The following is a 57,671-nucleotide window of genomic DNA, read 5'->3' as shown; positions in this document are numbered from 1 at the left end:
CGCAGCTGCTGCTGAACGACCCCGTCGCCCTTGCTGGGCATTCCTGCCAGACCTGGAGCCACTTGCCGCGCGAAGAGGTCGATGCCCTGCAACTCGCAGGACTGAAGCTGCGTTTCGCCCAGTTGCGCGGACGAATTCCGGTGCTGAAGAAACTGGCCGATGGCGAAGGGCTGGAGCGCATCGATACGGTTGAAGATGTGGTGCCGTTGCTCTTCGAGCATACGGTGTTCAAGTCCTACCCGCCGTCGCTGCTGGAGAAGAACAACTTCGCCGCGATCAACAAATGGCTGGCCAAGCTGGTCACGCCCGAAATCGGCGAGGCGATCTGCGCCGTGGACGTCAGTGCCTGCCAGGGACTCGACGACTGGTTTGAGACCATGGATGCGGCACTGCCGCAACTGTGCATCAGCCATACCTCCGGTACCTCGGGCACCCTCTCCTTCCTGCCCAACAGCAACCGCGAATTCGAAAAGGCCTGCGCGGTGCGCAGCATGTTCGCCTGGAACCTGCAGGGCCCCGATTCGCCGCGCCCCGAGATGCACACTGCCTACCCGTACTACCGCAATGGCTACCTGAGTCATCTGCGCGGCAACGTGGCGCTGATGCAGCAGTTGCTGCCGAGCGAGGCGAACTTCCATGCCGCCTATCCCGACACCCTCTCCAGCGACGTGCTGCACCTGGGTGCCAAGGTTCGTGCGGCGCAAGCACGCGGCACCCTCGATCGGCTGGTGATCAACCCGGCCCTGCTGGCCAAGAAGAAGTCCTTCGACGAACAGCAGGCGCAGATGCCCCAGCACCTGGCCACCTTCTTCGACCGCATGGCCAGCGAGCTGCAAGGCAAGCGGGTGTATATCGGCGGCACCTGGAGCCTGCTGCACAACATGGCCAAGGCCGGTCTGGAACGGGGGCTGGAAGGCGTATTCCATTCGGACTCCTACATCGCCACCACCGGTGGCGCCAAGGGCGTGGTGCAGCCTGAAGGCTGGCGTGAGGAGGTGCTGCGGTTCACCGGTGCGCGGCGCATCAACGAGTCCTACGCCATGTCCGAAGTGGTCAGCGGCTCGCACTTGCGCTGCGAGCAGGGCAACTACCACTTCGCCCACACCGTGATCCCCTTCGTGCTCGATCCGCAGACCAGCAAGCCGCTACCGCGTAGCGGGCAGCAGACCGGCCGTGCGGCCTTCTATGACCTGGGCGCCGATGTGCACTGGGGTGGTTTCATCACCGGTGACGAAATCACCGTCGAATGGGACCAGCCCTGCACCTGCGGCCGGCCCAGCCGCTACGTGGTCGGCGCGATCCAGCGCTACAGCGAGAAAAACGGCGGCGACGACAAGATCACCTGCGCCGCGTCGGACAACTCGCACCGCGAGGCCATGGACTTCCTGAATTCCTTTGAGGGCTAAGCCGATGAGCAAACCCATTGCGCCGATGATCATTCGCGGCGAAGTCATTACTGACAACCTGGTCGAAGTCGGTGGCCGTGGCGGCGACCTGAGCTTCCTGACCCCGGACGCACACCAGTACATCGACAGGCTGCCACTGGGCAATCCAGCCAAGCTGGCCGATCTGTACCAGCTCAGCTTCGAGGACATCCTCGACTACGCCGGCGCCCTGGCCGAGCGACTTGACCTGTCGACCAACCCGTTTCTCCAGGAAGCCTGCGAACTTTCCTACCAGACCGCGCCGGTGACCCCGACCATGGTCAAGGCCGCCTACATGAGCCTGCGTCAGTACCTGGACCGCAACTTCATCGTGGAAATGGTCGAAAGCACCGTCGGCATCAAGTACCTCGAAGGCTGGGTCCACCAGCGCCTACTCGATGGCACCGAACTCGAGACCCGTTGCTTCGGCTCCCGCACCCTGCACATCGTCGCCGGCAATGCCGCCCCACTGTCGCTGGTGACCATCCTGCGCAACATGGTGCTGCGCAGCGACGCCATCATCAAGGCACCGTCCAACGACCCGTTCACCGCGCTGGCCATCGCCCGCACCATGGTCGAGATGGCGCCGGAGCACCCGCTCACCAAACACCTGTCGGTCGCCTACTGGAAAGGTGGCGACCAGGCCCTGGAACAACGCCTTTACCAGCCGCAGAACATCGAGAAGATCGTCGCCTGGGGTGGCTTCGCCGCACTCAAGCATGTAACCCGTTACATCCAGCCGGGTCTGGAGCTGATCTCCCTTGATCCGAAGCGCAGCGCGAGTGTAATCGGCGAGGACACCTTCGCCAGCGAAGTGTGCATGCGCGAAGCGGCTCTGCGCCTGGCCACCGATATCGGCGCGCTGAACCAGAAAGGCTGTGTCTGCGCGCGGGTCATCTACGTGCAGAGCGGCACCGACGAATCAGGTCTGGAGCGGCTCAACACCTTCGGCCGCTATGTCTACGATGCGCTGCAGACGCTACCCAATACCCTGAGCACTGCGCCCAAGCGCTACGACCAGGGGCTGAAGGCACACGTCGACGCGCTGCGTCTAGATGACGAATGGTACCGAGTGATCGGCGGCCAGGACGGCGAAGGCGCGATCATCTGCTCGCAGCTGCCCGAGCCCGTGTCCTTTGCCCCCCTGCTCGATGACCGCACCGCCAACCTGGTCCCCGTCGACGAGCTGAACGAGGTGCTGGATGCAGTGGATGCCTACACCCAGACCGTCGGCGTCTATCCCGAAGCGGTCAAGGACGAGCTGAAGAACATCCTGCCGCTGTATGGCGCCCAGCGCATCGTTTCGCTGGGTTATGCGGCGGCGATGAAATGGCAGGCGCCGCAGGATGCCATTGAGCCGATGCGACGCATGGGCAAGTGGATCTCCAACCAGATCGCCTCGCCGGAAACTACCGCCGCGCCCTGGCTGCGCCCTTCCCTTTGACTCTCCCCCCTTGACTCTCACCCTTTGAATCCAGCGTGCCCGGCAAGCCGGGCACACGCATCCCCTGCCCGGAGAAATCCATGAGCCATTGCCTCGCCTACGCCGCCCCCGCTGCCCACGCTCCACTTGCACCAACGCGCCTGCAACGCCGTGACCTGCGCGACGATGACGTGCAGATTGCCATCAGCCATTGCGGGGTCTGCCACTCGGATCTCCACTACCTGCACAACGACTGGAACAGCAGCGTGTTTCCCTGTGTTCCGGGCCACGAGATCATCGGCCGGGTCACCGCCGTGGGCCCGACGGTCAGCCGCTACCAGGTAGGCGACAGCGTGGCGGTCGGCTGTATGGTCGACAGCTGCCAGCACTGCGCGGCCTGCGAGGAAGGCCAGGAGCAGCTCTGCGCGATGATGTTCACCCCGACTTATAACGGCAAGGATCGAATCAGCGGCGACCTGACCTACGGCGGCTACTCGCAATCCATCGTGGTGCGCGAGAAGTTCGTCCTGCGCCTGCCGGAGTCGCTCGACCCCGCCAGGGCCGCGCCGCTGCTATGCGCCGGCATCACCGTCTGGCAGCCACTGCGCAAATATGCCGTGCAAGCTGGCACCCGCCTCGCGGTGGTCGGCCTGGGCGGGCTCGGTCATCTGGCGGTCAAGCTGGCACGGGCGATGGGCGCCGAGGTGACGGTGCTCACCACATCCCCGCACAAGGCCGACGACGCCCGCGCGCTGGGTGCCCAGCACGTGCTGCTGTCGAAGGACGCGGCCGCAGTGAAGGCTGCCTACGCCAGCTTCGACATCATCCTCGACACCATTCCCAGCCGACACGACGTCAATCCCTACCTGATGCTGCTGGCCCGTGGCGGTAAGCTGGTGCTGATCGGCGCGCTGGAGCCGCTGGAGCCGATCCACGGTGCGCTGCTGATGATCAATGACCGGTCCATCGCCGGCTCGCTGATGGGCGGCCTGCCGGCCACTCAGGAGCTGCTGGACTTCTGCGCCGAGCACCAGGTCCTGCCGGAGTGCGAGACCATCGCCATGCAGGATATCAACACGGCTCTGGAGCGCCTGCAGAAGAACGACGTGAAGTACCGCTTCGTCATCGACATGGGCAGCCTGCAAGGCGAAGCGCAGCGCTGATCGGCAGGCATGAAAAAGGCCACCCTGGGGTGGCCTTTGTTTTGCCTGCAACGATCAGGGCGTGGCGATATTGAAGTCCGGCGTGAAGGCATCCAGCATGCTCATCAGCTCGCCCAGCTTGCGCGGGTCCCCCTCCACCTTGGCCAGGCCCTGCTTGAGCGCGGAGGGGAAATCCAGCTCCTTGAGGCTGATGCGGTCCAGCGTAGCCTTGTCGATGCTCAGCGTCGCATCGGGGTGCGCGTGGCTACTGTTCTCGCGATAGGTCAGCACGCCGTTGCGCAGGGTCAGGGCAAAGCTCTGCTGGCGATCGGTGAAGGTCCAGTTCAATTGCATGTCGTGGCCTTGCGCCCGTTCGGCATTCAGGCGCACCGCCATGTAGTCGAAGAACATCGACGGCTCCAGCGCCTTGACCAAATCTGCCGAAGGCTTGCGAAGGCTCGCCTGGCGCACCCCATTGCGCAGCTCGACGGCTGCCGACAGGTACATGTTGCGCCACAACGAACTCTCGGCCTGGTAGCCCAGCTGTTCCAGCGCGTCGGCCTGTGCGTCACGGGCCGCACGATTGTCCGGTTGGGCGAAAACCAGGTGGTTACCCAGCTCTACCGCCCAGCGGTAATCGCCCTTGTCCATCGCAGCGCGCATCAGCTCCAGCACGTGCTCCGCGCCTCCCAGCGCCTCGACATAGCGAGTGCCGGCGTCCTGCGGCGGCAATGGGTCGAGGTTGGCCGGGTTGCCGTCATAGAAACCCATGTAGCGCTGGTACACCGCACGCGAGTTGAAGCTGAGCGAGCCGTAGTAGCCTCGGTTGTACCATTTGCGTTCCAGGTCGCCCGGCAGCTTCTGCATCGCTGCTGCAATCTCTGTCGGGGTCAGGCCCTGGTTGAGCAGGTGCAGGGTGTGGTCGTTGATGTAGGTATACATGTCGCGCTGGTCGGCCAGCAGCGTGCGGATCCGCTCGCCGCCCCAGGTCGGCCAGTTGTGCTGGGCGAACATCACGTCGGCACGGTTGCCATAGCGCACCAGGCTGTCGTCGAGGTAGCGGCCCCAGGCCTTGGCGTCACGTACCAGCGCACCCCGTGGGGTGAGGATGTTGTGCTGGGTGTGGGTGGCATTCTCGGCCATGCACAGCGCGCGCATCTGCGGTAGGTACAGGTTCATCTCCGCCGGCGCTTCGCTGCCGGGGGTCAGCTGAAACTCGATGTCGATGCCATCGACGCGCACCTGCTGATTGGACTTGTCGATCAGCACGGTCGGGGCGATCAGGCCAATGCTGCCGCCGGTTGGGCCGCCCTTGCCGATACCCGTATCCACCTGCCCTTTGTCCCCTCGCGGCACCAGGCCGCCTGACTGGTATTGGGCACGGCGGAACATCGCGGTGCCGGCGAAGACGTTTTCGCTCGCCGCCTCTTCCATGAAGCCGCTGGGCGCGTATACCTGCACCTTGCCGGCGACCACATCGGCCTCGTCGATGACTCCGCGAACGCCACCGAAGTGATCGATATGGCTGTGCGTATAGATCACCGCCGTCACCGGACGCTGCGGGCGATTACGGTAGTACAGGTCAAGGGCGGCACGCGCCGTTTCGCTGGTCATCAGCGGATCGATGATCACCAGGCCCTTGTCGCCCTCGATAATCGTCATGTTCGCCAGGTCCATCCCGCGCACCTGGTAGAGGCGCTCGGCAACCTGGAACAGCCCGGCGTTGCTGTTGAGCTGGGCCATCCGCCAGAGACTCGGGTTCACCGAATCCGGGGCCTGCTCGGCGTTGAGGAAGTCGTACTGGTGGGTATCCCAGACCACCTTGCCGTTGGCGTCCTTGATCTGACCGGAGAATGCAGCGACCAAGCCGCGGCTGGCATCTTCGTAGTCCTGCCGGTCGGTGAACGGCAGCGCCTGCAGCACTGCTGCGTTGCTGGCACGGGTCGCCGCGCTGGCCGGTTTTGCCAGGGCCTGGCCGTTGTCCGCCTCCGCTGCGCTGGCCATACCCGTGCATGCCAGCAGGACGGCGAGCGCCAGGGCATTTCGGCGGCACATGCCCGAGGTAGTGAGGGAAATCATTATTGTTCTCCGTAAGTCATTGAATTCATCGTCGCCGACATGGCAGCGTCCGCGAGGGCCGCCTGCTGCCGCTGGGTGCAGTAAGCTTCATGGCTGTCAGCGCTGCCCAGGAGCAGGTCTGCGACTACCGCGCGCTTGAAGTAGTGGCCAACGCTGCACTCCTCGGTAGTACCGATCCCGCCATGCAACTGGATGGCCTGCCCGCAGACGAACTTAGCCGCGCGGCCGACCTGCGCCTTGATCTGCGAGGTCCGCAGCTGCAGGTCGTGGATCTGCGGGTTGTCGATGGCATCGAGCAGGACGAACAAGGCCGATCGTGCCAGCTCAAGCTGAGCTGCCATGTCGGCCATGCGATGCTGCAGGGATTGGAAGCTGCCGATGGGTACTCCGAACTGCTGGCGCACCTTGAGATAGTCAGCGCTGATCTCGATGACCCGCTCCATGCCGCCCACCAGCTCGGCGCAGAGGCAGGCAGTGGCCTGGGCCACGCCCTGGCGCAGCGCAGCCAGGCCCTCGCCCGGTCGTCCCAGTACGGCGGCTTCGCTGACGTCGACCTGCGACAGTTGCAACTCCACCACCCAGCTGCCGTCGTGCAGCGGTACCGGGATCAGGCCCAGACCTGGGAGGTCAGCCTCCACCAGGAACAGCGTGCAGCCCTCCTCCGCCTGCGCGGAAATGATGAACGCATTGGCCTGCGTGCCGCCCATTACCAGCGTCTTGCGGCCGTTCAGCCGATAGCCGCCAGGATGGCGTTTCGCGCTAGCGCGTTGCCTCTCCACCAGCCCACGGGTCTGCACCTCGGCATAAGCCAGGGCCAGCCGTGCAGAGCCATCGGCCAGGGCCGGCAACCAGCGCTCCTGATGTTCAGGTGCTGCCGCGGCGACCAGGGTCTGCGCGGCCAGCACGGCGCAGCCGGCATAAGGCGCGAGAACCAGTCCGCGACCCAGTTCCTGGGCGATCACCACACTGTCGACTATGTTGCCGCCAAGGCCGCCATGGGCCTCCGGAAGTGCGGCACAGAGCCAGCCCTGTTCGGCAAAGGTAGTCCAGCTGGAATCGCTACCTTCACCCGCCTGCAGGCGGGCGACGCGAGTCTCGAAGCTGTACTCCTTGTCGATGAAGCGGCGCACGCTGTCCTGCAGCATCTGCTGCTCGGAAGAAAGTTCGAAATTCATGGTTGCTGGGCCCGTTCAGAGTTGAAACAGCATCTTGGCGATGATCCCGCGCTGGACCTCGCTGGTGCCGCCGTAGATGGTCGAGGCGCGGCGGAAGAACATTTCCATGGCGATGCCACGGGCCAGCGCTTCCTGCGGCAGTTCCGCGCCGGGGGGGGCCTCGGGCTGATCCTCAGGAGTCGGATAGGCGATGGCGCCGGAGTCACCCAGCGCCTGCACCATGAACTCAGTGATGCGCTGCTGCAGTTCGGTACCACGCACCTTCAGGATCGACCCCAAGGCGTGGGCCGCCGGGCTGTGGTCGCCGGCCTGCTCCATCGCCGCCACGCGCTTGACCAGCATGGCGACCGCATCGACCTCGGCCTCAAAACCTGCGAGTTGCCGGGCGAACCCTGTCTGTTCGCCGAGCCACCCGTCACCTGCCGGCAGGCTGCGCGCCAACTGGCGCAGTTGCATCAGGTAGCGGCGCAGGATCGGCAGGTCGGCGGCGGTGGCGTGTTCGTTGTTGAGCAGGAACTTGGTGATCTTCCAGCCATCGCCTTCGTTGCCGATGCGGTGAGTCACCGGCACACGGACGTTGTCGAAGAAGGTCTCGTTGAGGTGATGGCAGCCGTCGATGCTGTGGATCGGTCGTACGGTGATGCCCGCGGTCTTCATGTCCACCAGCAGGAAGCTGATGCCGGCTTGCTTGCGGGCGCTGGAGTCAGTGCGCACCAGCAGGAAGATCCAGTCGGCCTGGTGGGCATAGCTGGTCCAGATCTTCTGGCCATTGATCACGTAGTGATCGCCATCCAGATCAGCGCGGGTACGCAGCGACGCCAGGTCCGAGCCCGAGCCCGGCTCGGAGAAGCCCTGGCACCACAGGCGCTCGGCCTTGAGGATCAGTGGAATCTGCGCGGCCTTTTGTTCGGCGCTGGCGAAGTGATTGATCACCGGCCCGAGCAACTTGTGCGCGAAGCCGTCGAGGGTTGGTGCACCGGCAGCGACGCATTCCTCGTCGAAAACCAGGCGTTGCAGCACACTCCAACCGGTGCCGCCATGCTCTTTCGGCCAGTACGGCGCGCCCCAGCCGCGCTCATCGAGGATGCGTTGCCAGCGCACCAGGTCGGGCAGCGCGGAACGGATGCTGGAGCTCGGTTTGCCCGCCAATTCAGCCGGCAGGTGCAGGCGCAGGAACTCGCGGATCTCCTGGCGGAACTGGTCCAGGCCGGCGTCGGGAAGAAAATCCATGGCGGCGTCCTCAGTTGCGGTACAGGGTGACGACGCAGGCGCCGCCGATGCCGACGTTATGCTGGAGGGCAACGCGGGCGCCCTCGACCTGGCGCTGCTCGGCATTGCCGCGCAGTTGCTGGGTCAGCTCGTAGCACTGGGCAAGGCCGGTAGCGCCGATCGGATGGCCCTTCGACAGCAGGCCACCGGACGGATTGACCACGTAGCGGCCGCCGTAGGTGTTGTCGCCGTCGTCGATGAACTTCGCTGCGCCACCTTCGGGGCACAGGCCGAGGCCTTCATAGGTGACCAATTCGTTGTGCGCGAAGCAGTCGTGCAACTCGACCACGTCGATGTCTTCCGCGCCGATGCCGGCCGCCTCGTAGACCTGCTTCGAGGCGCTCAGAGCCATGCCGTAGCCGGCGGCATAGCGCAGGTCTTCCTCGAAACTGCGGCCGTCGTCGGTAGTCATCGCCTGGGCGGCGATCCAGACCCGCGCATCCAGACCATGGCGGCGCGCGTAGTCCTCGCTGCAGAGCACCGCGGCGGCGGCCCCGCAAGTCGGCGGGCAGGCCATCAGGCGGGTCATCACGCCCGGCCAGAGCAGTTGGTCGTTGAGCACGTCCTCGGGGCTGACTTCCTTGCGGAACACCGCCAGCGGGTTGCGCGCGGCATGCCGGCTGGCCTTGGCGCGAATCTTCGCGAAACTTTGCAGCGGCGTGCCGAAGCGCTGCATGTGAGCCAGCCCCGCACCGCCGAAGATGCGCAACGCGGTGGGCAACTCGGCGACGTCCAGAAGCGCGTCGCAGCGTTCGATGAAGGGGTCGGCGGCGTTCGGCCGGTCGCTGTAGTGACTGCTCAGCGCGCCTGGATTCATCTGTTCGAAGCCCAGCACCAGGGCCACGTCGATGGCGCCGCTCTGAATCGCCTGGCGAGCCAGGAACAATGCGGTCGAGCCACTGGAGCAGTTGTTGTTGACGTTGAACAGTGCGATGCCACTCAGGCCGACGTGGTACAGCGCGCGCTGACCGCAGCAGGAGTCGCCGTAGATGTAGCCGGCATAGGCCTGCTGGATGGCACTGTACTTCACCCCCGCGTCTTCCAGCGCCAGGCGCGCGGCCTGGGCGCCCATCAGGTCGTAGCTCAGGCTCGCCCCCGGCTTGGTGAAGGGGATCATGCCGACTCCGGCGACCACGACTTTGTTCGTCATTTCCATTCCTCCCATGGTGGCCCGGTTTCACCGTGCCTTGCTTGTACCGGCATGGTAGGGAGGATCACGGAAGGCGCTGAGCCCCCCGTGTCAGGGGGAGTGGCGAGGGGCTCGCCGGCCCCGCAAGGGCCGGCAAGGGCCGGCAAGAGGGGGCTGGAGTTACTCGACGATTACCGCGCGACGGCTCGCACACCAGGCGTCCAGGCGCGCCTGGTAATGCTCTTCGATGAGGTTGCGGCGGATCTTGAGGGTCGGCGTCAGCAGGCCGTTGTCGACGTTCCAGGGTTCGCTTACCAGAACCAGGCAGGCCAGCCGCTCATGCGCTTCCAGCTGCTGGTTGGTCGATTCCAGGAAGGCTTCCAGCTCGGCTTCCAGAGTCGCCCGCCGTTCCGGGGCGGCCAGCGCGTTACGCGTGTCCGGCGAGACATTGATCAGCGCCACCGGTTGCGCCAGACCAACGCCGGTAACACAGGCACCCTCCACATGCTCGTTGTTGCCCAGGCGTGCCTCGATCGGAACAGGCGCCACGTACTTACCCTTGGCGGTCTTGAACAGTTCCTTCACCCGCCCGGTGATGCGCAGGCGTCCCGCTTCGTCCAGTTCGCCACGGTCACCGGTGCGGAAGAAACCGTCCTCGGTGTAGCTGTCGCGGGTCAGCTCCGGCTCCTTGTAGTAGCCGAGCATCTGTCCTGGACTCTTCACCAGGATCTCGTTGTTCTCGGCGATCCTGCACTGCACGTCGCGCACACTCGAACCAACGTAGCCGACACGTACCTCGCCAGGCTGGTTGAAGTGGGAGCAACCGAAGTTCTCCGACATGCCGTAGCCCTCCAGCAGCTCCAGGCCGAGCTGGCGATACCACTCCAGCACTGCGACTGGCAGCGGCGCCGAGCCGGACAGCGCGGTATGCACCTGGTCCAGTCCGAGCGCGCCGAGGATCTGCTGACGCATCGCCTCGCTGCGTTGCGGATCGGCGAAGGCAGCCTGCTGCACTGACTGTGGAATGCGCTCGCTGATACCGTGGTAGAACTTGCCCCACAGCCGCGGCACCGACATGAAGATGGTCGGCCGCGCCCGGCGCAGGTCGTCGGCGAAGGTCTCCAGTCCTTCGTTGAAGAACACTTGGCAGCCATTGAGCAACGACAGCGCTTCGACCACCGCGCGCTCGGCGGTGTGCGCCAGAGGCAGGTAGGACAGCAGCCGGTCGGTCGGCGCCACGCCAGCTCCGCCTGCATACATGCCAACAGTCGATTCGCAGCTGGAACACATGCTGTCGAAGGTGTGCATCACCCCCTTGGGTCGACCGGTGCTGCCAGAGGTGTAGATGATGGTGGCCAGGTCAGCACGACGGGTTTGCGCCACCGTCTGCAACGGCTCCCAGGTATCCATCAGGGACTGCCAGGATTGCCCTTCGCCAATTGCCAGCAATGGCAATTCGATCACCGGCAGGCTCGCCGGCACGCTGTCGCGCAGTTTCTCCCAGCCCGCGGCGCCGCCGTCCAGGTGGCCGAGGAACAACAGGCGCACTTCGGCGTGCTCCAGTACATATGCCACGGTATCGCGGTTGGCTGAGGGGTACAGCGGAACGCTGACGTGCCCGGCCATCCAGATCGCCAGGTCGGCGATGATCCAGTGCGCGCTGTTCTTGCCGAGGATAGCGATGCTGGAGCGCGCGGGCAGATCCAGCGATTGCAGGTACGCGGCCATGCGCCGGGCCTGTTCGCCTACCGCGTGCCAACTGTAGCTTTCATTGTGTCCCTGGCCTTGCGGTTGGTGCAGGTAGGGGGCGTCAGGCATAAGGCGTTCCCAGTGCAGGAAGCGCTGTAGCAATGTCGGTTTTTCTTGTTGATCGTTCATTGCGGGGTCCTACGGACTTGAGGGCGCAGGCGCGCCCTTCGGATTATTGTTCTTGACGGTCCTTCCCGATAGCGCGCTCAGTCGCGAGCATAGAGGGTCACCACAGCGTCGCCCTGCACGCCCTGGCTGTGCTGCAGCGCGTAGCGCGCGCCCGGCACCTGGCGGGTATCGGCGGCACCGCGCAGTTGGCGGACCAGCTCGACGCATTGTGCCAGCCCGCTGGCGCCCAGGGCATGCCCCCGGCCCAGCAAGCCGCCGGACGGATTCACCACGAGATTGCCGCCATAGGTGTTGTCGCCATCCTCGATGAGCTTCTCCGCGTCACCTTCGCGGCAGAAACCCAGGGCCTCATACAGCAGAAGCTCGGCGCTGCCGGTGGCGTCCTGAAGTTCGCACAGGTCGATTTCCTCCGGCCCCAGGCCGGCGCGCTCATAGACCAGGCGGGCGGCGGTCGCGGCGATGTCATAGCCTGCCGCACGGATTGCCGTCTCCCCACAGGCCCCTGCCGTCAGTTCGCCGCACTGCGCCTGGGCGATAATCCGCACCGCGCGCTTGTTGCCGCGCTTGCGGGCGAATGCGTCGGAGCACAGCACCACCGCGGCGGCGCCCTCGGCGGGAGTGCAGCACTGCGAGGCGCTGAGCGGGCCGAAAGTCTGCGGTTCGAGCAGGACTTGCTCCAGGCTGAGGGGGGCGCGCAGCAGCGCGTCGGGATTGCGAGCGGCGTGCTCACGGGCCTTCACCGCCAGCATCGCCAGACTTTCGCGGCGCGCAGCGTAGCGCGCCAGGTACTCTTCGGCAGCAGCGCCATGCAGCGCATTGCCCAGGGCGACTTCAGCGCTGGCGGCATGGGCCATGGCCGGCTCCACGCCGAGTACCAGCACGCATTCGGCCGCACCTGTCTCCACCGCCTGGCGCGCCAGCAACAATGCGCTGGCCCCCCCGGCGCCGTCGCTTTGCAGGTTGAACACGGGGATGCCGGTCAGCCCCAGCGATCGCCAGGCTTCCTGCCCGGCATGGGGCGCCGCGCCGGCGGCAGCGCAGTAAAGCGCGCCGACCAGGGCGAAATCGATCCCCGCGTCCGCCAGGGCCAGGCGCACGACCGCAACGGCCGAGTCCGCGCCGGCCCCACTGGCGCCCGCCAGGCGGAACGGGGTCAAGCCAACGCCAATCACATTGACGCGACGATTCATCTGTTGGTCTCTCCTGAGACGGGAACCGCCGCCAGAGCGGCGGTCCGAAGCCGATGGAGGGCACCGCAGTGCCCCCCATCGCCGGTTACGCCGGCACCTGCTCGAACAGTTCGACAGCGGCGTTCTTCAGCACCACCACGTCACGTTCCACGGCGCGCATCTCGACAATGATCCGCGTCGGCGACTCGCGCCACATGCGGGTTTCCAGGGTGTCGCCAGGCATGACGATGGCCGCGAAGCGCGCACGCACGCTCTTGAACAGGCGCGAGTCGTTGTCGCAGAACGCCTTGATCACGTGGCGGCCGAGATAGCCGAAGGTGCACAGGCCGTGCAGGAACGGCTTCTCGTAGCCCGCCTTGGCGGCGTAATCCGGATCGACGTGCATCGGGTTCCAGTCACCACACAGGCGGTACAGCAAAGCCTGGTTCACCTCGGTCTTGTCGGACAGCACGATGTCGGGCTCACGGGCCGGCGGTACGTTGACCTCTTCGTTGGCGACCTTCGCCAACCCGGCGCCCGGTACGCCCGGATAGAAGCCAGTGACCTCGTTGTAGAACAGCGGCGTGCCGTGCTCGTCGGTGGTCTCGATGGCCAGAACGGTGACGGTGCTCTTGCCTTTATCGATCGAGGTCTTCAGGCGCATGGTGTGCTTGAGCTTGGCGGCCGGCGGCAGCGGGCGGTACATGACGGTGTACTGCTCGCCGTGCAGCCCCTTGCCGAACGGCACGTTGAGACCCTCCAGTTGCGGCTCGCCGGACTTGGCGGCGCGCAGGAACACCTCAGTGGCCGGCAGCACGGCCATGGTCGGCAGGACGCGGAACTCGTCGCCGACGAATTCGTTGACGTAGCGCAGTTCAGCGCGATCCAGCGGGTCCTTGGCGGCGCCCACGGCCAGCGCGTAGAGCGCGGCGTCGTTCTGGTCGTACTCGGTTTCCAAGTAGGAAACGGCCTTGCCGGCCACTTCCATGTCGATGAATTGGTTGCCGCCCTTGGTGGCCGCCGTGTCCATGCGCTCGAAGAGTTCCTTGAAGCTTTCCGCGCCGTTCGCCGGGTGCACAGCGTGCTCGTCGAAGCGACCGATGCGCTCCCAGTTGTCACGTACCAGCTCCGGGCTGAGACCGTCGGTGTGCAGGAAGCGGCCTTGCGAACGTTCCCAGCGGTACTTGGCGTGGAAGCCGCCACCCACTTCGATCAGTTCGCCACTGTCCTGGCAATCCTCGTGGCACAGCCAACCCACCAGCGGCGCAACGTCCTCCACGCGCAGCTTGGCCTGCATCTCCTCGGTGAAGATGCCACTGGCGATGACCATGCGCGAGGCGGCGATCGGGGCGATGGTGTTGACGCGGATGTTCTTACTCGCGCCTTCGATGGCCAGAGAGTTGGCGAAGCCGATCAGCCCCGCCTTGGCGGTGGAGTAGTTGCACTGGCCGAAGTTGCCGAAGATCCCTGCACCCGAGGAGGTCATGACGATACGGCCGTAGCCTTTCTCGCGCATGATCGGCCACACAGCGTGGGTCAGTAGGAAGGCGCCCTTGACGTGCACGGCCTGGATCAGGTCCCACTGCTCCTCGGTCATCTTGTGGAACGAGGTGTCGCGCAGCACGCCGGCGTTATTGATCAGGATATCGACGGTGCCGAACGCCTTCAGAGCGGTGGCGACGATCTTGTCGCCCTCGGTCACCGAGTGATAGTCGGCCACGGCCTCGCCGCCCAGGGCGCGGATTTCCTCCACTACCGCGTCAGCTGCGGCGGAAGAGCTGCCCAGGCCTTCGGTGGTGACGCCCAGATCGTTGACCACGACCTTGGCGCCGCGGGAGCCCAGCAGCAGCGCATGGGCACGGCCGAGGCCATTGCCGGCGCCGGTGACGATGGCGACTTTGCCGTCGAAACGCAGTTCTTGTGACACGTTCGTTCTCCTTGGATAGCTCTTTCTTGTCGTTTATTCCCGGCCGGGCCAGGGGATCAGAGAGTGCGTGCGACCAGCTCACGCATGATGTCGTTGGCGCCACCGGCAATGCGCAGCACGCGGTGGTCGAGGTAGTGGCGAGCCACCGGGTACTCGAGCATGTAGCCGTTGCCGCCATGTAGCTGCAGGCACTGGTCGACCACCCGGGTGTACAGCTCCGAGCACCACAACTTGGCCGAGGCTGCGGCGTCCGGGGTCAGTTGGTGCAGCAGGCACAGCTCCATGCAGCGATCGACATAGACCTGCCCGTGAGCCAGGTCAGCGCGCAGGTCGGCGAGACGGAAGCGGGTATTCTGGAAATCGAAGATCGGCTGGCCGAACACCGTGCGGCCGCGGGTGTAGTCGAGGGTCTGTTCGAGCACTGCCTGGGCACCTGCAATGCTGCTGATGGCAATGGACAGGCGCTCCCAGGCCAGTTCCTTCATCAGGTGCACGAAACCCTGGCCGGGAATGCCACCGAGCAGGTTTTCCTTCGGTACGCGGACATCCTCGAAGAACAGCATGGTGGTGTCCTGGGCGTGCAGGCCGACCTTGCGCAATGGCTTGGACTTGCTGAATCCGGGGCGGCCGTCTTCCACCAGCAGCAGCGAGATGTCCTGCGCGCCCTTGCCGGTATCGCCGGTCTTGCACACCACGACGACGAGGTCGCATTGGGTGCCGTTGGAGATGAAGGTCTTGGCGCCGTTGATGACGTACTCATCACCGTCCAGTACTGCGCGGGTCTTCACCGCCTGCAGGTCGGAGCCGGTATTCGGCTCGGTCATCGCTACCGCGCCTATGGCGGTACCGGCGGCCATCCTCGGCAGCCACTGCTGCTTCTGCTCCTCGTTGCCGAAGTTGACCAGGTAGCCGGCAACGATATCGTGCACGCCGAAGCCGATCAGCCCGGAACACAGCCCGGCGCGATAGATTTCTTCGGTGGCGATCATCGAGAAAAGCCGGTCCAGGCCGAGGCCGCCATAGGCTTCGGGCGTAGTGGCATTGAGCATGCCCAGCTCGCCGGCGCGCTCCCAGATGGCGCGCGGCACGCGATGCTGCTCCTCCCACTGCTCGAGATGCGGCGCGCACTCCTCGGCAAGGAAGCGCCGCACCGTGTCGCGGAAGGCCTCGTGCTCCTGCTCGAACAGGGTGCGCGGGATCAATGGGGTCATCGGTGGACTCCTAACGGCAGGCTTAAAGGGTTCGCGCGACGAGTTCGCGCATGATGTCGTTGGCGCCGCCGTAGATGCGGTTGACGCGGCTGTCGAGGTAGTGGCGTGCCACCGGGTACTCGAGCATGTAGCCATTGCCGCCATGCAGCTGCAGGCACTGGTCGACCACCTTCGAATACAGTTCGGTGCCCCAGAGCTTGGCGGCGGCTGCCGCCTCGCTGCTGAGCTCGTGCCGCAGGCACAGCTCCATGCAGCGGTCGACGTAAGCCTGGCCAATGGCGATCTCGGTCTTCAGGTCGGCGAGGCGGAAGCGCGAATTCTGGAAGTCGATGATCGGCTTGCCGAATACCGAGCGACCGCGGGTGTAATCGACGGTCTGCTCCAGCACGGCCTGGCTCGCGGCGATACCGAGGATGCCGATGCTCAGGCGCTCCCAGGCCAGTTCCTTCATGAGCTGGATGAAACCCTGGCCCGGCACGCCGCCGAGGATCGCGTCCTTGGGCACCCGGACGTCCTCGAAGAACACCATGGTGGTGTCCTGGGCGTGCAGGCCGACCTTGCGCAGCGGCTTGGACTTGACCACGCCAGCGCGCTCAGCCTCGACCAAGATCAGCGACAGGTCGCGGGAGCCCTTGCCGCTGTCGCCGGTGCGGGCGACGACCACGATCACATCGCAATTGGTACCGTTGGAGATGAAAGTCTTGGCGCCGTTGATGACGTATTCGTCACCGTCCAGCACCGCACGGGTCTTCACCGCCTGCAGGTCGGAGCCGGTATTAGGCTCGGTCATCGCTACGGCGGAGATCACTTCGCCGGTGGCCATGGACGGCAACCACCGATGCTTCTGCTCTTCGGTGCCGAAGTTGATGAAGTAGCCGGCGACGATATCGTGCACGTTGAAGCCGTTCAGCCCCGAGGTGCCAGCGCGGGCCACCTCTTCGACCGCGATCATCGAGAAGCGCCGGTCCAGACCCAGCCCACCGTAGACCTCCGGCGTGGTGGCGTTGAGCATGCCCAGCTCGCCTGCGCGCGACCAGATCTCACGGGGAACACGGTGCTGCTCCTCCCAGTATTCATGGTGCGGCACGCACTCGTCGGCCAGGAAGCGGCGGACGGTGTTGCGGAACTCTTCGTGCTCGTGCTCGAACAACGTGCGGGGGATCATGCGGGCGTCTCCTCGGTGCCGATATGGGGCTGCGCTGGGCGCGGCTGGCTTGAGGTGACGATAGGTGCGGGGCCGGAGGGGTTGTACCCCCTCCCCCACCCTCACTTCGAGGGGGGTGACGAAGACTCGGGCGAGCCCCCTCGATACAAGGGGCGAACGGTGGACAAGAAGGCTTTATGCTGCGGCTACGATGGACCACCGGGTACTAAGCGGCCACGCACCGCTCGCATACCCGGTGGGGCCATCGATCTCAGCGGATCAGGCCGTGCTTGCGCGCCCAGGACATGGCGTCATAACGGCTGGAAACCCCAAGCTTGGCGTAGACGTTCTTCAGGTTCCACTTCACCGTTTCCTGGGAAATGTTCAAGGTCAGGGCGATACGCTTGTTCGACATCGCCTGAGCCACCAGCTGGATGATCGCCAGCTCCCGGGGCGACAGCGAGGCGCGGTCGGTCACCTCCTCACGGCGGAAACGCGCCAGCAGGTCGTCCAGGTATGCAGTTACATCGCCCTGGGAGGACTGCCGGGCACGCTGGGTGGAGAGCAGCTTGACCACCCCGGCCCCTTCGTCGACGAAGGTCCGCACCAGCCCGCCACGCCGCCCCAGTTGCAGCGCCTCGACCAGCAGGGACTCGGCTGCCACTTGCTGGCGTTGTGCGCTGCGCCCCAATGCCATCAGCAACAATGCAGTGACTTCCAGCTGACCACGCCCCAGGGCCTGGGCGTACTCGCGCACCGCCTCCAGTGCCGTCTGCGCCAGTTCGTGCTCGCCAGCGGCCAGTGCCAGGCGCCCGCGCGACAGTTGCACCAGCATGGGGATTTCGCTGAGGAAGCCCCTCTCGCCCTGATGTGTGATTTCCAGCGGTTCCAGGCGGGAGAAGCAGGCTTGTGCACCATCGCCGTCACCCTCCAGCAGACGGATACGCAGCTGCTCGGCCAGGCTGTGGGCAATTCCGCGCTCCAGGCCGATGCTGCGGAAATGCCGCTCCTGGCGCTCCAGGAACGCCAGGGCAGTCGCCGCGGATTCCTGCAGGAGGTCCAGACGGGCGCGGCAAATAGTGCCGCGGATCATGGTGTCGGGCATTGCCCACTGCAGAAGGCCAACGCGGTTGGCGAGTACTTCGCGCGCTTCGTCGATGCGGTCGAGTTCGCAGTACACCACGGCCAGCGAGGCCGCACACAGGTAAGCGCTGGCGGACCGGTGGCCATGGGCGGACACCGATCGGGAGAACAGGTCCTGGCCGACGCGCAGGGCATCCGCCATGCGCCCTTCCAGCAGGTGGCAGAGCGTACGGGCACCCTCGACCACCAGGGCCATCTCGTCGTTTCGGTCGGCCTCGGCGATGGGGTGTTCGTCCAGGTAGCGCAAGGCGTCGATGTGCCGGCCCTCCGCCGCGTAGGCGATGGCCAGCAACGCCGAAGGGCCATAGCGGACCACCGAGTAATCGTCGTCGAAGCGCTCAGCCCCCTCCAGAACCGAGACGATCTGATCCGTGCGATCACGTTGAATGGCGATGGACGCCTGGACCAGGCGCAAGTGCTGGAGCAAGTCTCCTTCCTGGCTGGCCCCGCTGCGCTTGTACTCCTCGAGCCAGGACTCGGCCTTGGCCGGGCGGGCGGTCAACGCATAGGCCAGGCAGCCACGGAAGAACAGCCGCGGGTGGCTGAACAGGGTTTCCTGGGGCAATCGGTCGAGCAGGCGCAGCAACGGCCCGACCTGGTCCAGGCCCCAACTGGTGGGCGCCGAGCGCTCCACCACTTCGGCTGCGAACTCCAGATCACCGCTCTCGGTCGCATGTCGCAGTCCCTCGGCCAGCAGCTTGCGCTCAGCGAACCAGCGTGCAGCGCGACGATGCAGGTCATTGACCAGAGTGGGATCGCGGCGCTCCAGGCGCGCGGCAAGGAATTCACCGAACAGGGGGTGGAAGCGGTACCACGGCTGGCGGTCGTCGCCGACGATGCGGAACACCAGCAGGTTCTCTTCCTCCATTCGCGCCAGCAGTTCGCCTGCATTGTCGTGGCCGGTCAGGTGCGCTGCCAGCGATGCATTGAAACGCCGGCACAAGCTGACCCGTTCCATGAAGCCGGCCAGCTCGGGAGGCAAATGCACCATCACGTCTTCGGCCAGGTAGGTCTGCAGGTCATCGGACATCCAGCCCAGGTCGCGCAGGCTGTTGCGTGCCTCCGGGCGGGCGCGCAGCAGGAGCACGATCAGTTGCAGGCTGGCGGGCCAGCCACTGGTGAGGTCCTGGATCAGGTGGGACTCTTCGCTGCTCAACTTGAGCGACGGCAGGTTGGTTTCGAGGAAGCTGCGGGTTTCCGCGAGGTCGAACGGCAGGCCCGCGCAATCCAGCTCCAGCACCTGGTCCTGCAGGCGCAGGCGGCTCAGGCTCAAGGGCGGGTCGGCGCGCGAGGCAATGATGAAATGCAGGTTCTGCGGGCAATGGTCCAGCAGGCGCTGGACGAGGCGATGGGCACGCGAGTCGCTCACCAGGTGGTAGTCGTCCAGCACCAGGTAAAGCTGCTTGCTGACTGCTGCGGCGCCTTCGACGATGCTTGCAACCAGGCCATCGAGGGACTCGCCACTGGCACCTTCCAGCGGAATGTCGTTTTCCAGGGCAATACCGAGGTGGTTCAGCGCCGCACGCAGGTAGACGAAAAAGGAAGCCAGGTGGCGGTCTTCGGTGCTGAGCGTCAACCAGGCCACCTCCGCGCGCGCCTTGAGCATAGTCTGCCGCCACTGCACCAGCAGGGTGGTCTTGCCGAAGCCGGGGCCGCCGATGACCACACCGACGGTGCAATGCTCCATGCGCTGCAGTTGCTCCAGCAGGCGTTGGCGGGTGATGGCGTTAGGGCTGACGCGCGGCGGCGCCAGCTTGGTGGTCACGAGCAGTTTGTCTGGATGCATTGTTATTCTTGGCCTTTCTGCATAACTGGCGCGCCGTTGCCCGGCGTCATGGACGCGAGGAGCCTCGGGTGTACCGGGATCGATATTGCCCCCCCTCCGCGCAAAGCACACCCCCCTCGCTACGGGGAGAGACATTACCCGCTGCGCCACGCCAGGCGATAGGCGATCCGACCAATGAGCCCACCCCAGCGGGGTGGGGGCCGTCGGGCGATGGATTGGGATTCAATTCCGGCCACCTTATCCCCCCGGAGCCCCACCATGAGCGAGTACTCAGCCCCCCTGCGCGACATGCAATTCATCCTCGACGATCTCGGTCTGCTCGCACGCCTCCAGGCGCTGCCTGGCCAGGAAGAGATCGGCAGCGACCTAGCCCAGGCCATTCTGGCCGAGGCCGGGCGCTTCGCCAGTGGTGTTCTGGCGCCGCTCAACAGTGTCGGTGACCGCCAGGGTGCGCGCTGGAATGACGGGGCCGTGCGCACCGCCGATGGCTGGAAGCATGCCTACGAGCAATTTGTCGAAGGCGGTTGGAATGCCCTCTCCTGCTCGCCGGAGTTCGGTGGCCAGGGTATCGCCCGGCTGCTGTCGGCAGCGGTGGAGGAAATGTGGAACGCCGCCAACGTCGCTTTCGGCCTCTGCCCGATGCTCACCCGCGGCGCCATCGAGGCCGTCGAACTGCACGGCAGCGCTGCACTCAAGGAAACCTGGCTGCCGAAGCTGATCAGCGGCGAGTGGACCGGCACCATGAACCTGACCGAGCCGCAGGCCGGTTCCGACCTCGCCGCCGTGCGCAGTCGTGCCGAACGCAACGGCGACGGCACCTATCGGGTCTTCGGCCAGAAGATCTTCATTACCTACGGCGAGCACGATCTCACCGAGAACATCGTGCACCTGGTCCTGGCACGGGTTCCTGGTGCGCCCGAGGGGGTCAAGGGCATTTCGCTATTCCTGGTACCGAAGGTGCTGCTCGACGCCTCGGGCAAGCCGGATGCGCGCAACGATGTGCGCTGCGTGTCCATCGAGCACAAGCTCGGCATCCATGGCAGCCCCACCGCAGTCCTCGCCTTCGGCGACCGCGACGGTGCCGTCGGCTGGCTGGTAGGCGAGGAAAACCGCGGCCTGGAATACATGTTCAGCATGATGAACGCTGCGCGGTTCTCGGTCGGCATCGAGGGCATTGGCCTCTCGGAGCGGGCCTATCAGCGCGCCCTGGCCTATGCCCGCGAGCGCCGCCAGGGTAGCGAACTGGGCAGTGCGAGCCGCGAGAAGGTCGCAATCCTCCGCCATCCGGATGTGCGCCGCATGCTGCTGTCGATGAAATCCCGCGTCGAAGCGATGCGTGCACTGGGCTGCGAGGTCGCTCTGGCGATGGACGTCGCCAGCGGCCACCCGGATCCGGAGGTGCGCCGGGAACAGCAGGCCTTCGTCGACTTGCTGATCCCGGTGGTCAAAGCCTGGAGCACGGAGAACGCCATCGACATCGCCTCGCTGGGCGTGCAGATCCATGGTGGCATGGGCTTCATCGAGGAAACCGGCGCAGCCCAGCACCTACGCGATGCCCGCATCACAACGATCTACGAAGGCACCACCGGCATCCAGGCCAATGACCTGGTCGGCCGCAAGATCGCACGGGATCGCGGTGTCGCGGCACTGGCGCTGATTGCTCGGATGCGCGATTGCGCCCGTCGCCTGCCGCGCAGCGAGGACGCCCTGGAGCCGATCGGCCATGCGCTCGACCTGGCGCTGGACGCCCTGGAGCGTGGCGTGTCCTGCATCGTCCAGCGCTACGACCAGCAACCACGCGAGATTGCCCTCGGCGCAGTGCCTTTCCTGCAACTGTTCGGTCTGGTAGCTGGTGGTTGGCAACTGGCCAGTTCAGCCCTTGTGGCCTGGCAGCGCCTGCAGGACGGCACGGGCGATCCCGCGTTCTATCGCGCCAAGCTGCACACGGCGCAGTTCTATGCCTGCCACCTGCTACCCATGGCGGACGGTCTGGCGCGGGTGCTCACCGACGGAGGCGAGTCGGCACTGGAGATGGACGACGAGAGCTTCTGATCCGCTACCTGAAGCCCGTCTTGCGGTCGCTGCATGGCTTCCCCCCTCATAGGGGGGAGGTCTCGTCTCCCGAAGGGCGCGGGTAGCATCCAGGCCATGTGTGCACACGGTTGCACGGCCACTGGATTCGCTCATGTCGCGTGTCACCCCGCCCCCTTTCGCGACCACGCGGACCACCGCCAAAGACCTCGCCGTGCGCCTGGGCGTGGCGACCTCCACCATCACGCGCGCATTCGACGAAAACTCGCGGATATCGCCTGAACTACGCGGGCGAATCCTCGCCATCGCCGATGAGCTGGGCTATCGACCTAACGCCATCGCCCGCTCCTTGAACCGGCGCAAGACTGGCATCGTCGCGCTGGTGATCGGCAGTCTGGGCAATCCTTTCTACCCGGCACTACTTGAAACCTTTGCCCTGCGCCTGCGCCAGGACGGCCGGCAGTTGCTGATGTTCGTCGTGCCGCCGGGCGGCGATGCCGACCAGTCGATGCCGCAACTCCTGCAGTACCAGGTCGACGCCATCGTGGTGACCGCCGCGAAGCTCTCCTCGCGCATGTCCGAACTCTGCGCGCAACAAGGCATCGCGGTGGTGTTCCTCAACCGGCGTGTGGAAGACCCGAGCGTCTGGTCGGTCTGCTGTGACAACCAGCGCATGGGCCGCGAAGTCGCCGTTTACCTGGCCGGCAGCGGTCGCCGAGCCTGCGCATTCGTCTCCGGTGACCCTGGAATTTCCACCACCGCCGACCGCCTGTACGGGTTCAAGCAGGGCCTCGCGGAGCACGGCCAACAGCTCGTTGCCTGCATTGCGGGTGGCTACACGTACGACGGCGCACGACAAGCCGCCGGCCAGCTTTTCAGCAAAACCGCGCCCGCCATCGACGCGGTGTTCTGCGCCAACGACGTGATGGCCCTCGGCGTACTCGCCCACGTTCGCCAGAACACATCCCTGCGGGTCCCGGAGGACGTGGCGCTGGTCGGTTTCGATGACATCCGCGACGCGGCCTATCCGGAGCACTCGCTGACCACGGTGCACCAGCCGCTGGACAGGATGATCGATTGCGCCATCGAGCTGCTCGGCGCAGGGCGCCCCAACGGCAGCCTCACCGATGCGCTGCGCGAGGTGCCAGGGCGCCTGGTACTGCGCTCCAGCGCCTGAAGCTTCATCGCATTTCCCGTCACGCCTACCCAACAACGACAACAAGGAGACAGGCATGAACACACAAGTGTCCCAGGACGACAACGCGATGTACCTGAAGATCAGCTGGCGGATTATGCCGCTGCTGCTGGTGGCTTACGTGGTGGCCTTCCTAGACCGGATCAACGTCGGCTACGCGCAGTTGCAGATGAAGGAAACGCTGGCATTCAGCGATACCGTCTATGCCATGGGCGCCGGGGTGTTCTTCATCGGCTACCTGCTGTTCGAGGTACCGAGCAACCTGATGCTGGAACGGGTCGGCGTGCGCCGCACGCTCCTGCGCATCATGGTCTGCTGGGGTTTGGTGGCGATGGCGATGATGTTCGTGCGCACACCCTTGCAGTTCTACGTCCTGCGCTTCCTCCTGGGCGCGTTCGAAGCCGGCTTTACCCCGGGCGCCCTTCTCTATCTGACCTACTGGTACCCGCCGGCACGGCGTGCGCGGATGATCGCCGTGTTCCTGCTTGGCGCCATCATCGCCGCGCTGGTTGCCGGCCCGTTGTCGGGCGCCATCATGAAGTACCTGCACGGCACCAACGATTGGCATGGCTGGCAGTGGCTGTTCCTCCTGCAGGGTCTGCCTGCCCCGCTGCTCGGCCTGCTGGCCTGGTACGTGCTGGTCGACCGCCCCGAACAGGCCAACTGGCTGAGCGCTGATGAAAAGGCCCGGCTGCGCCAGCAGTTCGACGAGCAGGCCGAGGCACCAGGCAGCGCTCGCCATGGCTCGTTGCTTGGCCTTCTAGGCGATTTCAAGGTCTGGGCGTTGTCGCTGGTCTATCTGCTGATGGTCGCCGGTACCTACAGCATGGTGTTCTGGACCCCGACCCTGATTCGCAGTTGGGGCGTCTCCGACGTCTTGCAGATCGGCGTATACGCCACCGTTCCACAACTCTTCGCCATCGCTGGGGTGCTGCTGCTCGGCCGCAGCTCGGATCGCCACCGCGAACGGCGCTGGCACTTCGGCTTCGGGGCGCTGACGGCCATGACCGGCCTGCTCGTCATCACCCTTGGCCAGGGTCAGCTGGGCATCTCCCTGGCCGGCCTGTGCCTGGCGATCCTGGGGATCGCCGCGGTCACGCCGGTGTTCTTCGCCCTCGCATCCGAGTACCTGCCGCGCGCCTCGGTAGCTGCCGGCATCGCCCTGATCAGCAGCATCGGCAACCTGGGCGGCGCCATTAGCCCGCCGATCACTACCGCCCTGAATACCGCCAGCGGCGGCACCAGCTACAGCCTGCTGTTCGTGATGGGGCTCTACCTGCTGGCCACCTGCATCGTCCTGACGGTTGTGCGACCGGCCGCCATCCCTCTTCGCGCCGCCTGAGGCGGCGACCACTGCCCATAGGAGCCCTAAATGATCCAACAACTCAAGAAAGGCCAGTCGGCCCAGGCCAAGGCCTCCGACCAGGCACAGGTGCGCAGCACCGTCGAAGCCATCCTCGCCGACATCGAGGCGCGCGGCGACGCAGCGGTGCGCGACTATTCCGGCAAGTTCGACCGCTGGACGCCGAGCAGCTTCCGCCTGACGCCGGAGCAGATCGCCGCCTGCATCGCCGGCCTGCCGCAGCAGACGCTCGAGGACATCCGCTTCGCCCAGGCGCAGATCCGCCGTTTCGCCCAGGTGCAGAAGGACTCTCTGCACGATGTCGAGGTGGAAACTCTGCCGGGCGTGGTGCTCGGCCATCGCAATATCCCGGTCAACTCGGTGGGCTGCTACATCCCCGGCGGCAAGTACCCGCTGATCGCCAGCGCGCACATGAGCGTGCTGACGGCCAAGGTGGCCGGGGTGAAGCGCGTGATCGCCTGTGCGCCGCCGTTCGAAGGCCAGCCCTGCCCCGAGATCGTCGCAGCCATGCACCTCGCGGGCGCGGACGAGATCTACTGCCTGGGTGGCGTACAGGCTGTAGCGGCGATGGCCATCGGCACTGAAAGCATCGAGCCGGTGGACATGCTGGTCGGCCCCGGCAACGCCTATGTCGCCGAAGCCAAGCGCCAATTGTTCGGGCGCGTCGGCATCGACCTGTTCGCCGGCCCGACCGAGACCCTGGTGATCTGCGACGACAGTGTCGACGCCGAACTGGTCGCCGTTGACCTGCTGGGCCAGGCCGAGCACGGCCCAACCTCACCGGCCTACTGCATCACGACCAGCCGGCAGATCGCCGAGGAACTGCCGGCCGCCATTGAGAAGGTACTGTCGCGCTTGGACACCGCGCCGATCGCCAGCGTGGCCTGGCGCGATTTCGGCGAGATCCATCTGTGCGACAGCGACGAGGAAGCCCTGGAGGTCGCCGAGCGCCTGTGCTCGGAACATGTACAGGTGATGACCCGCGACCCGGACTGGTATCACGCCCGCATGACCCGCTACGGCGCGCTGTTCCTCGGCCACCGCACCAATGTCAGCTACGGCGACAAGGTGATCGGCACCAACCATACACTGCCGACCATGGGGGCCGGGCGCTACACCGGCGGGCTGTGGGTCGGCAAGTTCATCAAGACCCATACCTACCAGCGGGTGCTCACCGACGCAGCAAGCGTGATGGTCGGCGAATACTGCTCGCGCCTTTGCGGCTACGAGCACATGTCCGGGCACAAGGAGCAGGCGGACATCCGCGTGCGCCGCCTGAAGCAGGAGGCCTGATGCCATGGGCAAACCCACACCGAATGAGCGCACCGACTACCGCTATTTCCGCGACATCACCACGCGCTGGATGGACAACGACGTCTATGCCCACGTCAACAACGTCGTCTACTACAGCTGGTTCGACACCGTGGTGAATGGCTGGCTGCTGGAGCGCGACCTGCTGGACTTCGTCGAGAGCCCAACGGTTGGTCTAGTGGTCGAAACCACCTGCAGCTACTTCTCCTCCATCGCCTTCCCCGATCTGGTGCGAGCCGGCCTGCGGGTCACGCACCTGGGCACCTCGAGCGTGCGCTACGAGGTTGGCCTGTTCGCCAACGACAATAGCGACGCGTCGGCACAGGGGCATTTCGTGCACGTCTACGTCGACCGTGTGACGCGGCGTCCGGTAGCGCTGCCGGTGGCGCTGCGCCAGGCCCTGGAAAGCATCCAGGTGGCGCCATGATCGACTTCGAGGGGCGCGTGGCGGTGATCACCGGAGCAGCATCAGGGCTGGGCAAGGCTTTTGCCGAGAGAGGCTTCGAGCTGGGCATGAAGCTGGTACTGGCCGACATCCAGGCCGATGTGCTCGATGCAACGGTCACCGAACTGCGGGAGCGCGGAGCCAGTGTCATCGGCCTGCGCACGGATGTTTCCCGTGCCGATCAGGTTCAGGCCCTGGCTGACGGCGCGCTGGCTGAGTTCGGCGCGGTCCACTTGTTGTTCAACAATGCCGGAGTGCTGGTCGGCGGCCTGGTCTGGGAGAACAGCGAGAAGGACTGGGACTGGGTGCTGGGTGTGAACGTCCGCAGCGTGATCCATGCAGTACGCATCTTCACCCCGTTAATGCTGGCGGCAGCTGCCTCCGACGCGGCCTTCGAGGCGCATATCGTCAACAGTGCCTCGATGGCCGGCTTGCTCAATGCGCCGGCCCAGGGCGTCTACAACCTGAGCAAGCATGCGGTGGTATCGCTCAGCGAGACGCTTTATCACGATCTCGCCCTGGTCGGCGATCAGGTTCATTGCTCGGTGTTGTGCCCCTACTTCGTACCGACCGGTATCAGCCAGTCCGCCCGCAACCGACCCAACGAGCTCAGCGATGCCACGGCACCCACCCGTTCCCAGCTGGCCGCCATAGAGCAGAACCGCAAGGCCACCGGCGCCGGGCGGGTAAGTGCCGAGCAGATTGCCAGGCTGACCTTCGAGGCCATCGGCCGTCGCGATTTCTACATCTACTCGCACCCACATGCCATGGGGGCGGTGCGCGCCCGCCTTGAAGCCATCGTCGAGCAGCGTAACCCGCCCGACCCCTTCGCCGAGCACCCGGAGCTACGCCGCCAGTTGGTCGAGTCCCTGCGCAGCTGAAACATCGTTCCATTCAACTCCAGAACAATAACGAGGCTGATCATGATTCATCCCATCAAGTGGCTGATTACCCTACTGAGCGTCTGCACAACTCTACTGGCGAGTTCCCTGGCCCAGGCCGGGCCGGCCAAGCCCAACATCCTGGTGATCTGGGGCGACGACATCGGCTGGCAGAACGTGAGCGCCTACGGCATGGGCACCATGGGCTATACCACGCCGAACATCGACAGCATCGGCATGGCCGGCATCCGTTTCACCGACCATTACGGGCAGCCTTCCTGTACTGCCGGCCGCGCGGCCTTCATTACCGGGCAGTACCCCATCCGCTCCGGCATGACCACCGTGGGGCAACCGGGCGACAAGCTCGGCCTGCAGGCGGCCTCGCCGAGCCTTGCGGAAGTCCTGAAACAGGTCGGCTATCGCACTGGCCAGTTCGGCAAGAACCACCTGGGCGACAACAACCCCAACCTGCCCACGGTGCATGGCTTCGACGAGTTCTACGGCAACCTGTACCACCTCAATACCGAGGAGCAGCGCGAGCATGTCGACTACCAGAACTTCGCCAGCACTTATCCCGGCGGACCGGAAGCCTTCGCGAAGAAGTTCCAGACCCGTGGCGTTCTCCACACCTTTGCCAGCGACAAGGACGATCCGACGGTAGACCCGCGATTCGGCCGTGTTGGCAAACAGACCATCGAGGACACTGGACCGCTGACCATGGCACGCATGGAAGATTTCGACGGCGGCGAGGTGATTCCTCGGGCAATCGAGTTCATGCGCAAGGCGCAGAAGGACGACAAGCCATTCTTCGTCTGGCTCAACACCAGCCGTATGCACCTCTATACGCATCTCAACGAGCAATGGCGCCACGCTGCAGCCAAGTACACGCACGAAGAGGATGCCCAGGGCAGCGGCATGCTTCAGCATGATCACGACATCGGCCAGGTACTCGACTTCCTCAAGGCAAACGGCCTGGAGGACAGCACTGTTGTCTGGTATTCCACCGACAATGGCCCCGAGCACTCGTCCTGGCCGGATGGCGCGACCACACCGTTCCGCGGCGAGAAGATGACCACCTACGAGGGCGGCGTCCGTGTGCCTTCCATGCTGCGCTGGCCAGGTGTGGTGAAGCCCGGGCAGATCCTCAATGGCATCCAGGCACACCAGGACATGTTCACCACCTTCGCCAGCATCGCCGGCGTGCCCGATGTGGTTGAACGAATGAAGACCGAGAAGAAACAGTACATCGATGGCATCGACAACCTCGACTACTGGACCGGCAAGGCGCCGGAGAGCAAGCGCACCAGCATCCTCTACTACATCGAAGGCAAGCTGACCGCGGTACGGATGGGGCCGTGGAAGCTGCACTTCTCCACCAAGGAGGATTACTACGCCCCGGTGTTGCCGCGTTTCGCTCCGCTCATGTTCAACCTGCGCAGCGACCCCTTCGAGAGCTACGACAGCAAGGACTCCTATGGCCACCTGATCCAGAAGTCCTCCTGGATCGCCGGCCCGATGGGCGAACTGGTCAGCGCGCACCTGAAGACGCTGATTGACTATCCACCCGTGCAATCCCCCCGATCGTTCGATCGCTCTAATCTGGTTCAGGAGACGTTGCAGGCACAGAAAAAAGCGCAATAACGAGGCAGCAGAACTGCTACGACCACGCACAGTTCGCCGAGGCCTGAAATAGCATTGCGGTCAGTCGCATCCTGAAACGCAGATCCAGATCCAATAGCTGCCGTCGCGGCAGCTATCGCTCAGGAGTGGGCATCGCGGGCCCCTTGAATCAAAGGCGATTTACACTGATCAGGATGCTCCCAAGGGATACATGGAATAATCTTGCACCAAGCAATCAACCAAAAAGCTGTGAACTGAACGATGGGTTTTGAACAACTAGCTGTGCTCCGCGACCGCCTGCGGGCTGAAAAAGAGCAGGCAAAAGCCGAAAGCGCCAAGCACCACCAGCGGAAGTCTTCCCCTCAGGTAAAGCCTCGTGACCAAGATCCTGCGGTGGAAGCGATCTGGAGATTGCAGAAGCACTTTCCATTGGCCTTCCCTGTCAATCCGCATCCCAAGGTGCCGCTCAAGGAGGGCATTCTCAAGGATGCTGAGCAACACCTGCAGCTGCTCGGAATAACCAGCGAACAGCTCAAGCTGGGCATCGCCACCTGGTGCCGAGGAATTCGATACTGGGCCAGCATGGTGGAGAATGCACCGCGCCTGGACTTGAACGGCCAGGTAGCCGGCACTGTGACATCTGCTCAAGCGTCGTACGCGAAGCAGCAGGCTTCTCGGCAGCGCGCCCTGGACCGACGAAATCGTGCGAAGGTAGAAACTGCCGGCGCGGCTCCCGCACCCGATACCGTGGTGAAGTAACTTTCGGAGCCGAACTCGGTCGCACCCTGCGTCGCGTGACCGACCGTTTAGATCACTGGCAAGGTACCTCGCAGCTGCCTGAAACGTCTGTTTAGAGTCGGGAACGGACATTGACCAAGGGCAGCTTCCGGCCAACAGCGGACAAATGAGGCTGAAACTGCGATCTTCGCACTAGTGGAGCGATGCTCCGGTTAAAGGCTCTGACCGTCGCTCCGACGGCTAATTAAACGGAACGCCATGCCGTCGCGCCCATGGAAAGGAAGGGAGCCAGAAATACCTGGCTCCCTGGCGCGGTTAGCCGCGAATGAACGCCAGCAAGTCTGCGTTGATTGTCTCAGCTTCGGTGGTTGGCATCCCGTGGGGGAAGCCAGAATAGGTTTTGAGAGTCCCGTTCTTGAGCAACTTTGCTGAAAGCGGCCCGGAATCCTCGTAGGGTACGATCTGGTCGTCATCCCCATGCATCACCAGCACGGGAATGGTGATGCTCTTGAGATCTTCCGTGAAGTCCGTCTGGGAGAATGCCACGATTCCGTCATAGTGAGCCTGGGCACAACCCATCATGCCTTGGCGCCACCAGTTCCAGATGATGCCTTCGGAGGGTTTCGCACCCGGGCGGTTGTAGCCGTAGAACGGCCCGGCCGGCACGTCATAATAGAACTGGGCGCGATTGGCCTTGAGCTGGGCCTGAAGGTCGTCAAACACCTCCTTGGGCAGGCCGCCAGGATTGCTCTGGGTCTTGACCATCAGCGGAGGAACCGCGCTGATGATCGCGGCCTTGGACACACGGTCCTCGCCGTGACGGGCGATGTAGTGGATGACCTCTCCGCCGCCGGTCGAGTGGCCCACATGTACCGCCCCCTGGCTACCAAGGTGATTGACTACCGCGGCCACGTCGTCAGCGTAGTGGTCCATGTCATGTCCATCCCACACCTGGCTCGATCGTCCATGCCCGCGGCGATCGTGAGCAACGACTCGGAAGCCGTTCGCCACGAAGAACAGCATCTGGGCGTCCCAGTCGTCGGCACTGAGCGGCCAGCCATGATGAAAGTGGATGACTGGGGCGTTCCGGGGGCCCCAATCCTTGTAGAAGATCTCGACACCATCTTTGGTCGTGACGTATCCCATGTTCGTGTCTCCGGATTATGTGTAGATCGATGAACCGGCGCCTGCACACGTGCTGTGGCCGGGAGCGTTATTCCATCCGTCGGCCGGAACGAGAGGCGAAAATCGACCCAGACTGACTCTGCAGCGATACCACTACGCCCCTTGTACTGGCTGCTCCGCAGCGTGCCGTCCGATGCACGAACGACCGCCACCATGCGGAGCCTCCTTCGCGTCAATCACAGCGGCAGCGTTACCTCCGAAATTGCGCGTCCGACTACCACGCACCGCTGTTCGGTTATTCCAGGAGCAAAACCCATCTGAGGGTTCATCGGGTCTCCAGGGCCAACAATTGGTTGTCTTCAGGCGCTCAGTACTGAAATGACCCGTTTGGCAGTGACCTTGGCTGACTGAGGGTTCTGCCCTGTCACCAGGCGGCCATCCACCACAGCCTTCGGCGTAAAGGGAACCAGCGCCTTTTCGAATCGGGCGCCACGTCGCTTCATCTCTTCCTCGGCGTTGTAAGGCACCTGTTTAGCCACCCCTGCCAGGATCTCTTCCATCCAGGTAAAGCCGGTCACGCGTCGCCCTGCGACGAGCAACGAGCCGTCCGATAGCCGAGTGTTCAAAAGGCCGCAGTAGCCATGGCATACGGAGGCAACGATGCCTCCATGCTCATAGACCTCGCGGGCGAGTCGCTGCAGCCCTTCATCATCCGGATAGTCGTACATCACGGCGTGACCGCCGGTGAAGTAGATCGCATCGAAATCCTTGCCGCATAACTCTCCCGGCGAGGCGGTGTGCGAGAGCAACGCCATGCTGGCGGGGTCAGCCAACCAACGTTTAGCGGAGGCATCGGCGTTCGGCCATTTGAGTGAGCGTGGCTCCAGAGGTATTGCTCCCCCCTTGGGGCTTACCAACCGCTGCTCGTAGCCCTGGGCAGCAAAGAGGTCGTAAGCGTGAGAGAGCTCCGACAGCCACAAGCCGGTTGGCTCGTCGGGATTGTCGAAGTGAGCCACGTTGGAGACGACATGGAGAATGCGACGGGGCATGACGGTTTACCTTTCAAACGGATTCGGGCTGGATTCTGCAAAGAGCTGCTCGAGCCCTCGGCGATAAGTGGTCACCTTGAACTCCGGGAAGCGCCGCTTGAATTTCGCCGAGTCGAACAGGTTGTCGCGCTCATAGCGCGGCAGTAGCTCGCGAAGTTCGCGGACCTGCCGGGATAGCAGGCCGGCGGCTATCAAAGTCCACTTGCCGAGCACTCGATAAGAGGGCTCACGACCGACCAGTTCGGATGCCAACGCCACGATCTGTCGGTAGGTCAGGCGATCATCGTCGCAGGGCAAATGCCAGGTTTGCCCGAACGTGTCCGCGGCGTTACCCAAGGCCGCCAGCGCGCGGCTCGCGTCGGGAGTCCAGATGAGCGTGCGCCGGGTGTCGTCGCGCACCGGCACTCGCGGCGTCTGGCCCAACTTGATCTTGTCGATGACCAACGTATTGGTAATGCTCTGCGTCTTGTCAGGACCGTAGAACTCGGGGGCTCGTCCGATAACGACGGGGATTTCGCCCCGTGCCGCCTCCTGCAGGACCATCGACGCCATCGCAGCACGCACCTTGCCTTTGCGGCCTAGGGGTTCGAATACGGATGCTTCGGTCAGTACACGGCCATCCTGCGGGTACATGTAGGTGTTGTCGAAATAGACGAACTTGGCCTTTGCTGCTCGGGTCGCATCCAGCGCGTTCTTGAGCATCGTTGGAAACTGCTCTTCCCACAGCCGCGTATCCGGCGGCAGCCCCGCAGTGAAGTAGACGATGCTGCTACCCTCTACCGCCCTGGCAGCCTGGCCGGCATCAAGCAGGTCGGCCGGCACCAGGGAGTCGGAGTCGTTGACCTTCTCAGGTCGGCGGCTCACAAGTCGCAGATTTGTTGTATAGGCGCGGTTAAGCTCTAGCGCCAGTTCCACCGCAATCTGGCCGGTGGCGCCCAAGATGGTCTGCATGCGATTTCCTCACTTGGCCCTGGGAACCCGCAACACTCAATCGCGCGGCAGCATCGTCTGCAGCGGTTCCGGCGCATACAAGGCACTCTGGAACTGCGGCACATACTCGTACTTCAGCATCGACCCCAGTTTCAGTGACTTGATGTAGGTCGACAGGCTGCCGTCGCTCAGGCTCAGCTTGACGGCGTCCGAGCTTGTCGTGGAGGCATGGCGCAGCTGCCGGGAGACCGCATAGCCGTAGCTGAGCTCTGCCTTGTGATCGAGATTAGTGAAACTGTTGGTGACCAGTTCGACGTCCTGCGACAGATCAGCAAGCTTCGCTGTTTCCAGGGTCACGTCGACCTTGCCGGTCTGGCTATCGCTGATGCTCACCACCACCGATTTGTCCGTCTCACGATAGTCGATAGGTGTCAGCCATTTGGGCAGGTTGTAGCCGACCACGCCGCGCACTCTGGCCAGCTCGGTGTTGACCGGCAGCTTCAACACATACCCCCACAGGTCCCTGCTCATCGACTGGCTGATCAGGCTGATGGGCCCCAGGTTGCTGCGGCCTGGCTTGTTGGTGACGATGGACAAGGCAATTTCGTTGTAACTGTCGTTGTCGCAGTAGTGATAGGCGTAGGCAGTCAGCGCCACCAGACCTCGGCCAGGCCAGATCTGCAGTGGCTGCACCTGCTCCAGGACCTTGGCGGGCATCAGACCCCGGAGTCTGTCCAGATCGGCTGTGAAGACCAAGGTGACCCGGCTGTTGTTGTAATAGAAATTCGGGGAATAGGACTCAAAGCCCATGTCGACCTTGGTCTTTGTCAGGGTCTTGAACCAGCTCAGGTCGATATCCGGAGCCTCCTGAGCAATCACCGAGAGTGGCGGATTGGAGTGGTAGCGATCGTACAATCCCCCTTTCACGACAGGGATGACTTGCCCGGCAATCGTCGTGGCGGCCTGGGCGGCCGCTGGATCGGTTGGTTGTGAAGCCCAGGAAGGCACCGCTATGGCGGCGCTAAGAAGGCCACAAGCAAGGGCAAGTGAAACAGGTTTCATATCGAAGGTCTCCGCGTGTTGGGCTGGCTCCGTCAGAGGAGGCAGCATCTGTGCACCGACTCAGTTGGCGGTGTCTGTGCGGAACCCTAAGATTAAAGTTAGCTTTAAGGTCAAGGAGCCTTGAGAGTTATTAACGGCGCGATGAGAGAGAATAAGAGCGATGAATGACAAGCGTCTGGTTGGTTGGGGACCATGCAACGCTGCCAATGGGCAAGCCCAATAGTCTAGAAGTGCACGTCCGCTATGGGTCGGAAGCAGCCGGCCCTCAAAAACAGTATGTCGCTGTTGCATCTACCGGTTGAACCCAAAGCAGGGAAGCGGCCGTTAACCATCGTTAAAGCCAGTAATCAGCGAGCGCACCGGCTAAGACGAGCGAACTATGCGCCCTTCGTCGATTTCTGTTATTAGGTCTTCGAGCATATCGGCGTCTAGCTCCAGTTGTGCAGCCAAAGCCCAAAGCTCCTTAGTAAGCCCGGGCATCATGTAAGCAAACGACTTTAGCCTTTCAGCAATTAAGGCGTTGTTGAACGACGTCGTCCGCAGAGTCTTCAGCATTTGCAATTCAGCTGCATTCAATTCAACACCTCTATGGGACTGTCTTAAGTTCTTTCAAAGAGCGTTCTTAGCTTCTTAGGATCCTGTTGCTAAGCAAACAATCTGCTCCGAAGCTTTTATCAACACTTCGGGTGGCACCAGAACGCCAGAGAACCCTTCTCAAATTCGCTGAGCGTTTTCGCATCGATCGGGTGGGCGTAGCTGATCGGTCCTGGTCTGCCCGTTGTCAGGTGGATATGTGCAATCTCAGCTGTCCTGAATCCAGGTATCAGAAATAGACCATGCGACGTGGCCCTTCCATCGCAGCTCATCAGCTCAAACACGAAATGCCAACGAACAGCCCTTCTGCGGCTTAAGCGAGGTCGTGAGGCTCCATCACCTGCCGACGCCTGCCGCCGCCATGCTGGCACCCGCGGAGTAAGGCTACGGGAGGCCGGTCTGGACCAGGACACCGGCGAAACCGACACTGAGCACGTAGTCCCGCTTGTCCAGGTCGTTCTGAGGTAGGGCGTAGAGACTGTCGGAGTAGGCGCTGACGTTGTTGGTCAGGTCAGCGAGGCTCTGGCCAGTTGACCCATGTTTACTGCGTCGGCGTCCGCCCTACCGGCAGTCGCATTGGTGATCTGACGCTCGTTTACCACACTGCCTACGCAAACGCTTTTTTTCGCGGTTGGCTACCGCGTTGGCGCCCACGGCAACCAGGTTCTTCGCCGATTTGCTAGAGCCATTGCCCCAACATGGGGGCAAAAATGGCCGCAATGTCGCTTACTGCTTGACGGCAGCCAGCAGAGGTTTCACCGCCTCGGGGAAGTAAGCCACCTGCAATGGATACTCCTGCCCAAGCAGCTTGCCGTCGCCATACCAAGTCATGCCGTTCTGCTTGAGGACCAGGCCGCTGTCGGTGGCGTACTTGAAGTACACGCCCAACGAACTGCCGAAGGCGAAGCGCTCAGTGTCCAAGCGTTTCAGTTGGTAAATCGCTCCATCCGGCGGTAACTGGTCCTTGATCCGCTGCAGATACTGCGGGGCCAGTCGGGCGAAGAGCTCACCAGCCTGCTTGCGATACTCAGCCACTGTAAGACCCGGCCGCCGTTGCAACTCTGCAGCGATCAGCGCGAATACATCACCAATGGCCTTGGCCTCGGCCACCTTAATCGGCAGCACTTGGCCCAGGCGAGCAGGGTCCACTTGCAGCGTCGGCTGAGTTGGCTTCCCCCCCTCTTCCGGCATCGTCACGCTCTTCATGAACTCTCCGGCGTCCACTGGCTGCAGCACGGCCGTCGCCAGGTAGGCGGCACAAGACGTCGCCTGGCCTGCCTTGTCACCGTTGTGCAAGAGAACGGTAGCGTCCTTGGCCTTGTCGTCGAGCTTGGTTCCAGCCTTCTTCAGATTCTCATCGACCTGATGCTGGGTCAGCTCGCCGCGGGCCAGACCGCAGACCTGAGTCATCAGGCCTGCATCGCGCTTGCCACTGAAGGTCGGCTTCAGGGCGCTGACCGCGTCCTGGATGATCGGCAGCGCCGGCACGCTGACCCAGTTGCGTTGCACGACCTGCTCGTCAGAGCCTGGCTTGCAACCGGCGGAAATGACAAGGGAGCCCAGAAGTACGGCGCCAAGGAGAGGTTTGATGTTCATGGTGGGACACCTCGATAAACGAAACAGATAGGTTTGAAGAATCAGTGAGCCATTGCCTGGTGCCGTTCGACGGCCGGCGAGATGTGCGTCAGGCCATCCAGGCAGCCCTGCGGGAGGGCAAAGAAGGAGCGCGCCACCAGGTGGTCGTTGAACAGCACCTTGTACTGGCAGGTACGTTGCGCCGCGTTGGCGGAGGGACGGATGCGGAGCACGTAGTCCCATTCACGGACATCGAACATACCCTCGGCAAAATGGGGAGGGCCGATGAGCTCTCGTACCTGGGCCTTGGTCATGCCCGGCATCACCTTCGACAGGTTTTCCAGGTTGACGTAGGTGCCTTCGGGGCGGTTGGCATCTTGGACGGCCGGAAACACCGGCCTGTCGGTAGCGCCTTGGGTATCGACATCGCTGAGCATGCGGGTGCCGCAGGCGCTGAGGCCGGCAGCCATCAGCATGACAAGGCTTACGACTACGGTGCGCTGGAAGAATGTGGTCATGATGCTTACCTCGAATTCGAATCACTCGGACAGGGCCCGGCTCGCACCGGGCCCGAATGGGATTACCACTGATAACCGACGCCGACAGCGACACCGACTTCGCCCTGGGAATCCGCGCTGCCCTGCAGCTTGGTTACCCATTTGCCGTTGTCGGAGATCCGCGATACGCCCACCGCCAGCGACGATTGACCGCGGTAGTTGCCGACCCCCGCCGCCGCCATGCTGGCGCCCGGACTGTAGGGTTGCGGCAGACTGGCCATGGCCATGGCACCGGCGATGCCCGCACTGAGATGATCGTCCATCTCGTTGAGGTCATGGCGCAGGCCGTTAACCTGGGCATCGGTGTAGGCGTTGGCATTGTTGGTGATGTCCGCCACGCTCTTGTTCAGCTGGCCGAGGTTCACCGCATCGGTTTCGACGGTACCGGCCGCGACGTTGGTGATCTGCCGCTCAGCACCTGCACTGCCCACCGAGACGCTGTTTTCTCGATCAGCCACCGAATTGGCGCCAATTGCCACCGAGTTGCGGCTTCTGGCCTTGGCGTTGGAGCCGATGGCAGTGCTGTTGTCAGCGACCGCTTCGGCACCGGCGCCGCCGGCGGTGGAGTTTGCGCCGGTGACCTTGGGCTTGGGCAGACGGTTGGTGTTGTTCACCTGGAACATGCCATCCGTGCCGTTCTGGATGTTGGTGACATCGCCCTCGACCTTGCTCACGCGCTTATCGACGTTGACCACGGTGTCGTTGATGGTCTTCACCGAGTTGTCGGTGTAGGCCTTCGACTCCGCGACGGCGCCGTCGAGCTGACGAAGGTTCACGGCGTCGGTGGCTTCCTTGCCGTCAGCGACATTACTGATGGTGCGGGTCTCGCCAGTTACCGCGTTGCCTACCGACACAGTGCCGACGCTGGCATTTGCCGCGTTGGAATACTTGCCGGTGTAGGTCTCGGCACCACGCCCGTTGTCGCTGGCACCCTGCCCCAGGGCCATGCTGCCATCGGCCGAAGCTTTGGCACCGTCCCCCACGGCCATGGAGCCTTTACCGCTGGCCTGCGCGTTCGGGCCGATCGCCACCGAATCCACACCACTGGCTACCGAGTCGGCTTTGGTGGAATTGGCGTGGAAGTACTTGATGCCGCCGCCGTTGTTGATGTTGCTGATGCTGCCTTCGATATTGGTCACGCGACCGTCGATGTTGGTGACACGCTCATTGGTCTCGTTGAGTTGGGACATGTTCACCGCATCGCTGTCATCCACGCCGCGAGCGACGTTGGTGATCTTGGTGCCGCCCACTTTGGTCACGCTGTTATAGGTAGGACCTCCCAGGGTGATGCTGTTGTGGGTGCTGTTGTCGTACATCACTGCATCTGCGACGGAGCCACTGGTGATGGCTTTCAGCTGGGCGACGTTGACTGCATCGGTATCGTCCGCACCCGCCGACAGACCGGTGATGCGGCGGTCGCCGATGTTCACCTCGCCAGTGGCGGTACCGCCCACCAGGTAGGCCTGATTGCCCAGGGTGCTGCCATCCGCGATGGAGCCGGCGCCCAGGGCGACGCTGCCGTCATGGCTGGATACCGCCCCCATGCCGATAGCCACCGAGTCCACGCCCGAGGCGACCGAATCGGTGCCGGTGGAGTTGGCATGGAAGTACTTGGTGCCGGTCTCGTAGACGTTGGTCACACGGCCGTCGAGGTTGGTCACATCGCCCTGCAGGGTAGTGATGTCGCCTTCGACGTTGGTCACACGGCCATCGAGGTTGGTGATGCTGGTGGTATTGGCGTCCACTTGCTGGTTGGTCGCATACAGTTGCGAGCCATTGACCGCATCGACGGAGGTCGCGTTGACTGCACCGGCTGCCACGTTGGTCAGCACCTGCGCGCTGCCCGGGTTGCTGGCATCACCGCCGGCGGCGATCAGCGACAGCTGATCCGAACCCGTGCGCTGTACCGGGCCGATGGTGCCGTTGTCGATATTGGTGGTGAGGTTATTGATGTTGGTGTTGAGGTTGGTGACGCTGGTGTTGGTCTCGTTCAACTGAGACATGTTCACCGCATCGCTGTCGTTCACGCCGTTGGCCACATTGGTGATGGTGGTGCCGCCGGTGTGCGTGCTGTTGTCGTAAGTATCACCACCCAGGGTGATGCTGTTGTGGGTACTGTTGTCGTACATCACCGCATCAGCCACCGAGGCAGAAGTAACAGCCTTCAATTGAGCGACGTTGACCGCATCAGTGTCGCCCGCACCGGCCGACAAGCCGGTGATGCGGCGGTCGCCGATGTTTACCTCGCCGGTGGCGGTACCGCCCACCAGGTAGGCTTGATTGCCCAGGGTGTTGCCATCCGCGACGGAACCGGCGCCCAGGGCGATGCTGCCGTCATGGCTGGCGACCGCCCCCATGCCGATGGCCACTGAGTCCACGCCCGAGGCAACCGAGTCGGTGCCGGTGGAGTTGGCGTGGAAGTACTTGGTCCCGGTCTCGTAGACGTTGGTCACGCGGCCGTCTAGGTTGCTCACATCGCCCTGCAGGGTGGTGACGTCGCCTTCAACGTTGGTCACGCGACCATCGAGGTTGGTGATGTTGGTGGTGTTGGCGTCCACTTGCTGGTTGGTCGCATACAGTTGCGAGCCATTGATCGCGTCAGAGGAGCTGGTGCTGATTTCACCCGCGGCGACATTGGTGATCTTCTGCGGATTAGCCGTGCCGTGGCTGGCATCGTACGCACCCAACGCACCATTCCACTGCAGCGCATCCTGCTGCAGGGCGGTGATGTTGGTGGTGTTCTGAGTAACACGACCATCGATGTTGGTGATGGCATCTCCGACATTGTTCACGGTGGTGCCATCGACGTTATAGGTCGGAGCGGAGATCGAGCCGTCCGGATTGACCGCCGAACCGCCACCCATCGCATTGGCGGTGGAACTGGCCAGGCCATACAGCTGCGAGCCGTTGATCGCATCGACGGAGCTCGCGCTAACCGCACCGGCCGCCACGTTGGTCAGCAACTGCGCAGCCCCCGGCGCGTAGGAGTCGCCACCAGCCGCAATTAGCGACAGCTGATCTGTACCAGTGCGCTGCACCGGACCGATCGTGCCGTTGTCGATATTGGTAGTAAGGTTGGTGACATTGGTGTTGGTCTCGTGCAACTGCGAACCATTGATCGCGTCAGAGGAGCTGGCGCTGATATCGCCTGCAGCTACATTGGTGACCTTCTGGTTAGCCGCATCTACACCGGTGATGGTGACGCTCGGGCCGCCGTTGATGGTCAGACCGTTGGAATCGACCTTGGTATTGCCGGTGGTCATCGATTCGAAGATGGGGTTATCGGCCATCAGCAATTGCAGGTTGCCGCTGGCGTCCACCTCGGTCTTCAGGTTGTTGCCTGAATAGGTGCCCGCCGTGGTGGATGCCCCCTGAATGATGAAGGTATCACCCAGCTTCTTTTCCACCGAGCCGCTGTTGCCAGCGAAAGTGATTGGTGTATGGGCCAGGTCGTTCAACTGCGAAACGTTCACCGCATCGCTGTCAGCTACACCGTTCGCCACGTTGGTAACAGTGGTGCCACCGGTATGCGTGCTGCTGTCGTAGGTGGCGCCACCCAGGGTTACGCTGTTGTAGTTGACGCTGCCATCAGGGTTGACGTCGTACTTCACAGCATTGCTGGTCGCCCCTTTCAGCTGGGCCAGGTTGACCGCATCGGTGTCCACTGTACCGGCAGCCACACTCGTGATCTGGCGGGTATTGCCTTTTGCCGCATCACCGACGCTGACAGCACCCAGCGTGCTCTTCCAGGTTGCGCTGGTGTTGGTGGAGGCCAGTTTTGTCGAAGGGTCATACCCCGCGACCCCGGCAGCGGTGTTGGCAACCGAGCCCGAACCAAGGGCGATACTGCCACTGACCGAAGACGTTGCACCGCTCCCCAGGGAGACGGCGTTGATGGCTCCGGTCGTGGCTGCAGCGCCGATTGCGATGGCACTGGTCGCGCCAGTCTGCGCTTGTGCGCCATTACCAATGGCAAGGGAGTTGGTTGCCAGGGTGGCGGCCTGATAGCCGATCGCTGCCGAGTTATCGCTGGCGGCATTCGACCCATTGCCAATCGCAACACCGCTCCCCTTGGAGGCAGTGGCATTCGCGCCCAGAGCGGTGCTAAATGAACCACTGGCAGCGGCATTGTGGCCGAAGGCCGAAGCCGCGCTTCCACTTGCCACAGCATTGGCACCCGCTGCCACCGTGTTGTTGCTCGTTGCGGCGGCAGATGTCCCAATGGCCAGCGCATGGTCGTTGGTAGCGCTCGCACTCAGGCCAATGGCGATCATATCGGTATACGCCGAATTGGCGTTTGCCGCCGTCGCGCTATGGCCTATGGCGATGGTGTCGGCATTGGAGGCTTTCGCGGCCTCCCCCACGGCAATGCCGCTGCGAGCACTGGCAGCCGCACCAACGCCTGCAGCAAGCGCATTGATACCGCTCGCGCCATCGTTGTTGTAGTTGCCGCCCTGCACGCCGTTGTCGTTTACGCTGTAGTAGTGCGTCTGCGTGGCCTTAAGCTGAGCCACGTTCACTGCATCGCTATCGGCCGTACCCGCGGCCACGCCGTTGATCTGACGGAACTGCTTGTTTGCCACATCGCCAACTGACACCGCGGCAAGCGTGCTCGTGGTTGCGGCGATGGCATTCACTTGTGCTTGCGGTACTCCTACTGGAGCGTATCCCGCTAACCCTTTATCCACACTGGCCACAGAATTGGAGCCCAGTGCTACGCTATCTTTGACGGTGCTGTTTGCCTGGAAGCCGAGCGCAAGCGACTGATCCGCGGCAGACTTGGCCCCCGAGCCAACTGCAGCAGAATTGACGCCTGCCGCAGCAGAACTACGTCCGATGGAAGTAGACGAGTTACCCGAGGCATTGCTACTGCGGCCAATGGCGGTGGCGTAGTCTGCGGCGTTGGCGTTGTTACCCACTGCAGTGGCTCCGCCAGCGATTGCCTTGGCCGAAAAGCCCACAGCGGTTGAATAACCCCCAGTTGCCCCGGAGTACGCCCCCAGTGCCGTAGCCCCCTGACCTACGGCCCCAGTCTCATAGCCGTATGCAGCGGACCCCGTGCCAGCTGCGTGTGCCCTATCCCCAATCGCCGTGGCACCTGTACCTATATCGCCCGCCGTCCCTGCGTCGGCTTCTGCGCGAGTCAAGTAGCCAATGGCAACACCGTAGCTGCTACTGGCCGTTGCCTGCTGACCGAGCGCCATAGCGCCTCCAGCGGTAGCAGCGGCAGTCTGCCCCATGGCCATTGCGTTAGCCTGAGTGGCCTGTGTGCTGGCTCCCAATGCGATGGACATATCGCCGGATGCCGAAGTACCGCCAGTACCGATGGCAGTCGCCCCCTTAGCAGTAGCCGAGACATTCGAGCCGATAGCGATCATCCCGGTTATCAGCGGGTCGTAGGTAGCGCTACCAGCAGTCGCGTTGCTGCCCAGTGCCACGGTGCGATCGCTGCTGGCCTTGGCATTCACACCGGCGGCCAATGCGTTGACACCGGTCGCACCGTCATTGTTGTAGTTGGCACCTGCGGCACCACCGTCGTTGACACTGTAGTAATGCGAGATTGGCAGTGCCTTCAACTGGGCCACGTTGACTGCGTCCGAATCCGCGGTACCGGCGGCAACCCCGGTGATTTGGCGGAATTGCTTCGTGGTGGCATTGGGATCGCCCACGCTTACCGCGCCGAGCGTACTCTTGGTGGCCTGGATTGCCGTCTGCTGCGCAGTGGTGGCGCCTGCCGGAACAAATCCAGCGACGCCTGCGGCAGTATTCGAGACCGAAGAGCTGCCCAGTGCGAGGCCGGAAGAAACGCTGACGGACGAACCATAGCCCACGGCTGTACCCAGGTCGCCCGAGACATTGGTATTCGTTCCGATACCAATCTGGCCACTCCCGCTGACAGGCGAGTACTTCAGCGCGTTGGTGCCGATAGCAATGCTGTTGCTCATGCCCGCTGTGGCCGCAAGCCCCATCGCGATACTGTTGGCGCCACTTGCGCTGGACTGGTCCCCAGCGGCCAGTGATTCGACCCCCGTTGCCATGGCGGTGCCGCCTAGGGCGGTGGCATGGGCCTGGTTGGCGAGGGCACCCGCCCCGAGCGCAACGCCGTAGCTCGCGCTGGCGGTAGCGCCTCCGATGGCGGTCGACAAACCACCTGTTGCGCTGGATGCAACGCCAAGTGCGGTGTCCTGGTTATTGCTGGCCTTTGCGTTGTAACCAAAGGCAGATGATCCGGCGCCTCTGGCCAAGGCACCGTCCCCGACCGCAGTCGTACCTGTCCCAGTCGAGGCAGCTGCCCCATAGCCAATGGCTACGCCGAACTGGCTTTGCGTAACCGTGGCGTTCGAGCCGATGGCGACGGCACCATTACTGGCTGCATCGATCGAGCTCTGATAGCCGAGCAGCATTGATGATTGGCCCTGGTTGGTTGAGTCGGATCCGATGGAGACAGACCTGTCCGCTCCCGCGGTAACTCCGCTCCCCAGGGCCACGCTGTATTGGCCGTTTGCATTCGCAGCATCACCAACAGCGGTGGCGTGAGCGGCGTTCGCGGTGGAGTAGGCTCCGACAGCCGTCGTGCGGTCACCACTGGCCGTTGTGCCAAGACCAATTGCAGTTGCGCCTCCGTTGGTCGAAGTAGCGCTAGCGCTGGAGCCAAATGCAGTGTTGTTGGCCTGGCCGCCGTCAACGGCTGCAGTACCCGGATTAAGAATGGAGCTTGGATTCACGGTATAGGCTTCCGCCTCACCACCCGCCATCGCTAGCACCACCGCCGCTAGGGCACTCGCCGCACGGCCTGCACGGCTACCACCCTTGCGGTGCGCCTTGGCAAATTCGCTGGCGGCCACCCAAGTATTGAGCGTGGCGTTCCAAATCAGTCGATATACCTTATTCATGGCGATATAACTCCTTCCAACCCAGAGAGTCGGAATGCAGTAAGAAAAGAGAGGAAAAGGGGTTAAATGGCGTTAGCGGGATGGGCGGGGCCGCTTGGCGATCGCCTTCTCAAGGAGCGGCCGCTCGATCGAAGCAGTGGGCTGCGACAGCTCCCTCTTGTAGAGGCGCAGCGCGGCGGGATGATCCCGGCGCACGTATTGCAGATAACCGCCCGCGAAGAACGCCGCCTCGGTGCGCGCATCACGCCGTTGCAGCGGGTCGACAAGGCCCATGCCGTCGATGGCGGAGAACACGGCGTCGACGCTGCCCTTGCCGGCGTAGAGCTTGGCGAGCGCGCGTTGTTGCGGGGTGGCGGCCTTGACCTCGGCTGCGGCGTTCGCAAGCGTTGCGCGCAGGGCAGCAGAATTGCCTTTGTATGTCCGCGCGGTCAGCCACAGCTGCCAGAGTTGGGAGTAACCGGCTTCGTAGACATCCTGGCTGGTCGCCAGTGTCGCGAAGGCTTTGCGGGCTTGATCAAATCGGTCGACGGCTACGAGATTCACCGCGGAGGGCACTGCGGCAGCCTTCGAAAGAGGCCCAGCTTGCAGGCGGTCATACCCTTTGCGGGCTTGGTTATGCCGACCGGCCGCATCATCCAGCAGGGCTTGTTCGAAGATAACGGAGGAATCATTACGATCGACTGCCGTTGCCTGCTGCAGCTTGGTCCTGGCCGCGTCCTCCTCGCCACTGACGAACAACCGATGAGACTCTTGCGCCAAGCTAGCGGCGGGCGTCGCCGCGAATGCAACGCCACCCAGCGGCAGACACGCCGTCAGCAAAACACAAGTGGCCTGGCGCAGCAGAGAGCGGACAGACGTCGAGGAGAAATTACTGCGGATCGGCTTAGAAGATCCTTGCCAAAACTTCGAGCCAGCCTCCCTAGGCTCGACGACAGATTGGTTAAATTTCATGACCGCGTACACAATGTGTTGAACATGTGCACAGGTTATGTAAGGGATTTCCTAGTCGATATCGGAAACAGAGTAGCGACGTGTAGGAATCTTCTTGCCGTTATTCTTTCCTATGGCGGCTCTGGATAATTTTTATGCCACCTTTCCTAGCACGGAGTCCATCACTAAACATGAGCTCACGGGTTACGCCCTCCTAAATTTCGCAGCGAAACTTGATAATGCAGGAAAAAGGTGCAAGCCCGGGAGTCCTGCCTGCGCCCGCTCGAAGAAACGCGGAAGCGAGTTTTACCTGTCTGAACGCATGGAAATCAGACACCGAACGTCAGAGAGGAGCACACAGCGAGCTCATTAATGCAAGGTGCCTGGGGCAAGCAGAAGTCCATCCAGCGCTTTGCGTAGTCGCGTAATGGAAAGCGGCTTTGCGATAACATCAAGCAATCCGACATGTTTTTCCCACGCCCACTCGAAAAGGCGATAGCGCTCATAATCAACGACGTTACTAACTAACACTACGTTTTCGAAAGCCCTTGCCCTACTCATCGCCTCGAGTTTTAGGAGATAGTCAATATCGGGAGTGAGGTCATCAAGAAGAAACAAATCAAATGATGACCGTTGTTGCGAACAGGCCCGCTGAGCTTCGGAAAATTCCGAACACAGCGTCATCCTAAAAAATCCCAAGTAATTTAATATTGCGCTGTAGATGAGTAAACGACCTGGATGTGTACATAGCACCAGAATCCTTGCAGAAAAGCCGAACATGACTGTCACCTGAGAGTGGCGTGGACCTTTCTCTACTCTAAGAAGGCAATAGCTCAAGCCATAGCGGAATGGTCTGACTTAAAAGTAGGAAACTGCCGACAGCCGCCGCGAGTTTCAGAGGATGCAGTTTCGAGCTACTTCACTGCTGGCAAAATCAGTTTTGCACAGACACACGTACCCTCTCCCGGATTACTGAGCAATTCAATCTGGCCATTCATTCGCTCTACTAGGCGCTTGCAGAGGGCCAAACCAATTCCACTGCCACCGCGCCGAATACGCAGGTCGTCCAGCCGCTGACTGAATGCTTCGAACATGCGTCCCTGGTCCTCTTCTGGAATGCCAATGCCGGTATCACGCACTATCAACTCAACCTTTACCAGCCCTTGGCCAAGTCCGATGCAGTGGAGTTCTACCGTAACTCCACCCCGGTCTGTGAACCTCAGTGCATTGCTCAGCAGGGCCTGGGTAATACGTGTAAACGCATGGGGGTCGAGCCAGGCGCTAGTCTGAAAGCTACCGACCGTGTCGAGTTGCAGACTCAGCCCTCGCGCCTGAGCGGATGGCTGGAATTCATTCACGAGTCTCTGGGTTAACACCTTGACGTCCAGTAGCTCCGGCGTAAGAGCGTGCTTGCCCGCTTCCAGGCGCAGATAACTCCGAAAATCTTCGAGCAGATTCTGCATTCCCTGCGTCGCGGACTGTGCGATGGCAATAGCCTCGGCTTTCTTCGCCAGCTCCAGCGGACCGCTAGCGAGATCGAGCATGGCGGCAATATTGTTAAGCGGAGCAGTCATCTCATCGGTCACCCACTCCATGAAACGCTCCTTAGCCTGGATTGCCACCTCCAGACGTGTGCTGCTGTCCCTCAGGTCGAGCAGCACGCCATCCCGGTCAGTGACATCCACGTTGCCGCAGATCAGGCCAAGCAGGTTGCCCGCGCTGTCCCTGTACGGCTTGCCCCAGTGTCGAAGCACCCTATCTTCACCCCGGATCTTCAGCACGACGTCCACAGAGTAAGGCTGCCCCTTGAGCATCTCGGCTACCAGCCGGTCATGTATATAGCGGGCATGTTCCTCCGGCCACTCCGGGGTTTCATACATACGCCGACCGACGACCTCTTCGAGCTTGAGCGAATGCTGCTGTAGATAACTGCTGTTGCAGGTAATCATGCGTCCCTCGAGATCGCGCACGCTCAGTGCGTGTGGAAGCGCATCGATGATTTCGTGCATCAGGTCCAGCTCCCGCTGGTGCGCCTCGTCCAGCAACGGCGATCGCGGGGAATCGTCGCTGAATGCAGTAGTTTCCACTAGGCCATAGCGTCTTGCGATATCAAACAGTTCCAGCATCGAGCCCGCCCGCAGCTTGTGCATCACCCGAGTCTTGTAGGTGCTGATAGTCTTCTCACTCAGCAGCAGGCGCTCGCCAATAACGTTATTGGTCATCCCCTTTGCGAGCATCTGCAGCACCGTCAACTCGCGGGCAGACAGAGCTTTCAAAGGGTTGTCGTCGACCTTGTCGGCCTGCACATGAGGCACCGCGAGGACGGTATCGCGCGGAAAGTAAGTGTGCCCGTTCAGCAGTGCCTTGACCGCCATGCCAACCTGTTTCAAGTCAGTCTGCTTGCTGATGAAGCCGAAGGCTCCGGCTTCGTGACTGCGAGCGGAAAAATACTCGCTACTTTGCCCGGTAACTACCAAGACCCGCACTTCCGAGGCTTGTCTGGCCAGACGTTGAATGAGTTCCAGACCACCCAGTCCGGGAATCGATAGCTCAAGCAGGAGCAAATTCGGCCGAAGCCGTCGGGCGATTTCCAATGCCTCGGTGCCGTTGCTCGCTTCGGCGACGATAATGTGCCCTTCCGATTCCAGTAGCAGACGCAGTGCATGTCTGGCAATCGGATGCTCGTCTACGATCATGATCGTGCTCATCGGCTTCTCTCCAGCCAAATCCATGACCGTAAGACTAGAATATTGACTTGGAATTCTCGCTAGTCCGTTCTCGCATCGGATTGCGGCCTATTTGAAATTTCCAATCGCAGGATCAACTATTGGTTCGGATGACCTTATTCAATGGCATTCCAAAGTTGCACCTGCAGGGCTTCCATCGCGTCATGAACTCGTTGCATCGACTCTTGGGCACCATGAATCGCGGTCCCGCTCTTGCACGCGATTTCCAGAGCCTTGCAAGAATCCTCGAGTTCTTTCGCACCAACCAGACAGGCCGCGCCGCGAATGCGGTGCGAGACTTCAGCCAGCTCAGAGAAGTTCCCTCCCTTCAGCAATGAGTCGAGAAGTGCAAGATCTCGGCTGTTTGCGGTGTGCAGGCGTTTCAGAAGATCGTGCACCAGCGCCGGGTCGTCGCCCGCCATGGCACGGAACGCATCCATGTCGAAGGTACTTGTCTCCGACTTGGTAACCGAAACCACATTCAGTTGCTCAAGGCGCAGGCGCAGCGCCTCCAGACCAATCGGCTTAAATAGACAGTCGTCCATTCCCGCTTCGCGGCAGCGCTGCACCTCATCGGCCTGGGCATTGGCAGTGAGGCCGAGGATGGTGCACGGGGCCATTTTCCGTTCCTTCTCGATTACCCGAATCCTGCCAGCCAGTTCGTGCCCCTTCATGTCCGGCATGTAGCAATCCGTGATGACCACATCAAAACCGCCAGCACACCAGAGTCCCAGCGCATCCCTGCCATTCTCCGCCACGGCCACCTCATGACCTAGGTGTTCGAGCTGGCGGGAGAGCAGTTGTCGATTCGCATCATGATCATCCACTACCAGTATTTTCAATGAATCCTGCACGTGATTTGCGTGATCAATCGGTACGGGGCCCAACTCCATCGGTTCGAGCAGGCTGAGCACCAGTTGTACCCGCACTTTCGTGCCCTGCCCAAGCTGGCTTTCTATACGCAGGGAGCCACCCATCATCTCAACCAGCTTGCGGCAAATGGTCAATCCCAGGCCCGTCCCTCCTCGCGGGGCTTGGCCAGCTTCCTGCGCCGCCTGCACGAATGGTTCACATGCCTGTATCCGGTCCGCATCCGACATGCCTATCCCTGTGTCGTCGACACAGATTCGTGTCATCACTCGCACACCAGCCAGTCGCTCACCCTGGACCAGAACCCGCACACAGCCTTTGTCGGTAAACTTGATTGCATTACTGATGAGGTTGGAGAGGATCTGCTTGAACCGAAGCGGATCGATCAGCAGATCGCCGATACCATCCAACTCAATATCAAGTTTGAGCTGCAATCCCTTTTGCCGAGCCAGTCCGTCGAACACCCTGGCGACCGATTCCACCAACTCACGAAGATTGGCGCGATCCGGTGCCAGCGATAGGCGGCCGGCTTCGATTTTCGCCAGATCAAGGATGTCGCCGATCAGGAGCAGGAGGGTTTTGGCCGAGTCGTACGCAACGTGAATGGGGTTGCTATCTTGGCAACTACCACAGGTGTTACCAACCAGCGCCAACTCCAGCATTCCGATGATGGCATTCATTGGCGTCCGAATTTCGTGACTCATAGTTGCAAGGAAAGTGCTCTTGGCTCGGTTTGCCTCCTCGGCCTGCTCCTTCGCCAGCTGCAATTCATGGTGCAGGCGCTCACGCTCGGTGACGTCGATCCAACCACAGATCAGCCCACGCACCTCGCCTCTGCTGTTTCGGTACGGAGTGGCCCAGAGATACACCTCGCGTTTATCGCCGTGGACCATCCAGATCCGATCAGCAGCCATGCCCTGCCCCAGACCCATGAGTTCCAGATACTCCTGATGTAACTTCTCCGCATCCGGAGGCGATAGCCAGTTGTTGTCGACGACTCGCGTCCCTTTAGCCTCGGCAATGGACATGCCTGTATGTTCCAGGTAATTGCGATTGCAGGTGAGGAGCCGGCCAGACCTGTCTCGCACGGAAATCGGATTGGGCATCCCATCGATCATCGCGCGCTTGAACTCCAGGCGATCAATGAGGCCTCGCTCGGAGACGGCCCTGCTACGCACCTTGGCTATCAGCCGCCAGTTCCATGTCAGCACCAGGAGAAGAATGAATACACCTCCCCAGAACATTCGCAGGAGCTGCTGACGATATCCATCCCAGACACTATCAGGGGATTCGATACTGGCGGACCAACGGGTAACTATGTTGGCTACGTCTTCTGGCGAAATGGTCTGCAATGCCTTGTCCAGGATGCTCAACAACTCCGGGTCGGCGCGCGATACGGCGAAGCCAAACTGACCGGGATCATGGTCGAGCGTAGTGACGACTCGCAGTTGCGGGTAATACCGGGAAATCATGAAGGTGGCGGAAAGCAGCGGACGAAGGCTGGCATCTAGCTCGTCCCGTACGATCATGCCAAGATCGTCACCGCCATCGTCCAGTTCGACAATCCTGACTTCGGGATAACGCACCCTGACGTAGTCCACCAGCATGCTGCCGCGCCTGATCCCCAGGCGCTTGCCTTTCATGTCATCCAGGTCCCGCGGCGCAGTGCTCTGCTTGCCGGTCACCATGGCGAAAGGACTGACCAGGTATGGCCGAGAAAAATACAACCATTGCTCGCGCTCGGGAGTCGGGGTCAACGCGGCAATAGCATTAGCTTCGCCAGCCTTCATCTGCTTGATCATGGCCGATAGCGAAGGGGCCCGGCGCACGTCGAATTCCAAGCCGGTTCGGGCCTCGATGAGATCAAGCAAGTCGGCAGAAATGCCACGGAAATTCCCCGACGAATCGAAGAAAGTCAACGGAGCAAGGGTCTCGTCCACCACTACACGTGGCGTCGGATTGCGTTCCAGCCAGGATTGCTCCTGCCGTGTAAGTTGCAGACCGCGATTAGTGAGCGAATTGGCACCACCGGAGCTCCAGCGCTGCCTGATTCCAGAGTGAACATCGTCGGGTATCACCCGGATTACCCGGTTGACTATGTCCAGGAGCGTCGGATTATCAGCCGCCACGGCAAAGCTAAATCCGCCGGCAGGAACATCGGCGAACTGCAGAATCTTCAGGTTGTAGAGGTACTCCTGACTGATGACGTATTGTGAGGTGAAGGCATCGCCTATAAAAAAATCGGCCTGCCCCAGATGCACCGCCTCAACCGCACGCCGCACAGATTCGAAGTAGGTGATGTACGCATCAGGATATTGCTGTTGGATGACGTCGTGCGCCATGTAGTCATCGACCATCGCGACGCGCATACCAGCAAGGCGGTGATCCGTGTCCAGTTGCGTTGCTTCCGGTCCGACAATTGCCGGCTGGTTCGGGAAATAAGCCTTGGAAAGCACGATCCCGCTACGATTACTCTCATAACCGGTCGACCGGCTGAGCAGGTCGATCTCCTTCGCAGCCAGTGCTCCCAGGGCAAGCTCACGATTGGGATAGCTGCGAACTACAACACGCACGTTCAAGGCATTGGCCAAGAGCCCCAGATAATCAGCGGTGGCACCCTCCAACTCCGTACCGCCGGCGGTAATGTCTATGGGCGGATAGTCAGGGGATGTAACCCCAACCACCAGCACACGCTTGTTGCGCAGCCAATGCCAATCGCCATTCTGTAATTTCACACTTAGCGATGTTTCCCCACTCCTTGGCAATGGGTTCATATGGATCACAGTTTCCTGCTCTGCACTTACCGCCGCAGCAAACAGGGCTAGGCATCCAAATAGCCAGGCTCGCACGCACCAACTTATCATTCCGGCCTCAGATCAGGAAATTACGCTTTGCGAACATTTGCAGTTGCACAAGTGACTCTGCGCGAAGTTTTTTCTGGATCCGGCATTTGTAGGTGCTGATAGTCTTGTTGCTGAGCAACATCTGCTCGGCAATTTCCGTCGGAGAATATCCAGCAACGAGGTATTGTAGAACCATCAACTCCTGATCAGTAAGACTCTCCAGCGCCTTGCCGTCCGGTGTCCGACTAAGGGAAGTTTCTTCTTCAATTGAATCAGCATGAACGGGGAAATAGCTGTATCCCTCGAGTACGGACTTCACGCCATGTAGCAAATCCTGCAGACCACTCTTCTTGCAGATGAACGATGAAGCCCCGGCGCTCATGCAGCGCGTTGTCATAACGGCCGTTGGTAAGCTGCTCAACACCAACACTTTGGTATTAAGACCGGAGCCTGTTATGCGCCGGATTACCTCCAACCCCCCCAGCTTGGGAATCCGGATGTCCAAGACGACGAGGTCAGGTTTCAACTCCTTGAGTTTGGCAAGCGCCTCGATACCGTTGTCCGCCGTCCCTACGACCCTATGCCCTTCCCTTTCCAGGAGGGAACGAACCGCCAACTGGATCATGGGATGATCGTCGACAACAAGAACACTACTCACTTTGACTCTCCAAGGATGGAGTTACACGCATGCGAGCAAGATATATCTTAAGATTTTTTTGTCGACACCCAAGACAACTACCTACCTCACCATAAGCAGTTTCCTACAAAACAGATTGAAAATTCCTACAAATGGTGATCGGCGTCACCCATGGGGCGGGAACGCAGATTATGAAGGTAAAAAACAATGTGAGGAATCAGGAGGCAGCCCAATAACTTGCACATTCGAAAAATCAAAACCGAGAGAAAGTATATCGTTAGTTAGAATCAAGCAAACTACCAGCACCTTCCCCAAGATAATTAAAATCGATAAAACCGATAACCTTTCAGAAAAGCGATAAAGATAGTTAAATTTATATTTATCTGAGCTTGAATTTAGCGGGAACTTACTGACCAAGGCTCTGTGATTCGTCCGTCTGCAGGAGCGGCGTAGAAACGGTCCCTGTAGAGCACAATTCGCGCTAGGTGACCAAAGCTGATCTATTGCTCTCAGTTTTCTGCTTTGGGTCGGTGGCTGCCCATCAGAAACTCAAAGATGAGCGTCTTGGAAATCTCCCTCACCACACGGTGTTATCAGCATCCCTATCCCGACCATAACTCGTTCGCCCAACCCGCCATCGCGTATGCGATGCGCGTCGCCTAGAGAGAAGCAAAGACGTCCGCTATGGGTCGGTAGCTGCCGCTAGTCAGACCTCTCAGCCATCAAGAGCCAGTTCGCTAAGCTCTGCAGCGACTCGATCTAAAATCTTTCTACTGTCCAACGAAGGTTCTTTTTGCAGATAGGCTGCGATGAGCAGTGTTGCGGGATGGACACCCAAAACGCCGGCTAATTGCTCTAGCTTCTCTATCGTAAGCGCCTTATGACCACGCTCCAACGTGCTGAGATACGTACGGCTACTAACTGTCGAAAAGTCCTCCTGGGTGAGATCCCGTTTCCTTCGGATGTCTTTTAGAGCCCGTCCAAAAGCAGTCGTCAGTTCCATTTTGCAATTTCCGCAAAAGGAACGATGAGGCCTTCATGAACCCTAAAGAACTACAATCTATAGGATTCTTTTGGATTTCCATGCGATCGCGCACAAGAAAGGAAGCGGGACCACGGTGCCACACAATTCGCCTTATGACTCTACAACGGCGTCGACTTGTGGCCGCTTTCGCGGCGAGGTGCGAGCTCGCTTAGTGCGCGCCGGCTTCAATTGCTGTGCCAGCGTCGTTGCACGCGCCGACTCCGCGGCGGCCACTTGTTGCGCCTGGCTGAGCTGCTCCAGGGCGCGATCTAATCGCTGACGCAATTGCTCCAATTGCTTGTTGGTAGCCTTCAGTTGCACGGTAGTTGCCTTGCCCTCCTCCCGCGCGCGATCCACTTCCTGATGAGAGCGGTCTTCAACGCCACGAACATAGACGGCAGTCGCCTCACGCTCCTTGCTTAGTTGCTGTTGCGCAGCCAGCAGCGACTGACGCAGTTCGTTGGTTTCCTGTCGTGCGACCCGACACTCTTCCGTCAGCACCACACAGCGCTCCTGCAGCTCACTCAACTGCGCGTGCTGTTGCTCCAACAGCCTCTCTAGATCGGCCAGACGCGTCTCCGCTGTGCGCTGCGCAGACTGTGCCGTCGCTACGCGCTGTCGCGCCTGTGCTTCGGCCTGGCGGCTCTCGTTCTCCACTGCGGCAGCGCGCAGCCGTTCGGTTTCCAGTAGCGCGCGCCGCTCCGCGAACGCCTGCTCTGCCACACCATCGGCGAGCAACACCGCCTGCTGCCAGACCGCAACGAAGGCTTGCGAGACATCCGCTGGCAACGCTGGCAGGCGGGTTTCGCCGCGCAAGCGCTGAGCCAGCAGCGCCCACCACTGATCGAGCAGCGCCCCCACCCGCGCCGGACTGCCGCGCCCCAGTTCCAAGCGCACGCGCTCCACGGTCGGGCGCTCACCGCGTTCGAGCACCGCATCTGCCGCAGCAAAAACTGCCTCTTCCGCTACGCCTACCGCCATGTCTCGTCTCCGGCTATATTAGGTCTGATAAACAGATGTTATCCGATCTAACTCAATAGAAATCTATTTTTTAATACGTTGAACGTAATGAATAATACGCTTATCCCGCTCAGCAGCGACGTGGCTCGGCTTTCCGTTGATCGCCTCGATGCCGAGGCCCATGCCGCGGCCGCTGCATTCGTCGCCGCGGGTACCGCCGCCAACACCCTCCGCAGCTACCGCAGCGCCCTCGCCTACTGGGCCGGTTGGCTGCAGTTGCGCTATCGCCGACACCTGGACGACGGTGCCCTGCCGGAAGCGGTAGCGGTACAGTTCATCGTCGATCATCTGGCCCGACCGGTGGAGGGCGGCTGGCAGCAGCTACTGCCACCGGCACTGGACGCTGCTCTGGTGGAGGGCGGTGTCAAGGCCAAGCCCGGACCGTTGAGCTACAACACCGTGCGCCATCGCCTGGCAGTGTTGGCCAAATGGCATGGACTGAAGAACTGGCCGAGCCCGACCGACAGCGCCGCGGTGAGAACCTTGCTGCGCGAGGCGCGCAAGGCACAGTCCCGCCAGGGCATCAGCGTGCGCAAGAAGACCGCGGCGGTGCGCGAACCATTGGAAGCGATGCTCGCCACTTGCACCGACGGCGTGCGCGGACTACGCGATCGCGCTCTTCTTCTTCTGGCCTGGAGCGGCGGCGGCCGGCGGCGCTCGGAAGTGGTGGGGTTGCAGATCAGTGATGTGCGTCCGCTGGACGCAGACACTTGGCTGTACACCCTCGGCGCGACCAAGACCGCGATGGAGGGTGTGCGCCGCGAGCTGCCGCTAAGGGGACCGGCAGTGCAGGCATTGAGTGAGTGGCTGGCAGCGGCACCGGCTGACACCGGGCCGCTCTTCCGCCGGGTGTACAAAGGTGGGCGCATCGGTACTGACGGATTGTCTGGTGACCAGGTGGCGCGCATTGTGAAACGTCGCGCTGTGCTGGCCGGCCTACCTGGAGATTGGGCCGGCCATAGTTTGCGCTCCGGCTTTGTCAGTGAGGCTGGACGTCAAGGAGTGCCTCTCGGCGAGGTCATGGCCATGACGGAACATCGCTCCATCCCCACAGTGATGGGGTACTTCCAAACCGGCAATCTCCTAAGCAGCCAAGCGAGTAAACTCCTGGGCTACTGACCGTCAAACCAGTGGCAGGGGAAGCTGAAAACTAGCCTCCCGCGAAATTTCATCGCATGGCTAAATGTCCAGCCTCCCGATGCTCCGCTCGCTATAAGTTGTATTGAGGAGCAGATAGACCCGGCTTCCCGGAGCCTTGACCAGAAGCCGTTCTGCCTCGAACGCATTGACATAGAGTTGCCGTGCTCGACACTCCAGCTCCTCCGGATAGAAAACCCGCGCGAATGCTGTACCACTGGACGTCTTGGTCGAGTAGCCATCCATCATCTCATCGAATAAACCGCCTGCCGCCCCCAGTGCGAGATACTGACTCTCTGGGCCGTCGAGAATGCGCTTGATTGAGCCTAATATTTTCAAATAAAAGCCGATAAAAAACTCCTCACTTACCCCCGTGATCCATAAACGGCCTCGCGCACAGCTTTTGACGTAATCGAAACCCGCCATCTTCAGGTCATCACAACTGCCATCCCATCCGCCCTTATAGCCAAGACGCACCCTAAAAAGCGCATATGCGAGGGCTGGCAGGCAAACCGGGTAGACATAGCGCTCTTCTGCGGCATAGGCCATTAGACGTTGAACCTGTGCCAAACACTCTGCATGCCCAGACAGATAGCGCCGCTCAATTATTCCGCAAGCTTTCTCCAACGTGTCATTGAGGTCATCCAAACCGCTTCGTGAGAGCTGACTAACGACCGCCGCAGCACTGGTCCAGTGAAGCACCTCCACGTCAGCACTTCTCGGGGCCGCCCCCGCGTGAAACGGATTCTTAACGCCGGCTATCTGTATCGCTGCCGAGCTAAGATCCTCATCGAAGTCAGCAGAGATTGCTTCCAGCATCCGCGCGCACAAGCGATTTCCGGCTTCGCTGCAATCAGACAATGCACGGAACCACTTTTTCTGGCCAAGTCCTGCCTTGGCCAAGTGCATCTTCACCTGGGGATCCTTCCTAAAAGGCAGCTGCAGAAACGCGCTGGGGAATGAGAAGCCGCAGGCGTCACACACATAGCCGTCTTCCAACGAAGTGTTAGCATCGAGAAAAATGCGCGCGCAACTTTCGCAACACTTCACTAACGGGCGCGCATGCACCAAACACGTCCCCACACTGGGGAAGAAAAAGAAAACCGAGTGATAGCCCATTTGCGCGCATTCCGGGCAGAACTTGTGCTCGAACCGATCAAGGCCATATGAGGACGGATAGTGATCCGAACTACGGCACACGACGCTACCCGGGAGGCGCCCGCTACCTCCGGACTTTTCATAGCAATAGAAATTCAAGCGCGCGTCATCAAGACCGACTCCACTCATGGCCATTTTTACTGAGCAGCCGTTGAAAATGGCAAAATTCATGAGAATTCCCCACGCCGACTCGAACGGAAAAGCCCCGGAGGCAAAAAATGGGAATTTGGTCATTTCTTTGGAAGAACCTCTACTTTGCAGAACTCTTCGAAATTGCCAGACCGAACAGCCTCATAGAAATCATCCTCGCTCAACTTCAAATCTCGACTGTCATCTTTTGAATGCCACCGAAGAATATTGGTGAGTGCCTCCAGTATGTGCTGCATGGGCAGGTTGTTCACGTAAGGGCCACTAGCGTACGAATTCATCGCCTGCCAGAGATGGGGCGCGTAGGTCAGCAGCCTGAACCCACCGCCAAATGCTTCCGGGAGGAAGGCCTTAGTGAATGAAATACCCGAGCCCTTGGGGTATTCGGTAAACACATCGTACCCGTTTAGGATGGCCTCAATATCCGTGACATCCCGGCAGCCCTTGAATTCGATAAGCTCACTCATCAACCTGGCAGTAATCTGTCGCTGTTCAGTATTGATCAGCATGCCGCGCATTGGGATCACCTCAGGCATAGCAAAAGAGACCACAGTCAGCTTGACGCCGCGCATTTCCAATAAATTATACAGGTCAACCAACTGATAAAGATCATCACTGCGGAGCCGCTGAAACTCATCTAGCAAGCAAACGCACTGATTACAGCCCAACTCCTTGATTCTCAAATAAATAGTATTTACTAAATATTTGAGAACAATGTAGCGAGTATCGCGAGACTTCCTGACATCGCCATACCCTAAGGAATCCGCCAGCTGCATGATAATTTGAGTGCAACGCTGCCCCTCGCGATCTACAGGCACCACGCGAATGACATAGGCACGAGGAACGTACCGCGACAGGCTATCATTGAGAACCTCGAAGCACCTGGATTTTCCGAGGCGAGAAGGACCATAGAATATGACCCCTGTGCGCCGCATAAAAATACGATCGAGAGCAATCTCGCACACGCGTTTTATTTCAGGTGTGGCGATTAGAAATTCCGTGGTAATTACTGGATGATCAGGATCATACATGACCATTCTCCTAATCTTTCTTCGTGATTTCCACTAACTGACCAACTGTCAGCATCATGTCATGTGAAAACAACATGCGTTTCGGAACATTCGACCTCGCCGGCTCCGCCGTTGATTTATCGACCACTCCATGAGCGGTAGAAGAAACTGCAATCTCTCCCTCTAACCGCCACAACTCAAGATTTGCTTCTTTTGTTTTTTTCTTGAGCAAATAGTTTCGATACAGAAGTACAATATCATCTTCTTGTGCACAGGTAAGTGCCTGCTTATCCAACGCGTTATTGATTAATTTTCGAGTCGTGACACTGTGCCTGGTATGCCCCCACACGCCCAGAACATTAAGCACACCAAAGTACCTGCCATCCGACAGATAGACATCCACGGACCTATAGTCCTTTGGATTAATGATGACAGTAACCTTGATTCCAATTAAGTCAGGGCGCGAAGAGAGCTGAGGGCTGGTATATCTCGCTCTGTCCAACTGTATGTACGGCCTCCTTCCAGAGCGGAGATCACCCCTTATTACGCAGGACTGCGTCTTACTCCCAAGAGCGACAGCTGTCACCGCTTGATTCATAAGGCATGGAAATAGCAAATCATCATTATTAAAATGCTGCGCTAGCATTTCCAGTGGGCTTAATGAAAAAGTATGCCCACTACGTGGCGTTGCATTATATTGAGCAACAAACACATCGAGAACTTGCTCGGCCTCGTTTATGTCAATCTCAAATCTCAAAGCGTTAAGTTCAGAGTTATCCGAACGGCCGGCGTGGGGGTGGCTTCCAGTGGAAGAAGGTAGCAAATGAATAAAACGTGAACAGAATTGCTTGAAGAGCCCTTCAATTTCGGACCGGCGCTCTGGCCTCCTCAATTGACCGAA

Annotated in this window: 39 protein-coding genes (2 of these 39 only partly in view); 12 read left to right on the top strand and 27 right to left on the bottom strand. The window is 61.5% G+C overall.

Annotation, left to right across the window (positions count from 1 at the left end; genetic code table 11):
• The 3 genes from JVX91_RS19600 to JVX91_RS19590 all read left to right on the top strand — a co-directional run.
• Window positions 1–1,406, top strand: the 3' portion of a protein-coding gene (locus JVX91_RS19600) for a hypothetical protein (protein ID WP_205335830.1). The gene continues 25 nt to the left of window position 1, outside the view; 1,406 of the gene's 1,431 nt are visible here — the last part of the coding sequence; its start codon lies off the left edge, out of view; its stop codon occupies window positions 1,404–1,406.
• Between the two features lie 4 nt (window positions 1,407–1,410).
• Complete coding sequence (locus JVX91_RS19595; protein ID WP_205335829.1) at window positions 1,411–2,868, top strand: acyl-CoA reductase; 1,458 nt, start codon at window positions 1,411–1,413, stop codon at window positions 2,866–2,868.
• 80 nt (window positions 2,869–2,948) lie between these two features.
• Window positions 2,949–4,010: an NAD(P)-dependent alcohol dehydrogenase gene (locus JVX91_RS19590; protein ID WP_205335828.1), complete on the top strand. Its 1,062-nt coding sequence runs from the start codon at window positions 2,949–2,951 to the stop codon at window positions 4,008–4,010.
• 54 nt (window positions 4,011–4,064) lie between these two features.
• Here the strand turns inward: JVX91_RS19590 and JVX91_RS19585 are convergent, their stop codons facing one another.
• The 10 genes from JVX91_RS19585 to JVX91_RS19540 all read right to left on the bottom strand — a co-directional run bounded on the left by JVX91_RS19585 (window position 4,065) and on the right by JVX91_RS19540 (window position 19,899).
• Window positions 4,065–5,993 carry an alkyl sulfatase dimerization domain-containing protein gene (locus JVX91_RS19585; protein WP_205340050.1) on the bottom strand — a complete coding sequence of 643 codons (1,929 nt, stop codon included), beginning with the start codon at window positions 5,991–5,993 and terminating at the stop codon, window positions 4,065–4,067.
• A 74-nt stretch (window positions 5,994–6,067) separates the two neighbouring features.
• Window positions 6,068–7,243, bottom strand: a complete 1,176-nt coding sequence (locus JVX91_RS19580) for an acyl-CoA dehydrogenase family protein (RefSeq protein ID WP_205335827.1) — start codon at window positions 7,241–7,243, stop codon at window positions 6,068–6,070.
• A 15-nt stretch (window positions 7,244–7,258) separates the two neighbouring features.
• Window positions 7,259–8,473, bottom strand: coding sequence for an acyl-CoA dehydrogenase family protein (locus JVX91_RS19575; RefSeq protein WP_205335826.1), 1,215 nt, complete (start codon window positions 8,471–8,473; stop codon window positions 7,259–7,261).
• Window positions 8,474–8,483: 10 nt separating this feature from the next.
• The gene (locus tag JVX91_RS19570; RefSeq protein ID WP_205335825.1) at window positions 8,484–9,662 is read right to left on the bottom strand and encodes a lipid-transfer protein; all 1,179 of its coding nucleotides are present in this window, start codon (window positions 9,660–9,662) and stop codon (window positions 8,484–8,486) included.
• A 159-nt stretch (window positions 9,663–9,821) separates the two neighbouring features.
• Window positions 9,822–11,519, bottom strand: a complete 1,698-nt coding sequence (locus JVX91_RS19565; RefSeq protein WP_205335824.1) for an AMP-binding protein — start codon at window positions 11,517–11,519, stop codon at window positions 9,822–9,824.
• A gap of 77 nt (window positions 11,520–11,596) precedes the next feature.
• Window positions 11,597–12,709 (bottom strand): lipid-transfer protein, encoded by a 1,113-nt coding sequence (locus tag JVX91_RS19560; protein ID WP_205335823.1) that lies wholly within the window; start codon window positions 12,707–12,709, stop codon window positions 11,597–11,599.
• A gap of 85 nt (window positions 12,710–12,794) precedes the next feature.
• A complete protein-coding gene (locus JVX91_RS19555; protein ID WP_205335822.1) occupies window positions 12,795–14,615 on the bottom strand; it encodes an SDR family oxidoreductase in 1,821 nt (606 codons plus the stop codon).
• A gap of 56 nt (window positions 14,616–14,671) precedes the next feature.
• On the bottom strand, window positions 14,672–15,817 hold the full coding sequence (locus JVX91_RS19550) for an acyl-CoA dehydrogenase family protein (RefSeq protein ID WP_205340049.1): 1,146 nt from the start codon (window positions 15,815–15,817) through the stop codon (window positions 14,672–14,674).
• Between the two features lie 31 nt (window positions 15,818–15,848).
• A complete protein-coding gene (locus JVX91_RS19545) occupies window positions 15,849–16,991 on the bottom strand; it encodes an acyl-CoA dehydrogenase family protein (protein ID WP_205335821.1) in 1,143 nt (380 codons plus the stop codon).
• Window positions 16,992–17,241: 250 nt separating this feature from the next.
• Window positions 17,242–19,899, bottom strand: coding sequence for a LuxR C-terminal-related transcriptional regulator (locus JVX91_RS19540; RefSeq protein WP_205335820.1), 2,658 nt, complete (start codon window positions 19,897–19,899; stop codon window positions 17,242–17,244).
• Window positions 19,900–20,157: 258 nt separating this feature from the next.
• Between JVX91_RS19540 and JVX91_RS19535 the strand changes: the two genes are divergently transcribed.
• The 8 genes from JVX91_RS19535 (at window position 20,158) to JVX91_RS19500 (ending at window position 29,504) form a co-directional block, all read left to right on the top strand.
• Entirely contained in the window at window positions 20,158–21,951 is a 1,794-nt protein-coding gene (locus JVX91_RS19535) for an acyl-CoA dehydrogenase (RefSeq protein WP_205335819.1), read from the top strand.
• Between the two features lie 133 nt (window positions 21,952–22,084).
• The gene (locus JVX91_RS19530; RefSeq protein WP_205335818.1) at window positions 22,085–23,107 is read left to right on the top strand and encodes a LacI family DNA-binding transcriptional regulator; all 1,023 of its coding nucleotides are present in this window, start codon (window positions 22,085–22,087) and stop codon (window positions 23,105–23,107) included.
• Window positions 23,108–23,162: 55 nt separating this feature from the next.
• The gene (locus JVX91_RS19525) at window positions 23,163–24,467 is read left to right on the top strand and encodes an MFS transporter (RefSeq protein WP_169938002.1); all 1,305 of its coding nucleotides are present in this window, start codon (window positions 23,163–23,165) and stop codon (window positions 24,465–24,467) included.
• A gap of 30 nt (window positions 24,468–24,497) precedes the next feature.
• The gene (gene hisD, locus JVX91_RS19520; protein WP_169938000.1) at window positions 24,498–25,781 is read left to right on the top strand and encodes a histidinol dehydrogenase; all 1,284 of its coding nucleotides are present in this window, start codon (window positions 24,498–24,500) and stop codon (window positions 25,779–25,781) included.
• 4 nt (window positions 25,782–25,785) lie between these two features.
• Entirely contained in the window at window positions 25,786–26,226 is a 441-nt protein-coding gene (locus tag JVX91_RS19515) for a thioesterase family protein (RefSeq protein WP_138526224.1), read from the top strand.
• Window positions 26,223–27,125, top strand: coding sequence for an SDR family oxidoreductase (locus JVX91_RS19510; RefSeq protein ID WP_205335817.1), 903 nt, complete (start codon window positions 26,223–26,225; stop codon window positions 27,123–27,125). The genes JVX91_RS19515 and JVX91_RS19510 overlap by 4 nt, the downstream gene beginning before the upstream one ends.
• Before the next feature lie 42 nt (window positions 27,126–27,167).
• A complete protein-coding gene (locus JVX91_RS19505) occupies window positions 27,168–28,766 on the top strand; it encodes an arylsulfatase (protein ID WP_205335816.1) in 1,599 nt (532 codons plus the stop codon).
• A gap of 240 nt (window positions 28,767–29,006) precedes the next feature.
• The gene (locus tag JVX91_RS19500; RefSeq protein WP_205335815.1) at window positions 29,007–29,504 is read left to right on the top strand and encodes a ProQ/FINO family protein; all 498 of its coding nucleotides are present in this window, start codon (window positions 29,007–29,009) and stop codon (window positions 29,502–29,504) included.
• 294 nt (window positions 29,505–29,798) lie between these two features.
• On the opposite strand, the gene JVX91_RS19495 is transcribed toward JVX91_RS19500, so the two are convergent.
• From JVX91_RS19495 to JVX91_RS19430, 14 genes are all read right to left on the bottom strand, one after another.
• Complete coding sequence (locus JVX91_RS19495) at window positions 29,799–30,629, bottom strand: alpha/beta hydrolase (RefSeq protein WP_205335814.1); 831 nt, start codon at window positions 30,627–30,629, stop codon at window positions 29,799–29,801.
• 338 nt (window positions 30,630–30,967) lie between these two features.
• Window positions 30,968–31,657: a type 1 glutamine amidotransferase domain-containing protein gene (locus JVX91_RS19490; RefSeq protein ID WP_045217889.1), complete on the bottom strand. Its 690-nt coding sequence runs from the start codon at window positions 31,655–31,657 to the stop codon at window positions 30,968–30,970.
• A gap of 6 nt (window positions 31,658–31,663) precedes the next feature.
• Window positions 31,664–32,608, bottom strand: coding sequence for an NAD-dependent epimerase/dehydratase family protein (locus tag JVX91_RS19485; RefSeq protein WP_205335813.1), 945 nt, complete (start codon window positions 32,606–32,608; stop codon window positions 31,664–31,666).
• 36 nt (window positions 32,609–32,644) lie between these two features.
• Complete coding sequence (locus tag JVX91_RS19480) at window positions 32,645–33,649, bottom strand: acetoacetate decarboxylase (ADC) (protein WP_205335812.1); 1,005 nt, start codon at window positions 33,647–33,649, stop codon at window positions 32,645–32,647.
• 1,320 nt (window positions 33,650–34,969) lie between these two features.
• Window positions 34,970–35,839, bottom strand: a complete 870-nt coding sequence (locus JVX91_RS19475) for a hypothetical protein (RefSeq protein ID WP_205335811.1) — start codon at window positions 35,837–35,839, stop codon at window positions 34,970–34,972.
• A gap of 41 nt (window positions 35,840–35,880) precedes the next feature.
• Window positions 35,881–36,336 (bottom strand): outer membrane protein assembly factor BamE, encoded by a 456-nt coding sequence (locus JVX91_RS19470; RefSeq protein ID WP_205335810.1) that lies wholly within the window; start codon window positions 36,334–36,336, stop codon window positions 35,881–35,883.
• 62 nt (window positions 36,337–36,398) lie between these two features.
• The gene (locus JVX91_RS19465) at window positions 36,399–43,268 is read right to left on the bottom strand and encodes a YadA-like family protein (RefSeq protein WP_205335809.1); all 6,870 of its coding nucleotides are present in this window, start codon (window positions 43,266–43,268) and stop codon (window positions 36,399–36,401) included.
• A 72-nt stretch (window positions 43,269–43,340) separates the two neighbouring features.
• The gene (locus JVX91_RS19460; RefSeq protein WP_205335808.1) at window positions 43,341–44,219 is read right to left on the bottom strand and encodes a hypothetical protein; all 879 of its coding nucleotides are present in this window, start codon (window positions 44,217–44,219) and stop codon (window positions 43,341–43,343) included.
• Window positions 44,220–44,567: 348 nt separating this feature from the next.
• The gene (locus tag JVX91_RS19455; RefSeq protein WP_205335807.1) at window positions 44,568–44,978 is read right to left on the bottom strand and encodes a response regulator; all 411 of its coding nucleotides are present in this window, start codon (window positions 44,976–44,978) and stop codon (window positions 44,568–44,570) included.
• A 134-nt stretch (window positions 44,979–45,112) separates the two neighbouring features.
• Window positions 45,113–46,906 carry an ATP-binding protein gene (locus JVX91_RS19450; RefSeq protein ID WP_205335806.1) on the bottom strand — a complete coding sequence of 598 codons (1,794 nt, stop codon included), beginning with the start codon at window positions 46,904–46,906 and terminating at the stop codon, window positions 45,113–45,115.
• A 134-nt stretch (window positions 46,907–47,040) separates the two neighbouring features.
• Window positions 47,041–50,568, bottom strand: a complete 3,528-nt coding sequence (locus JVX91_RS19445; RefSeq protein WP_240201625.1) for a transporter substrate-binding domain-containing protein — start codon at window positions 50,566–50,568, stop codon at window positions 47,041–47,043.
• A gap of 97 nt (window positions 50,569–50,665) precedes the next feature.
• On the bottom strand, window positions 50,666–51,295 hold the full coding sequence (locus JVX91_RS19440; protein WP_205335804.1) for a response regulator transcription factor: 630 nt from the start codon (window positions 51,293–51,295) through the stop codon (window positions 50,666–50,668).
• A gap of 694 nt (window positions 51,296–51,989) precedes the next feature.
• Window positions 51,990–52,277 carry a helix-turn-helix transcriptional regulator gene (locus tag JVX91_RS19435; RefSeq protein WP_205335803.1) on the bottom strand — a complete coding sequence of 96 codons (288 nt, stop codon included), beginning with the start codon at window positions 52,275–52,277 and terminating at the stop codon, window positions 51,990–51,992.
• A 132-nt stretch (window positions 52,278–52,409) separates the two neighbouring features.
• Window positions 52,410–53,279, bottom strand: a complete 870-nt coding sequence (locus JVX91_RS19430) for a DNA-binding protein (RefSeq protein ID WP_205335802.1) — start codon at window positions 53,277–53,279, stop codon at window positions 52,410–52,412.
• Window positions 53,280–53,366: 87 nt separating this feature from the next.
• Between JVX91_RS19430 and JVX91_RS19425 the strand changes: the two genes are divergently transcribed.
• On the top strand, window positions 53,367–54,437 hold the full coding sequence (locus JVX91_RS19425) for a site-specific integrase (protein ID WP_205335801.1): 1,071 nt from the start codon (window positions 53,367–53,369) through the stop codon (window positions 54,435–54,437).
• Window positions 54,438–54,497: 60 nt separating this feature from the next.
• Here JVX91_RS19425 and JVX91_RS19420 read toward each other — a convergent pair whose 3' ends face one another.
• The 3 genes in view from JVX91_RS19420 to JVX91_RS19410 are tightly spaced (at most 10 nt apart) and all read right to left on the bottom strand, a layout consistent with a single transcriptional unit that may run on beyond the window.
• Window positions 54,498–55,847 (bottom strand): hypothetical protein, encoded by a 1,350-nt coding sequence (locus JVX91_RS19420; RefSeq protein ID WP_205335800.1) that lies wholly within the window; start codon window positions 55,845–55,847, stop codon window positions 54,498–54,500.
• Window positions 55,844–56,791 carry an ATP-binding protein gene (locus JVX91_RS19415; protein ID WP_151187145.1) on the bottom strand — a complete coding sequence of 316 codons (948 nt, stop codon included), beginning with the start codon at window positions 56,789–56,791 and terminating at the stop codon, window positions 55,844–55,846. The genes JVX91_RS19420 and JVX91_RS19415 overlap by 4 nt, the downstream gene beginning before the upstream one ends.
• Window positions 56,792–56,801: 10 nt before the next feature.
• Window positions 56,802–57,671 carry the end of a hypothetical protein gene (locus JVX91_RS19410; RefSeq protein ID WP_205335799.1) on the bottom strand. 1,074 nt of this gene lie beyond the right edge of the window, so 870 of the gene's 1,944 nt are visible here — the last part of the coding sequence; its start codon lies beyond the right edge, outside the window; the stop codon is at window positions 56,802–56,804.

Origin of the sequence: Pseudomonas sp. PDNC002, from assembly GCF_016919445.1 — a bacterium.
Classification (GTDB): Bacteria; Pseudomonadota; Gammaproteobacteria; order Pseudomonadales; family Pseudomonadaceae; genus Pseudomonas.
Note: the sequence above shows the minus strand (reverse complement) of the source record. Positions and strands in the feature narration are given on the sequence as shown.

Bases quoted from the DNA above. Each gene is read 5' to 3' on its own strand.
- JVX91_RS19455 (WP_205335807.1), bottom strand. From the start codon at position 44,978: ATGTTCGGCTTTTCTGCAAGGATTCTGGTGCTATGTACACATCCAGGT.
- JVX91_RS19575 (WP_205335826.1), bottom strand. From the start codon at position 8,473: ATGGATTTTCTTCCCGACGCCGGCCTGGACCAGTTCCGCCAGGAGATC.
- JVX91_RS19505 (WP_205335816.1), top strand. From the start codon at position 27,168: ATGATTCATCCCATCAAGTGGCTGATTACCCTACTGAGCGTCTGCACA.
- JVX91_RS19425 (WP_205335801.1), top strand. From the start codon at position 53,367: ATGAATAATACGCTTATCCCGCTCAGCAGCGACGTGGCTCGGCTTTCC.
- JVX91_RS19585 (WP_205340050.1), bottom strand. From the start codon at position 5,993: ATGGCCAGCGCAGCGGAGGCGGACAACGGCCAGGCCCTGGCAAAACCG.
- JVX91_RS19515 (WP_138526224.1), top strand. From the start codon at position 25,786: ATGGGCAAACCCACACCGAATGAGCGCACCGACTACCGCTATTTCCGC.
- JVX91_RS19570 (WP_205335825.1), bottom strand. From the start codon at position 9,662: ATGACGAACAAAGTCGTGGTCGCCGGAGTCGGCATGATCCCCTTCACC.
- JVX91_RS19590 (WP_205335828.1), top strand. From the start codon at position 2,949: ATGAGCCATTGCCTCGCCTACGCCGCCCCCGCTGCCCACGCTCCACTT.
- JVX91_RS19500 (WP_205335815.1), top strand. From the start codon at position 29,007: ATGGGTTTTGAACAACTAGCTGTGCTCCGCGACCGCCTGCGGGCTGAA.
- JVX91_RS19485 (WP_205335813.1), bottom strand. From the start codon at position 32,608: ATGCAGACCATCTTGGGCGCCACCGGCCAGATTGCGGTGGAACTGGCG.
- JVX91_RS19465 (WP_205335809.1), bottom strand. From the start codon at position 43,268: ATGAATAAGGTATATCGACTGATTTGGAACGCCACGCTCAATACTTGG.
- JVX91_RS19595 (WP_205335829.1), top strand. From the start codon at position 1,411: ATGAGCAAACCCATTGCGCCGATGATCATTCGCGGCGAAGTCATTACT.
- JVX91_RS19525 (WP_169938002.1), top strand. From the start codon at position 23,163: ATGAACACACAAGTGTCCCAGGACGACAACGCGATGTACCTGAAGATC.
- JVX91_RS19460 (WP_205335808.1), bottom strand. From the start codon at position 44,219: ATGAAATTTAACCAATCTGTCGTCGAGCCTAGGGAGGCTGGCTCGAAG.
- JVX91_RS19430 (WP_205335802.1), bottom strand. From the start codon at position 53,279: ATGGCGGTAGGCGTAGCGGAAGAGGCAGTTTTTGCTGCGGCAGATGCG.
- JVX91_RS19510 (WP_205335817.1), top strand. From the start codon at position 26,223: ATGATCGACTTCGAGGGGCGCGTGGCGGTGATCACCGGAGCAGCATCA.
- JVX91_RS19535 (WP_205335819.1), top strand. From the start codon at position 20,158: ATGAGCGAGTACTCAGCCCCCCTGCGCGACATGCAATTCATCCTCGAC.
- JVX91_RS19540 (WP_205335820.1), bottom strand. From the start codon at position 19,899: ATGCATCCAGACAAACTGCTCGTGACCACCAAGCTGGCGCCGCCGCGC.
- JVX91_RS19495 (WP_205335814.1), bottom strand. From the start codon at position 30,629: ATGGGATACGTCACGACCAAAGATGGTGTCGAGATCTTCTACAAGGAT.
- hisD (WP_169938000.1), top strand. From the start codon at position 24,498: ATGATCCAACAACTCAAGAAAGGCCAGTCGGCCCAGGCCAAGGCCTCC.
- JVX91_RS19450 (WP_205335806.1), bottom strand. From the start codon at position 46,906: ATGAGCACGATCATGATCGTAGACGAGCATCCGATTGCCAGACATGCA.
- JVX91_RS19435 (WP_205335803.1), bottom strand. From the start codon at position 52,277: ATGGAACTGACGACTGCTTTTGGACGGGCTCTAAAAGACATCCGAAGG.
- JVX91_RS19530 (WP_205335818.1), top strand. From the start codon at position 22,085: ATGTCGCGTGTCACCCCGCCCCCTTTCGCGACCACGCGGACCACCGCC.
- JVX91_RS19415 (WP_151187145.1), bottom strand. From the start codon at position 56,791: ATGTATGATCCTGATCATCCAGTAATTACCACGGAATTTCTAATCGCC.
- JVX91_RS19470 (WP_205335810.1), bottom strand. From the start codon at position 36,336: ATGACCACATTCTTCCAGCGCACCGTAGTCGTAAGCCTTGTCATGCTG.
- JVX91_RS19565 (WP_205335824.1), bottom strand. From the start codon at position 11,519: ATGAACGATCAACAAGAAAAACCGACATTGCTACAGCGCTTCCTGCAC.
- JVX91_RS19480 (WP_205335812.1), bottom strand. From the start codon at position 33,649: ATGAAACCTGTTTCACTTGCCCTTGCTTGTGGCCTTCTTAGCGCCGCC.
- JVX91_RS19560 (WP_205335823.1), bottom strand. From the start codon at position 12,709: ATGAATCGTCGCGTCAATGTGATTGGCGTTGGCTTGACCCCGTTCCGC.
- JVX91_RS19445 (WP_240201625.1), bottom strand. From the start codon at position 50,568: ATGAACCCATTGCCAAGGAGTGGGGAAACATCGCTAAGTGTGAAATTA.
- JVX91_RS19490 (WP_045217889.1), bottom strand. From the start codon at position 31,657: ATGCCCCGTCGCATTCTCCATGTCGTCTCCAACGTGGCTCACTTCGAC.
- JVX91_RS19475 (WP_205335811.1), bottom strand. From the start codon at position 35,839: ATGAACATCAAACCTCTCCTTGGCGCCGTACTTCTGGGCTCCCTTGTC.
- JVX91_RS19420 (WP_205335800.1), bottom strand. From the start codon at position 55,847: ATGACCAAATTCCCATTTTTTGCCTCCGGGGCTTTTCCGTTCGAGTCG.
- JVX91_RS19580 (WP_205335827.1), bottom strand. From the start codon at position 7,243: ATGAATTTCGAACTTTCTTCCGAGCAGCAGATGCTGCAGGACAGCGTG.
- JVX91_RS19545 (WP_205335821.1), bottom strand. From the start codon at position 16,991: ATGATCCCCCGCACGTTGTTCGAGCACGAGCACGAAGAGTTCCGCAAC.